The organism is Curtobacterium sp. Leaf154, from assembly GCF_001424595.1.
GTDB lineage: Bacteria > Actinomycetota > Actinomycetes > Actinomycetales > Microbacteriaceae > Curtobacterium > Curtobacterium poinsettiae.
Genome location: NZ_LMOS01000004.1, coordinates 738,786 through 786,823 on the forward strand (window position 1 = coordinate 738,786; position 48,038 = coordinate 786,823).

Below are 48,038 nucleotides of genomic sequence, written 5' to 3' on the forward strand. Positions count from 1 at the left end.
CCGCGTCCACCACGACGACGACGCGCCGGTCACGCTCCGGCCGCCACGTGCGGACGACGAGGTCCTGTCGCCGAGCGGTCGCCCGCCAGTCGATGGAGCGCACGTCGTCACCGCGGACGTAGTCGCGCAGCGAGTCGAACTCGGTGCCGTGCCCGCGGAGCTGCAGGGTGGTCTCGCCGTCGAGCTCGCGGAGCCGTGCCAGGCGTGACGGCAGGTGCCGCCGCGACCGGAAGGGCGGCGTGACGACGAGTTCGCCCGGTGCTGCCACGACCCGCTGGCGCGCCGCGAGGCCCAGGGGGCCGAAGGACCGCACGGCGACCCCGGTGGTGCGACGTCGGCCGCGGCGGAACGGTGTGAAGCGCATCCGCGCCGTCCGTCGCTCCCCGCCGGGCACCGTCATCCGGATCCGCCGGGGGCGGTGGCCGGCCGACGGCTCCCACATGTCGCGGACCACGCCACGGACCGTCCGGGTCCCGTCGTTCGCGAGCACGAGCGTGCCGTCGGCGGTGCTGTCACGTCGGGCGAGCCGCGGCATCCGGCGTTCCACCCGGACCCGGCGCAGGTCGGCGGCGAGCAGGACGTCGAGCACGGCGGCGAGCAGCACCACCCCGACCCACGCCAGACCGGCCCACCCGCTGCCGAGCAGCACGGTGGGGACGAGGGCGACGGCGAGGAGCGCGACGAACCGACCGGAGACTGCCACTAGATCGGCACCCGCACCTGTTCGAGCACCTGCTGGAGCACGCCGTCGGCGCCGACGCCCTCGAGCTCGGCGTCCGCGGCGACCCGCAGGCGGTGCCGCCAGACCGGCAGGGCCATCGCCTGCACGTGGTCCGGGGTGATCGCGTCGTAGCCGGTGAGCCACGCCCAGGCCTTCGCGGCCGCGAGCAGGGCCGTCGCGCCACGGGGACTGACGCCGACCCGGACCGAGGGCGCCTGACGCGTGGCCCGGGCCAGGTCGACGATGTAGGCGAGCACGTCGTCGCGGGCACCGACGCCGCGGACTGCGCGCTGCGCCCGCACGACCTCGTCGACGCCGACCACCGGGGTGATGCCGGCCGACCGCACGTCGCGCGGGACGAACCCGTCGGCGTGGCGTCGGAGCACCTGCCACTCGACGTCACGCGGGGGGATGTCGAGGGTCAGCTTCATCAGGAACCGGTCGAGCTGCGCCTCGGGGAGCGTGTACGTACCCTCGAACTCGATCGGGTTCATCGTCGCGGCGACGAAGAACGGGTCGGGCAGCGCACGGGCGTCGCCGTCGACGCTGACCTGGCGTTCCTCCATCGCCTCGAGCAGGGCCGACTGGGTCTTCGGGGGCGTCCGGTTGACCTCGTCGGCGAGCAGGACGTTGGTGAACACGGGGCCCTCGCGGAACGGGAACGTGCCGGTCGACGCGTCGTAGACGAGCGATCCGGTGACGTCGCCGGGCATCAGGTCGGGCGTGAACTGGATGCGCTTCGTGTCGAGCGTCATCGCGGCGGCGAGGCTGCGCACGAGCAGGGTCTTGGCGACACCCGGGACGCCCTCGAGCAGCACGTGCCCCTGGGCGAGGAGGCCCACGATCATGCCGGAGACCGCGCCCTCCTGGCCGACGACGGCCTTGGCGACCTCGGTGCGGACCCGGCCGAACGCGTCGCGCAGGTCGGTGCCGGCGGCGCTCGATTGGTCGGGCTCCGCCGCGGCGTGCTCGGTGGTGGCAGGGGGCAGGTCGGTCACGGTCGTGCTCCTGGTCGGTCGGGGTCAGAGGTCGGGTGGTCGCCGGAGGTCACCCGGCGGACGGCGCGTTCGAGGTCGTCGAGCGCCGCGGTGCCGTCGACGAGCGCGCGGTCGTCGTCGGTGGTCCCGCCGACGAGCACGGCGCCGACACGGGTGTGCGGCATGCCGGTCGCCTGCGCAGCGGCGCGGACGACCTCGTCGACGTGGGCGGAGCGGGGGAGCCCGAGCAGCCGGGCGATCCGTCGGACGGCGGCGACGCGCAGGGTGTCCAGCGCGTGGGTGCGGTCCCGCGTGCGGGCGTACATCCGGGCGCGTCCCTCGGTCGTCTCGGCGGCCCGGACGACGACGGGCAACCGCTCGACGACGAGCGGGCCGAGGCGCCGACCACGCCAGACGCCCGCAGCCACGGCGACGAGGGCGAGCAGGGCCAGGGCACTCGGCACCCACGGCGGGGCGAGCTCGCCGAGGGTCGGAGCGGCGTCGGGTGTCCCGACCGTCGGGGTGTACCAGACGAGCCGCTCGTCGCCGCCGAGCAGCCCGAGGGCCAGCGCGGCGTTCCCGGCGGTGGCGATGGTGTCGTTCCGGAACGCCGAGGTGGTGCCGACCAGCGTCACGTCACCGCCCGGCGTGGTGGTGCGGACGAGGCCCCAGACGCGGGAGTCGCCCGCACCGGTCGGCGCGCACCGCTCGGCGCTCTCGTCCTGCACGGTGTACCCGGAGCCTGCGGTCGTGACCCGCGCTGCCGAGGCCGCCGCGGGGATCCCGCACGAGGTCGTCGAGACGGTGGCGTCGCCGTCGATCTGGCCGGGCGGGTCGATCGGGAAGCCGAGCAGCGCGTCGAGGCCGGCGCCGCTCGTCCCCACGACCACGGTGTGCCGGGCGGTGCGCGCGATCCGTTCCGCGACGGCGGGGTCGAGCGCGCCGTCGGCGTCGTCGATGAACACCGTGCCGCCGTCGATCGCGCCGGTGCCGTCGAGGGTGTCGGTCACGGTGACCGCGGTGCCGCGCTGCTCGAGGACGCGCACCAGGGCGGCGGATCCGCTCGCCGTCGTCGAGGTCGGGTCGAGTGCGCGCGGTGCGCCCTTCTCGGTGCCCTGCACCACCGCCGTCAGGGCGGCGAGCAGGACCCCGACCAGGACGATCACGACCCAGAAACCGAAGCGGAACCGGCGTCCCTCGGCCGGACCGGAAGCCGGATCCGAGGCCGGATCCGAGGCCGGAGCCGAGGCCGGGGCGGCGCTCGTCCGGGTGGCGGTGTCGGCCGTCATGCCGGCACCACCGGTGCCTCGACCCGCGCCGGGCGGGCCTGTCGGACGGTCTGCTCGGTGTCGAGCACGCGGAGGGCGGTGTCCTGGTCGGCCTCGGCACCGAGGTACCGGACCGCGTCGAAGGACGTCGCCGCGGCGTCGAGCGCACCGGCTGACGCGGGGAACGGCACGGCGCCGCGTGCGGCGATCGTGCGGGCGGTCGCACCGGGCACGTCGGGCACCAGGTCGCGCTCACCGAGTCCGCGGGCGATCGCGCGGAAGCCGTCCAGCACCGCTGCCGACCAGTCGGCGCGGCGCACTGCGGCCTGGGCCGCCTCGAGGAGTTCGCGGGCGGAGCGCAGGTCGTCGGCGTCGAAGACCCCGCCGGTGTCGCCGTCGCCGGCCCGGGCGCGCCGTCGGGGGAGCCCCCGCGCGACGACGACGAGCACGACGACCGCGACGAGCACCACGATCGCGATCACCAGCGCGGTGCGGGCCGCGGCGGGGGAGTCGAGACCGTCGGCGCGGAGCGAGCCGAGCCAGTCGAGGAAGGACCGCGAGGCCCGGTCCCACCACGTCGGCTGGGCACCGTCGTAGGCGGACCGGTCGAGTTCGCGTTCGAGCAGACGACGCGCCTCGTCCGGGTCGACCGCCGTCACGCGTTGCCGTTCGGCGGCGACTGGCCCGGACCCTGCTGCCAGGGCGGCTGCTGCGACTGGGACTGCGGCTGTTGCTGCCCCGGCTGCCACGGCTGCTGGGTGGGGTGCCACTGCGGTTGCTGCTGCTGTGCGGGCTGCCACTGCGGTTGCTGCTGCCCGGACCACTGCTGCTGCCCCGGCCACTGCTGCTGCTGCGCCTGCCACTGCTGCTGCTGCGCCTGCCACTGCTGCTGCTGCGCCTGCCACTGCTGGCCGCCCCACTGCTGCTGCGGGGGCCACGGCGGCCGCGCGACGGGCTGGGACGGCGCGAACGGGTCGGTCGGCTGCCCGGAGTCCAGGTGCGACGCGATCCGCTGGTCCAGGGCCTCGGTGCGGATCCGCCGGTCGATGGCCAGGAATGTGGTGACCGACGCGCTCAGGACGTCAGTGATGCACTGCACCGCCATCGCGAGCAGGCTGCCGATGACGATCGCGATGACCGCACCGGCGCCGGCGCCCGACGGACCGCCGGTCTGCCCGAGCGGGTCGAACGTGCCCCCGACGAGCACGGTGCCGACGGTGAGCGGGATCGACGCGATCGACGCCGCGAAGCCGAACATCAGCTGCACGAGCAGCAGGATGCCGAAGGTCCGCCAGAAGGCCCCGCGGGTCAGGCGCCACGACTGGGCGGCAGCGGCGAAGACCGGTCGGCCCTCGAGCGCGATCGTCGGGACGGTGAACACGAAGCGGATGCCGAGCCACACGACCACGACACCGAGCCCGAGCACGAAGAGCACGAGCGCCAGCACGAACCAGCCGGTCCCGGAGCCGGCGGCACCGATCGTCGCGAAGACCCCGAAGAAGACGAGCCCGGCGACGATCGCGATGACGACGCCCGCAGCGGTCTGCACGAGCATCCACGCGACGACCGGCCAGCGGCGTCCGGCCAGCAGCGCCCACAGCCCGCGGAACGTGGCGCGGCGGCCGAGCACCCGCTGCCCGGTGTCCGCGGCGACCGGCGCGACGAGGAACCCGCGACCGAGGTAGGCGAGGAAGGGCAGCCCGATCGACATGAGCGCCGTGAGCGTCAGCGTGCCCGCGGCCACCGAGCCGGCGCCGCTGCCGCCGTCGAGGGCGGAGAACATCCGCGACTGCAGTGCCTGCTGCCCGAACGTGCTGGCCAGCGTCGACAGCAGGCCGAGCACACCGCTCAGCAGCACGCTCCAGAGCAGCAGCACGCGGGCGTTCCGACGGAAGACCGTGAACGCGCCGGCCAGGACGTCGCCGAGACCGAGCGGGCGCAGCGGGATCACCGGACGCGAGCCGCCGGACGGACCGCCCGGTCGCCCCGGACCCGACCCCGGGGCGGGCTGCGGCGGCACCGAGAAGCGGGGCGGGCCTCCTGGCTGGGGTCCGGGTCCCTGTGTCGGTCCGGACGCCGGCGGTGTCGGCGCACCCTGCTGCCCACCGCCCGGTGTGTGCCAATCGGACATGACTCCAGCCCCCTCGTCGTGTCGGACCGTGCCAGCGATGCACGTCCCACCCCCATCCTGTCGGAAAACCCCGCGCGGCGGGGCCTCGGCTATCGTGTGGGGACACGTGCCGACCACGGCACTCCCGCACGCCACCCGGAGTCCAGATCACATGACACCGCGCATCCTCGTCGTCGACGACGACCAGGCCCTCTCCGAGATGATCGGCATCGTGCTCCGCTCCGAGGGGTACGAACCCGAGTTCAGCGCCGACGGCAACGACGCCGTCGACGCGTTCCACGCCACCAAGCCGGACCTCGTCCTGCTCGACGTCATGCTGCCCGGCATCGACGGCATCGAGGTGTGCAAGCGCATCCGTGCCGAGAGCGGCACACCGATCATCATGCTCACCGCGAAGAGCGACACCGCCGACGTCGTCCTCGGGCTCGAGAACGGTGCCGACGACTACGTCGTGAAGCCCTTCAACCCGAAGGAGCTCGTCGCGCGCATCCGCACCCGACTGCGGCCCAGCGCATCCGACGCCACCGTGCTGCACGTCGGCGACGTCACGGTCGACGTCGCCGGGCACGAGGTGCGCCGCGGCGACACCGTGATCGCGCTCACGCCGCTCGAGTTCGACCTGCTCCGGGCGCTCGCCGAGAAGCCCAACCAGGTCTTCACCCGCGAGATGCTGCTCGAACAGGTCTGGGGCTACCACTACAAGGCGGACACCCGGCTGGTGAACGTCCACGTGCAGCGGCTCCGCGCGAAGATCGAGCACGACCCGGACAACCCGAAGACCGTCACCACGGTGCGCGGCGTCGGGTACCGCGCCGGAGGAGCCTGAGCACCGTGTCGCCCTCGACGCGCCCGTCGGGCCCGGCCCGCGGTGTCAGCGGCGCCACGGTCTCGATCGGTGTCGTCGACCGTGGCCGTCGCCGGATGCGGCGCTGGCTCCGACGGGGCTGGCGCCCGATCGCGTACCTGTGGCGGCGCTCGCTCATGTTCCGCTCGGTCGCCATCACCGTGATGACGACGGGGCTCGCGGTGGGGATCATCGGCACCGCGGTCATGGTGAGCATCTCGACGAACGTCTACTCGCAGCGCCGTGACCAGATCGAGTCGGAGTCGGCCCGGGCCACCATCGTCGCCCAGGGGATCTTCGACGCGGCGACCGCGGCCGAGGACAACAACCAGTCCGAGCTCGAGACCCTGCAGAACGAGGCGCAGCAGGCGATCCTGTCGAACACGACGAGCCCCGGCGGGACGAGCATCGCGATCGAGCGGAGCCCGGGCCAGTCCACCCCGCAGACGCTGCAGACCATCGCCAGCCAGGACTTCCCGGACGCGGTGATCACCGACGACCTGCGGAAGGAAGTGGGGCAGAACACCGGTCGGCTCAGCCTGCAGCCCGTCCAGCTCGACGACGACGGGCGCCGCGTTCCGGGGCTCGCCGTCGGGTCAACCCTGCAGATCCCGAGCGCCGGGCAGTACGAGCTCTACCTGGTCTACGACCTCTCGGACGCGCAGCAGACCCTGGACTTCGTGTCCCAGACGCTGTCCATCGGCGGTGTGGCGCTCATGGTGCTCATCGCCCTGGTCACCTCGCTCGTCGTCCGGCTCGTCGTCGTGCCGATCCGCGGTGCCGCCGAGACGAGCCGGAAGATCGCCGCTGGTCGCCTCGACGAACGCATCCCGGTGCGCGGCCAGGACGACCTGGCGACCCTGGCGCGGAGCTTCAACGGCATGGCCGAGGCGGTCAGCCGCCAGATCACCCAGCTCGCCGAGCTCTCGCGCGTGCAGCAGCGGTTCGTCTCCGACGTCTCGCACGAGCTCCGCACCCCGCTCACCACGATCCGGCTCGCCGGCGACATGCTCTACGACTCCCGGCACGCGTTCGAACCGTCAGTCGGTCGGTCCGCCGAGCTCCTGCACGCCCAGGTGGAGCGCTTCGAACTGCTCCTCGCCGACCTGCTCGAGATCTCCCGCTACGACGCCCAGGCGGTCCAGCTCGACACCGCGCCCGTCGTGCCGGCGTCCATCGCCGCGGACATCGTCGACGAGTTCCGTCCGCTGGCCGAACGCGCCGGCATCGACCTGCAGCTCGCCACGCCCGGCGGCCACACGACCATGCGGCTCGACGCCAAGCGCGTCCGCCGGATCCTCCGCAACCTGGTCGGCAACGCGATCGAGCACGGCGACGCCAAGCCCGTGCAGGTCGTCGTCGACAGCGATGCGCGCACCGTCGCCATCGCCGTCCGTGACCAGGGGGTCGGCATGCCGCCGGAGGACGCCGGACGGGTGTTCGACCGTTTCTGGCGCGCCGACCCGAGCCGCAAGCGCACCATCGGCGGCACCGGGCTCGGTCTCGCGATCAGCCTCGGCGACGCCAAGCTCCACGGTGGCCGCATCGACGTGTGGTCCCGGCCGGGCGAAGGGTCGACGTTCGTGCTGACCCTGCCCCGCAACGAACAGGGGACGACCGCCACCTCGGCCATCCCGCTGCCCGAACTCGACGAGTCGTACGACGGCCCCCGCGCCGTGCGAGAGGAGTCCTGATGCGCCACCGGATCCGCCACGTCCTCGCCGTCGCGCTCGCCGCGGTCAGCCTGTTCGCGGTCACCGCCTGCGCAGCGATCCCCACCGACGGCGCCGTGCGCACCGGGCAGACCATCAAGGACGAGTCGCTCTCGGGCGTCGACTTCCGGCCGGACAAGCCGATCACCGGATCCGACCAGACGGCCATCCTCCGCGGGTTCATCGCCGCGGCCACCGGCGCCCAGGACAACTACGCGATCGCCCGGCAGTTCCTGGCGGACGACTTCGCCCAGCGGTGGAACCCGCGGCAGGGCGTCACGATCCGCGACGGCAGCGGCACCGTCGAGCGCGCCGACGACCGTGAGCTCACGTACACGATGACGGCCAGCGCCACCGTGGACGCCGAGGGGGAGTACACCCAGGCCGTCCGCCCCACCTCGTCGACGCTGACGTTCCAGTTCGTCCGCGAGGACGGCGAGTGGCGCATCGCCTACGCCCCGGACGGCATCATCCTGTCACCGGTCAGCTTCGAGTCGGTGTTCCAGCCGCACGCGCTGTACTTCTACGACCCCACCTACCGCTTCCTCGTGCCCGACCAGCGCTGGTTCCTCGCCCGGTCCTCCACCAGCACCCGCATCGCCAGCGCCCTGCTCGCCGGTCCCGCCGACTGGCTGAAGGGGGCCGTCGTCTCGTCGTTCCCGGAGGGCACCCAGCTGTCCCTGAACGCGGTGACGATCGACAGCGGCACGGCCCTCGTCGACCTGTCGAGGGACGCCCTGGGCGCGAGCACCATCGACAAGGTCCGGATGCGCGAACAGCTCAGCAAGTCCCTCGCCTCGGTCGCCACCATCTCGTCGGTGTCGATGACGATCGAGGGCGCGACGCTGTCGGTGCCGGACTCCGGGGGAGCGGACGCCCAGCAGAACCCCGACGTCGACCCCAGACCGCTGGTCGAACACGACGGCGTCGTCGGCTACGCAGCCTCGGGCACCGGCAAGGTCGCCGAACTCGGCAGCGGCGTCGGTGCGGCGATCGCCGGCCTCGACCCGACCTCGATCGCCCTGTCGGCATCCGGCACCACCGCGGCCGTCGGCAACCGGGACGGCGCCGTCGTCGTGCGCGGCAAGGACCGCCTGCGCGTCGACGCGCGCGAGGACCTCGTCGCCCCCGCCGTCGACGACCTCGGCTTCGTGTGGGTCGGAGAACAGTCTGACACCCGCCGCATCACCGCGTACGGCCTCGGCGGCGACCCGCACGAGGTCCGCACCACCCTGCCGCGCGGCGACCTCGTGTCGTTCCAGGTGTCCCGCGACTCCACCAGGGCGCTCGCGCTCATCGAGACCGCCGACGGACCCGGCCTGTACGTGATGGCGATCATCCGCGGGTCCGACCGGTCACCCAGCTCGTTCGGCGCTCCCGTCCGGGTGCAGGCCGCCAGCGGCACCGCCGTCGACGCCACGTGGGTGAACGACACCGACGTCGCCTCGGTCGGACAGACCACCAGCGGCCCGAACATCGTGCGCACGACCATCGGCGGCAAGTCGAGCACCCTGCCGAAGCCCGACGGCCGCGCGACCGCGATCAGCGGGGGCAGCGGCGGGGCGCTGCTGCTCCGGATGTCGAGCGGTGACGTCCTGCAGTCCACCGGTGGTGGCTGGGACACGACGGGCGTCACCGCCGACGTGCTCGGCGTCCAGCGCTGACGGCACCCTCCTCCACACCGCACCCGGCCTGGAGGCCCGTCCACAGCCCGGCCCACCGGCCCACCGCCGTCGTCCGGTCACCGCCACGATCGTGGTCGTGCCCCCTGACGACGCCCCCACCCCGTGGCGTGACGCCCTGCTCGCCGTGCTCGGACTGTTCCTCCCCGTCGCCTGCCTGGGCTGCGGCCGCCCGGACCGCGCACTCTGCCCGCCGTGCCGCGCGGCGCTCGACGCACGCCCCGGGCGCGTCCGGCTCGTCGCCGGCGTCCGGCTCGACGCCGCCTTCGAGTACGAGGGGCTGGTCCGCACCCTGGTCCTCGAGCTGAAGCTGCGCGGCCGGGTCGACGTCGCCCGTCCGCTCGGTGGCCGGTTCGGTGCACTCGTCCGGACGGCGCTCGCCGCGGCACCGGACGGCACCGTGGTGCTCCGCGTCCCGCCGTCCCGTGCGGGTGCCCGGCGCCGCGGGTTCGACCCGGTGGTGCTCCTGCTCGCCCGCGGCGGTGTCCGGCGGACGGGGCGGCTCGTCCGGACCCGGGCCGGACGCCGGGGTGCGGGGCCCGGGCAGAAGGAACGATCGGCGGTGGAGCGGGTCGCCGCCACCGTCGGCACCCTGCGCGCGGTCGGGGTCGCCGGCCGCCACGTGGTACTCGTCGACGACGTCGTCACGACCGGCGTGACGATGGCCGAGGGTGTCCGCGCCGTGCGGTCGGCGGGTGGTCGGGTGGTGCGCTGCGTCGCCCTGGCGAGCGTCGACGACTGACGGCTCCGTGAACACCCGGTGTCCACTGTGCGTCCGGTGAGTGTCCGACAGACTCGCCGACGCCCCGTGACGCCGAGGGTGCGCCGGGTCTAGCCTCGCGGCAAGGCGTTCGGGTCGCCGGACGGAGGCGACGCGCCGACACTGGATGGGAGCCGCCACATGGACGTGACGATCACGGGCCGGAACGTCGGGGTCACCGACCGTTTCCGCACCTACGTCGAGCAGAAGTCCGAGAAGATCGACGTGCTCGCCGACCGCGCCCTCGCCTTCGAGGTGCGCATCAGCCGCCACCACGAGAAGTCGAGCGGCAGCCAGGGCGAGGACCGCGTGGAGCTCACGCTGATCGGGCCGGGGCCGCTCGTGCGGGCCGAGTCCGCGGCGTCGGACAAGTACGCCGCCTTCGACCTCGCCTTCGCACGGATCATGGAGCGCCTCCGTCGGGCGCGTGACCGCCGCAAGGTGCACCACGGCCGCCACCGTCCCACCTCGGTCGCCGAGGCCGCCGGCAATGCGTTCGACGGCATGGGTGTCGTCCCCGCCGACGGCAAGCTCATCGAGGAGGTCGCGACCGGTGCCGTCCCGGTCGTCGACGACGAGACGAACGAGGACGAGAACGAGGTCTACAGCCCGGTCGTCATCCGGCACAAGGTGTTCGAGGCCGCCCCGATGACGGTCGACGACGCCCTGTACTACATGGAACTCGTCGGGCACGACTTCTACCTGTTCCTCGACGCGGAGACCCGTCGTCCGAGCGTCGTCTACCGACGCAAGGGCTGGGACTACGGCGTGATCGGGATCGACGAGGTGCCCGCCGGCCAGGCGCAGGCCTCGGCCACGGCGGACTCCGACGCGGAGCGCGCAGCGGCGATCGCCTGAGGTCCTCGCGGAGCCTCCGGTTCCGCTCCGTGTGCGCGGTCCGTTCGCGGGCCGCGCACACCCGTGTCCGCGACAGCCGCGGCGCTCACAGCGCCGAGCGTTCGCGGGTTGCTAGCATGACTGGTCGATCGGGCGTGCAGGTCGCGCGCGACGACCCCGTAAGGAGTTCACGTGGCAAACGTGCTGGAGAAGGTCCTCCGCATCGGCGAAGGACGAACCCTCCGTCGGCTGAAGGCGTACGCCTCGGCCATCAACGACCTCGAGGACGACTTCTCGAGCCTCACCGACGAGGAACTCCACGACGAGACCAAGGAGCTGCGCGAGCGGTACGCCAACGGCGAGACCCTCGACGACCTCCTGCCCGAGGCGTTCGCCGCCGTGCGTGAAGCCGCGAAGCGCACCCTGGGCATGCGGCACTTCGACGTGCAGCTCATGGGTGGCGCGGCCCTGCACCTCGGCAACATCGCCGAGATGAAGACCGGTGAGGGCAAGACCCTCGTCGCGACGACCGCCGCGTACCTCAACGCGATCCCGTCGCGCGGCGTGCACGTCATCACGGTCAACGACTACCTGGCCTCGTACCAGTCCGAGATCATGGGCCGCGTCTTCCGCGCGCTCGGCATGACCACCGGCTGCATCATCGCGAACCAGAGCCCGCCCGAGCGTCGCGAGCAGTACGCCGCCGACATCACCTACGGCACGAACAACGAGTTCGGCTTCGACTACCTGCGCGACAACATGGCGTGGCAGGCCTCCGACATGGTGCAGCGCGGCCACTTCTTCGCCGTCGTGGACGAGGTCGACTCGATCCTCATCGACGAGGCCCGGACGCCGCTCATCATCTCCGGTCCGTCGTCGGGCGAGGCCAACCGGTGGTTCACCGAGTTCGCCTCGATCGCCACGCGCCTGACCCCGGGCGAGGACTACGAGGTCGACGAGAAGAAGCGCACCGTCGGCGTCCTCGAGCCCGGCATCGAGAAGGTCGAGGACTACCTCGGCATCGACAACCTGTACGAGTCGGCGAACACCCCGCTCATCTCGTTCCTGAACAACTCCATCAAGGCCGTCGCCCTGTTCAAGAAGGACAAGGACTACGTCGTGATGAACGGCGAGGTGCTCATCGTCGACGAGCACACCGGCCGCATCCTGATGGGCCGCCGCTACAACGAGGGCATCCACCAGGCGATCGAGGCCAAGGAAGGCGTCGAGGTCAAGGCCGAGAACCAGACCCTCGCCACCGTCACGCTGCAGAACTACTTCCGCCTGTACCAGAAGCTCTCCGGCATGACCGGTACCGCCGAGACCGAGGCGGCCGAGTTCATGTCGACCTACAAGCTCGGCGTCGTCGCCATCCCGACGAACAAGCCGATGCAGCGCATCGACCAGACGGACCTCGTCTACAAGAACGAGAAGTCGAAGTTCGAGCAGGTCGCCGAGGACATCGCGGAGCGTCACGAGAAGGGCCAGCCCGTCCTCGTCGGTACCACGAGCGTCGAGAAGTCCGAGTACCTGTCGAAGCTCCTCGCCAAGCAGGGTGTGAAGCACGAGGTCCTCAACGCGAAGAACCACGCCCGTGAAGCCGCGATCGTCGCCCAGGCCGGTCGCTTCGGCGCTGTGACCGTCGCGACGAACATGGCCGGTCGTGGTACCGACATCATGCTCGGTGGCAACGCGGAGTTCCTCGCCGTGCAGGAGATGCACGCCAAGGGCCTGTCGCCGACCGAGACCCCCGACGAGTACGAAGCCGCGTGGGACGACGTGTTCGCCCGCGTCAAGGCCGAGGTCGAGGAAGAGGGCGACAAGGTCCGCGCAGTCGGCGGCCTGTACGTGCTCGGCACCGAGCGCCACGAGTCGCGACGCATCGACAACCAGCTGCGTGGTCGTTCCGGCCGCCAGGGTGACCCGGGCGAGAGCCGCTTCTACCTGTCGCTGACCGACGACCTGATGCGCCTGTTCAACTCCGGTGCCGCCGAGAGCCTGATGGGCCGCTCGAACGTCCCGGACGACCTGGCGATCGAGAACAAGCTCGTCGGCCGCGCGATCCGGTCCGCCCAGTCTCAGGTCGAGGGCCGCAACGCCGAGATCCGCAAGAACGTCCTGAAGTACGACGACGTCCTGAACCGTCAGCGTGAGGCGATCTACAGCGACCGCCGCCACATCCTCGAGGGCGACGACCTGCACGACCGCGCGCAGGCCTTCCTCAAGGCGGTCATCGACGACGTCATCGACACCCACACGGGCGAAGGCTCCCCGGACGACTGGGACCTCGACGCCATGTGGACCGAGCTCGGCACCCTCTACCCGATCTCGATCTCCATCGACGAGGTCATCACCGAGGCCGGCTCGAAGGGCAAGGCGTCGCGTGACTTCCTGGCCCGCGAGATCCTCTCCGACGCCAAGCTGGCCTACCAGCAGCGTGAAGAACTCCTCGGCGACGAGGCGATGCGCGAGCTCGAGCGTCGTGTGGTGCTCTCGGTGATCGACCGCCGCTGGCGCGACCACCTGTACGAGATGGACTACCTGAAGGACGGCATCGGCCTCCGCGCGATGGCGCAGCGTGACCCGCTGGTCGAGTACCAGCGCGAGGGCTACGCACTGTTCCAGACGATGATGGGGCAGATCCGCGAAGAGTCCGTCGGCTACCTGTTCAACCTCGAGGTCCAGGTGCAGTCCGACGGCGAGAACGCGGTCATCGAGGCCAAGGGGCTCGGCGAGGACGAGGTCTCCGGCCTCGAGTACTCGGCACCGTCCATCGACGGCGAGGTCGAGGTCCGCGACGAGAAGGGGCGCCTCGAGCAGGCCGCCACCGCTCGTGCGCAGCGCGCCCAGGCCGAGGCCGAAGCGGCTGCCGAGCCGGAGCAGGGCTCCGCGTTCGGCAACGCGGCCACGGCCTCCGGTCAGGCTGCGGCGAGCAACCGCGCCGAGCGTCGACAGGCCACCAAGAAGAACTAGCGTCCCGCGCGCGAGCGCATGCGTGCCGCCTGCCGGATCGGAGGCCCGTGGCGGCGCCGCCACGGGCCTCCAGGTCGGCAGCGGGCGCGCCTAAAGGACGCCGATGGCGGTCGCCTGCCACCGACCGTGCCGCGTCTCGAGGCGCATCGCGACCGCTCGCGCGTGGCTGCGCGTGTGCACGATGACCGTTGCCTCTGCGACGCCGTCCGCGGGGCGGCAGACCCGGACGCTGCCGACCCGGAGCACCGGGCGCCCTCGGGCCCGCTGGCCGGATCCCCGGGCGTGCGCCGCCACCGCGGCCCGCTGCTGCAGGTGGCGCTGCACGTCGTCGCTGATCCACCGGGCGATGCTGTCGACCTCGCGTGCCCCGGTGAGCACCTCGGCGACGCAGAGCCCGAGCGCCCGAGCGGTCGACTCGGGCTCCGGGGGACCGGACGCCGCGGCTGGTTCCGGTGCCGGTTCCACGATCCGCAGGGGCGGTGGGTGCACCGCCGTCGTCTCGTGATCGATGCGGCGTGCCTGCTCTGCCACCCCTGCCCCTTCCGTCGTTGGAGCGAGCGTATGGGGCGTACGACATACGAAATACAACGCTGTCTCCCCTGTGGAGAGGGCGACGTTCTCCACAAGGCGGCGGACCTAGACTGGCTGGGTGTCGACCCTCAGTGACCTCGTCCTCGCGCAAGGCCGTTCCTCGGAAGCAGACGTGGAGTGGCTCCACCTGCTCGTGGGGGACTGGCAGCTCCTCGCCGACCTGTCCTTCGCCGACATGGTGCTCTGGGTCCCGACCGCCGAGGACGGCTCGTTCGTGGCCGTCGCGCACGCCCGCCCGAGCTCCGCGGCGACGCTGTTCTACCGGGACATCGTCGGGCAGGAGATCCGCGAGGAGTGGCGCGGCCAGGTGACCGAGAGCTTCGCTGGTTCCCGCGTCGTCGACTCCGCCGAGCCGGACTGGTACGAGGACACCCCGACCCGCGTCCGCGCGATCCCGGTGCTCCGCCGCCTGAGCCCGAAGAGCGCCGAGACCACCGAACGGCCGATCGCCGTCGTGACCCGGCACTCCAACCAGGACGAGATGCGGACCCCGAGCCGCCAGGAGCTCAACTTCACCGCGAGCGCGAACGACCTGTTCGGCATGATCGCGACCGGTGACTTCCCCGACCTCGGCGCACCGGCGGGCCCCCGCCGTGGGGCGCCCCGCGCCAGCGACGGCCTGCTGCGCCTGGACACCGCCGGCACCGTGACGTTCGCGAGCCCGAACGGCCTGAGCGCCTTCAACCGGATGGGCTTCGAGGGGGAACTCGAGCGGAAGTCCCTCGCCGAGGTCACCACCGAGCTCATCGGCGCCCAGCTCGACGTCGACGAGTCCCTGCCGCTCGTGGTCACCGGCCGGGCGCCGTGGCGGGCCGACATCGAGTCGAAGGGGGTCACAGTGTCGCTCCGCTCGATCCCGCTCCGCGACCACGGTGAGCGCATCGGTGCCATCGTGCTGTGCCGCGACGTGTCCGAGCTGCGGCACCAGGAGCGCGAGCTCATCACCAAGGACGCCACGATCCGCGAGATCCACCACCGCGTGAAGAACAACCTGCAGACCGTCGCCTCCCTGCTGCGGATCCAGGCACGACGCACACACTCGGACGAAGCGCGGACCTCGCTGCAGAACGCCATGCGCCGTGTCGCCGCCATCGCCGTCGTGCACGACACGCTGTCGAGCGGCCTCAGCCAGACGGTGGACTTCGACGAGGTGTTCGACTCGGTCCTCAAGCTGGTCACCGAGGTCGCCGCGTCGCACAACACGACCGTGCACCCGAAGAAGACCGGTGAGTTCGGGGTGCTGCCCTCCGAGGCCGCGACGCCGCTCGCCCTCGGCCTCACCGAACTCGTGACGAACGCCGTCGAGCACGGGCTGGACGGCCGCGACGGCGAGGTCGAGATCGTCGCCCGCCGTTTCGACGACCACCTGGAGATCGAGGTCCGCGACAACGGCGTCGGGCTCCCCGAGGGCAAGGTCGGGTCGGGCCTCGGGACGCAGATCGTCCGCACGCTCATCCAGGGTGAGCTCGGCGGCACCATCGACTGGCACACGCTGACGGGCAGCGGCACCGAGGTGACGATCAGCATCCCGTTCCGCTGGCTGACCGCCCCCGCGGCGTAGTCCGGGCGCCGCACAACACCGGTGTTCACCGGTCGAACACCCGTGTCCGGGTGTTCGATGCGTGAACACCGGTGTTTTGCATGACGACCCCCGCGCATGCCGATCCCCGCGCGCACGACGACGCCCGCCGTCCCCGAAGGGACGACGGGCGTCGTGGTGTCAGACGACCGGGGTCAGGACGCGCGGCGGGCGCGAGCGGCGCGACGCTTCAGCGCACGACGCTCGTCCTCGCTGAGACCACCCCAGACACCCGAGTCCTGGTTGTTCTCGAGTGCGTACTGCAGGCACATCTCGGTGACCGTGCAACGCGCACAGACCGACTTGGCCTTCTCGATCTGGTCGACGGCGGGCCCGGTGTTCCCGACGGGGAAGAAGAGCTCGGGGTCTGCGGTGAGGCAGGCAGCCTTGTCACGCCAGTCCATGTGTGGTGCTCCTTGATGTCGATGCTCGAACGGCAGGCCGGGGCCGTGGTTCGGGGGATCGGAACGCTGACCATGCATGAGGCATGGAGGGGACAACTGTGGGGAGGAGTCCGCATGAAGCGAATCTGACGCCCGCGAGACGCTCGGGGGAGGAGCGATGAACCACGGGAGACGCACACCACATCGTGCCGTCCAAACGACCTCCAATATCGTTCCATACTGGTAGGGCCAAATCAAGGGTTCCGATGCTGGAGGATCACTGTGCACGACGACACCCCGAACGACACCGAACCCTCCGCCCCCGTCGCGCGTCGGTCGCCAGCGATGCTGGGGTTGCTCGTCGTGGTCGGCCTCGAGTTCCTCGCACTGGTGGTCGTGACCGTCGTGCTGATCGTCGAACTGCTCGTCGCGCCGGCCACGAGCATCGCGTCGGGCATCGCCCTCACCGTCCTCGTCGCCATCGCTGCGCTCTGGCTCGGTGCGCTGCTGAACGGCCTGTGGCACGGCCGGTCGTGGGTGCGCTCGGGCATCATCGTCTGGCAGGTCCTGCAGGGCGCCATCGCGATCGGGGCGTTCCAGGGCGTCTTCCGGGTCGCCGCGGTCGGCTGGGTGCTGCTCATCCCGGCCCTGCTCGGCATCACGCTGGTGCTGTCGCGGTCGGTGACGGCCGCGCTCGCGCGCCCGGTCGAGTAGACGGTCTGGTCCGCCACACACAGGAGGCCCGGTGCCGGTTCTCGGAACCGGCACCGGGCCTCCGGTGCGTGGCCGGCTCTCAGACCAGGCCGAGCTTCTTCCGCAGGCTCGCCACGTGCCCGGTGGCCTTGACGTTGTAGAGCGGCAGCTGCACGGCGCCGTCCTCGCCGACCACGATCGTGGAGCGGATCGTGCCGGTGACGATCTTGCCGTAGTTGTTCTTCTCGCCCCAGGCTGCGTACGCCTTGTGCACGGCGAGGTCGGGGTCGCTCAGCAGCGGGAAGGTCAGCGCCTGCTCGTGCTGGAACGTCTTGAGCTTCGCCTGGTCGTCCTTCGAGACGCCGAGCACCTCGTAGCCGGCGGCCTGCAGCGAGGACATGTTGTCGCGGAAGTCACAGGCCTCGGTGGTGCAGCCCGGGGTGGAGGCCGCCGGGTAGAAGTACACGATGACCTTCTTGCCGCGCAGGGCGGCCAGGGAGTGCTGGACGCCGTCCTGGTCGGGCAGCGTGAAGTCGGGGGCGGTGTCGCCTGGGACGAGACGGTCGGTCATGGTGCTCCTGTTCGCGTCGTGCGCCCGCGAGTGGTCGTGGGCGCGCGAAACCCATGCTATTGTTGATTCCCGTTGCGGCACGGAAGCCGGAACATGCACCTCTAGCTCAATTGGCAGAGCAACTGACTCTTAATCAGTGGGTTCTCGGTTCAAGTCCGAGGGGGTGCACCGCAGGACGAACGCCCCGGCTCATCGAGTCGGGGCGTTCGTGCGTTCCAGGGGTCCTCGCGCTCCGGCACCTGGACACGCCCGAGGTGCGTCGGAGTGCAGAAGTCAGTCCGGACCGGACATCGGTCTGACCGGACGTCAGCCGGTGGGGACGTTAACGATCCGTTCCTCGCCGACGACGGGTTCGAGCGCGCCGGCCGACGCCGCGGCGAGGTCGGCGGTCAGCGCCCCGAGCGCGTCGTGGGGGACCCACACCTCGAAGGTCGCCGCCTGCCCGTACTCGGTCGGGCCGAGCGTCGCGTGGTGGTGCCGGACCCAGTCGCGCAGCACGTTGTCGAGCCGCCCGGCATCGGCGTGGTCGACGTCGAAGCGCACCTGCGTCAGGGCCTCGCGACGAACGGGCACGGCGGTGTCGAGCGCTTCGGAGACCGAGGTCGAGTAGGCCCGGACGAGCCCGCCCGCGCCGAGCTTCACCCCGCCGAAGTAGCGCGTGACGACCACGACCACGTCGGTCAGGTCGCGACGGCGCAGGACCTCGAGCATCGGGACGCCGGCCGTGCCCGAGGGTTCCCCGTCGTCCGAGGAGCGGGCCTGGTCGCCGAGCACGCCCGTGACCATCGCCGTGCAGTTGTGCCGGGCGTCCCAGTACCGTCGGCGGACCTCGGCGATCACGCGGTCGGCGTCCTCGACGCCGGACACGGGCGCCACGGTGGTGATGAAGCGCGACTTCGTGATGACGATCTCGTGCTCGACGCGTGCCGCGACGGTGGCGGGGAAGCGGCGGGGCATGCCCACGAGGGTAACGGCGCGGTGTCGGGTGTCCGCGCTAGCATGGCGTCCACGCGCCGGACCGACACCCCGCGCGGACACGGCTGGGGAGGAGTCCGAGATGGACACGGGTGATCTGAAGGGCGGGGCGCTCGACGCCGCCGAGCTCGCGCGCCGCCTCAACCTGCTCCTCGACTTCGAGGAGTCCCAGCGCGGTGCCCCGGTGCCGTTCGCCTCGATCGAAGAATACGTCGCGGCCCACGGCGGCTCCCTGTCCCGGGCCAAGTGGACCTACATGCTCTCCGGCGACGGCCGCCGCAACCGCGACACCGAGCTCCTGCGCCTGCTGGCCGGGTTCTTCGAGGTCGACGAACGCTTCCTGCTCGAGGACAGCGAGGTACCGGAACGCATCGGCGCCCAGCTCGCCCTCGTCCGGTCCCTGCGGTCCGCCCGCGTGAGCGGCTTCGCGGCGCGGACCTTCCCCGGCGAACTGTCGCCCGACGCGCTCCGACGCATCGCCGAGGTGCTCGAGGAGGAATCGCAGCGGGGGAGCGTCGCATGACCGACGCGCTCGTCGACGCGTTCTGGGCTCGTGGTGCGGCAGAGGGCTGGTCGGACGTCGACCAGGCCGTCGCCGCCGCGGCTGACGTCGTCGGCAAGTCGATCGTGGTGCGCGAGGAGTCGTTCCTAGCTGCCGAGCCCGTCTGCGGCTTCGTGGCCACGCTCGAGCACGCGCACCTCGTGATGATCTCGCCGACCGCGTCGCCGACCTTCCGGTCGTTCGTCATCGGCCACGAGCTCGGCCACGTCCTGCACCGGCACCAGGAACACGCCCCGCAGAGCGCGTACATCCGCGACGTCATCCCCGACCTGCCCGAGTACAAGGTCGAACGGGCGCTGGCCCGTGGGCTGTTCTCGAACACGTACGAGCACGAGGCCGAGGTCTTCGCCGACCGCCTGGCCACCGTGATCCGCCAGCACCGCGGCCGCCCGAGTGCCTTCCGCGGGGTCTTCGGGTGATCATCGCCGTCGTCCAGGCGGTGCTGCTCCTCGTCGGGACGATCGTGCTGCTGGTCCTGCAGCGCGGGCAGGACCGCACCCTCGCGTTCACGTTCCTGCTCTTCGCCGCCACCATCGTCACGAACGTCGACCCGCTGTACCGCTGGCTCGATCCGCGGCTCGGTGGGTTCAACGTCGTGACCGTGATCAGCGACTGCCTCATGGTGGCCGGCACGAGCACGCTGCTGTGGGGCGTGGCGAAGGCGGTCGGGGCGGCACGACCCTGGCTCCGGAACGCGGTCCTGGTGTCCTTCGTGGTGGTGGTCGTGGTGGTCCTCGTCGCGTTCACCGTGCTCGACAAGCCCGCGACCACGACGACCTTCATGCTCGACGCCGGTTCGCACCCGGCGGCCACGGTCTACTCGATCGCGCAGACCGTCTACCTCGGTGTGGCACTCGGCGCGACGGGGTTCATCTGCGTGCTGCGCCTGCGCGAGGCCCGGACGACCACGGACCTGGTGGGGTTGTGGGTCCTGATCCTCGGCGGAGTGCTCGGGGTCGTCCGCATGGTCGTGGTCGTCGTGATGGACGTCGCCCACGTCGCCGGCGACCTGCAGGTCACGCACGCGCTCTCGCTGCCCTACGACGTCACCACGCCGGGAGCGGTGCTGTGCGTGGCGTCCGGGATGCTCCTGCTCGTGTTCGGGCACCGGATCTCGCGCCGACGCCGTGCCCGCAGGGTGGACGCAGCGCTGCAGCGTCTGGCGCCCCTGCACGAGCGGCTCGGGGTGGACAACGCCTACCCGCCGACCGACGACCCCGCGACGCTCCTCAGCCGCCGCATCGTCGAGATCAACGACGGGGTCCGCGGTGCAGGGGCGTCCCTGACCGAGTCGGAGCGTGCCGTCCTCGCCGATGCCGAGGCCGCCCTCGAGACGGCGTAGCCGTTCGGTGCTCGACGCTGTGGGGCATGCCGTGTACAGTCTGTAGCAAGTGCTACAGATCCTGTGGCCTCGCCGGGTCGGGACTCGGCCGCGTTGGGGGCGGCCGAGCACCACCTGCCCGGTCTCGTCCCGGTCGTGGGTTGTCTAGGATCGGACCGTGCTCGTCTTCGCCGCAGTCGTCCTGTTCCTCGGTGCCGTGTTCAACGTCATCACCTGGCCGCGCTTCTTCCAGCGGGTCGCGACGGACACGCGTGCCCGTGACGCCGCCGGCAAGCCGACGACGTTCTACACGGTGCACCTCGTGCTCCTGCTCGTCGCGCTCGCCATCGCCGTCGCCTCCGTCATCGCGGGGATCCTGCTGCTGGTCTGAGCCCGCGCAGGCGGGCCGCGCGGCCCTGGTCCGGACCACCGCCGGACAGGAGGCGCGTGGCGGTGCCGCCACGGGCCTCCCGTCCGCCCCTGGCCACCATCGCGGCCCGCTTCAGCCCTGCTTCAGCGGGACACGGCAGGATCGGTGCCATGCGTGTGCTGGTGGTCGACGACGAGGTCCGGCTCGCCGACGGGGTGCGCCGCGGGCTCGAGGCCGAGGGGTGGGCGGTCGACGTCGCGAACGACGGCGTGGACGGCCTGTGGCACGCGCGGGAGTTCCGCTACGACGCGATCGTGCTCGACCTGATGATGCCCGGCCTGAGCGGCTGGGCCGTGTGCGTCCAGCTCCGTGCCGACGGTGACTGGACCCCCGTGCTGATGCTGACCGCGAAGGACGGCGAGTGGGACCAGGTCGAGGCACTCGACGCGGGGGCCGACGACTACGTCACGAAGCCGTTCTCGCACCCGGTGCTCGTCGCCCGGCTCCGGGCGCTCGTCCGCCGCGGCGCCCGGGAGCGCCCCACGGTGCTGACGCTCGGCGACCTGGTGGTCGACCCCGCGGCGCGCACCGTGGCCCGGGGCGGGAACCCGGTCGAGCTGACCAGCCGCGAGTTCGCCGTGCTCGAGTACCTCGCACGGCACCCGGGGCAGGTGCGGTCGAAGCGGGACGTCATCGAGAACGTCTGGGACGTCGACTTCGAGGGGGACCCGAACATCGTCGAGGTGTACGTCGGGCACCTCCGTCGAAAGCTCGACCGGCCCTTCGGGCGTGCCGCGATCGAGACGGTCCGCGGCGCCGGGTACCGGTTGGCGGCCGACGGTGGCTGACGGGTCGAGCCCGGGCACGCGTCCCGGCGCGCCGACCCGACCGCGGCGCTTCCGGTCGGTCCGCGCCCGGACCACCCTCGGCGCGGGGCTCGTCGTGCTCGCGGCCCTGGTCATCGGCGCGGTGGCGTTCGTCGTCGTGCTGCGGCTCGTGCTGCTCGACGGCGTGCGCACCTCGGCCGAGGCCGGGCTCGAGCAGGTGTCCTCCCGGGTCGAGGCGGACGGCGCGTCCGCGGTCACCGACTACGAGGACGTCCTGGTGCAGGTGATCGGCGACGGCGGAGCGGTCCTGGCGCACGGCGAGGACGCCGACGGCGACGCCCTGCCCACCGCCGACGAGTCCCGGTGGTCCCACGACGGTGAACGGTGGCTGCTCGTCGCGGACGACGTGGACCTGCCGGGCGGCGGCGAGGCGACGCTCGTCTACGGCGCCTCGCTCGACCAGGCCGACACCGCGGTCCGCACTGCCGTCGCGCTCCTCGCCGTCGGGGTGCCCGTGCTCGTGCTGCTGCTGGTGGCGGTCACCTGGGCCGTCACCGGGCGGTCGCTGCGGCCCGTGGAGCGGATGCGCACCGAGGTCGAGACGATCCGTGCCGCCCACCCGGACGCCCGGGTCGAGGTGCCGGACACCGGTGACGAGGTCGCGCGGCTCGCGACGACGATGAACGCGATGCTCGACCGCCTCGATCGGTCCGCGGAGAGCCAGCGGCGGTTCGTCTCCGACGCCTCCCACGAGCTCCGGTCACCGATCGCGTCGATCCGGCAGCACGCCGAGGTCGCCGTCGCCCACCCGGAACGCTCCGACGTGGCCGACCTCGCCGACGTCGTCAGGTCCGAGGCGGTGCGCCTGCAGGACCTCGTCGCCGGGCTCCTCGAGCTCTCCCGCCTCGACGAGGGCGGGATCCGGGCACGGCGCCCCGTCGACCTCGACGACCTCGCCCTCGACGCCGTGGCCCGCGCACGAGCACGGGCCACGACCGGGGCAGAGGCCGAGTCCGAGTCCGAGTCCGAGTCTGGGACGGACGGCGCCGTGCGCGCGGTCCGGGTGGACGGTTCGGCGATCTCGGCGGCGCGGGTCCTCGGCGACGAGCGCGTGCTGGCCGGAGTGGTCCGGAACCTCGTCGACAACGCCGTCCGGCACGCGAGCACCCGCGTCGCAGTCTCGCTCACCGAGCACGACGGGTCGGCGGTGCTCACGGTGGACGACGACGGCGCCGGCGTGCCCGAGGGCGAGCGGGAACGCGTCTTCGAGCGGTTCGTCCGTCTCGACGAGGCCCGCAGCCGCGATGCCGGCGGCGCGGGCCTCGGGCTCGCCATCGTGCGGGACGCCGTGCGTGCGCACGGTGGTGACGCGACCGTCGTCGCGTCGCCGCTCGGCGGCGCCCGGTTCGTCGTCCGCATCGCACTCGGCGGCTGAACAGGTCGCTTCAGGCCTGCTTCAGCACCCCGACGAGATGCTCGTCACATGAACTTCCGCACCCAGCACCAGAAGCCCGCCGCCCGCCGCGTCGCCGCGTTCGCCGCCCTGCCGATCGTGGCGGCTCTCGCCCTCACCGGTTGCGCCAGCGACGACTCCGACGACGACACGGGCTCGGCCGGCTCCGGCTCGGTCGGCTCGTCGGCCACGGACTCCGCCGGCAGCGGCAGCGGCAGCGGCGACGGCTCGTCCTCGCCCGGCGCGGCGGCGGTCGGCTCGAACAAGGCCCTGCTCGCAGCGGTCGCCACCGCACGCGGCGAGGTCGGCTCGGGCACCGTCATCTCGGTCGAGCAGGAGCAGGGCGCCTCCGCCTACGAGGTCCTCGTCGTGACGAAGGACGGCACCGAGCACGAGGTGCACACGAACGCCGACGGCACCTCGGTCGCGGGCACCCCACAGACCGAAGCCGGCGACGCGGACGACACGGCCGAGCACGAGCGCTTCGTCGCAGCCGCCGACCTGAGCGTCAAGCAGGCCGTCGACGCCTTCCAGGACCTGCACGCCGGGACCGTCACCGAGCTCGGGCTCGACGACCACGTCGGCACGGTGGTCTGGGAGGGCGACGTGCTCGACTCGTCCGGCACGAAGCACAGCGTGCGCATCGACGCCGGCTCCGGTGACGTCGTCACCGACCGCGTCGACACCGACGACTGACCCTGCGTCCTCAGGACTCCAGCGGGGGCCCGAGCACCTTCCGGATCGCCAGCGCAGCGAGCTGCTCGTCCGGGGTGTCGAGCAGCACCCGGTAGGTCTCCTGCTCCGCGACGAACTCGACGCAGACCGCGTCCTCGTCGCACGGCCCGAGGCGCCACCCCTGCACGGCGTCCATCGGCACCACCGTGCGTGCCTCGCGCTGGTAGTCGGTCTCGGCCTCGAGCCGGTCCGCGAACACCCGGAGGCGTCCGAACGCACCCCGCCAGCTGAGCTGCAGGTCGAGGGTGGGGGAAACAGAACGGTCCGGCACCCGCTGATGGTAGCGACGGGTGCCGGACCGTTCGTGATCGCGCGGTGCGGCCTTGCGTTCCGGGGACAACCGGGGCGTGCTAGACCCCGTCTCCGTTCCGGTCGTCGTCACGGCGGACCTGGGCAGCCGGGTTGCGGACGCCGATCGGGTACGGACCCGTGACGCCCTCGCGCAGGGCGGCGATGCGCAGGATGCGGTCGCGCTGCAGGAACCAGCCGACGATGAGCAGCGGGATGATGACCACGAGGGACGCGATCGTGTACGTGCCGACCGGGTAGTCGATCGCCATCAGGACGATGACCGAGGCGAGGAACGCCAGGGTCAGCCAGGCGGTGACCGGAGCGCCGGGCAGCTTGAACGAGGGTTCCTTCGCCAGACCCTGCTTGGCCCACTGGCGCAGCCGCATCTGGCACAGGATGATCGTGCCCCACGCGGTGATGATGCCGAGACTGGCGATGTTCAGCGCGATCTCGAACGCCTGCTTCGGGACGAAGTAGTTGAGCACGACACCCGCGACGGTGAAGGCCGCCGTGAGCAGGATGCCGGCGTACGGCACACCGCCCTTCGACATCTTCGTGGTCCACTTCGGCGCGGACCCGTTCATGCCCATCGAGTGCAGCGCCCGGCCGGTCGAGTACAGGCCCGCGTTCAGCGACGACAACGCGGCGGTGAGCACGACGAAGTTCATGATGCCGCCGACGATCGCGCCGACGTGCGGGTTGCCGAGCGACGAGAAGAACGTCACGAACGGGCTCTCGCCGTCCTTGTACGAGGTGTACGGCAGCAGCAGGGAGAGCAGGACGATCGACCCGACGTAGAACACCGCGATGCGGAAGACGACGGAGTTGATCGCACGCGGGATGACCTTCTCGGCGTTCTGCGTCTCACCCGATGCCGTGCCGACGAGTTCGATCGCGGCGTAGGCGAAGACGACGCCCTGGATCACGATCACCGCGGGGAGCAGCCCCTTCGGGAACAGCCCGCCGTTGTCACCCCAGATCGTGAACCCGGTCCGGACGGCCTCGCCACCGGCCTCGACGGGGAACGCGAAGACGAGCCAGACGATCGCGACGACCAGGAACGCCACCAGCGCGGCCACCTTGATCAGGGCGAACCAGAACTCGAGCTCGCCGAACACCTTCACGGCGACCATGTTCGCCGCGAGGACGACGATCAGGGCGATCAGTGCGAGCAGCCACTGCGGCGCCGCGGTGAAGGCGGACCAGTACTGCAGGTAGATCGCGACGGCGGTGGTGTCGACGATGGAGGTCATCGCCCAGTTCAGGAAGTACATCCAGCCGGCCGCGTACGCGAACTTCTCGCCGTAGAACTCTCGGGCGTACGAGATGAAGGACCCCGAGGACGGCCGGTGCAGCACGAGCTCGCCGAGTGCACGCAGGATGAAGAAGGCGAAGACGCCGGCGACCAGGTACGTCAGCGCGAGCGCGGGGCCCGCGGTGTGCAGTCGTGCGCCGGCACCCAGGAAGAGCCCGGTTCCGATCGCGCCGCCGATCGCGATCATCTGCAGTTGCCGGGGCTTCAGACCGTGCTGGTAGCCCTCCTGCTCGTGCGAGAAGTCGTTCGCCGGCGCTCGGTTCACACCCGTGTCGTTCTGCGCTGTCATGCGCGACAACCTACATGCGCTCCGGACCGGGCCGTCACGCAAACCCCCGTTCCGACGAACGGAAGCTGCTGAACGTCCGCACAGCCGACGGCGGCCCGATCCTGAACGACGGCCGTCGTCCATTGCTTGCATGGAGGGATGGACATCCTCCTCCGACTGCTCGTCGCGACCGGGTTCGCCCTGCTCGTCACCGCCGTCGTCGCCCTCGTCCTGCACCTGGTCCTGCGGGCGGTCGCGCGCCGGGAACGCTGGGCCGGCGTGCTCTCTCGCCGGACGAAGCACCCGTTCCGGACCGTGCTGCTGGTGGTGCTGCTCTGGATCGCGTTCACCTCGAGCATCCCGCGGGACCCCGACGCCTACCCGTGGCGGGACGAGGTCGTGCACGGCTTCCTCATCGTCACGATCGCGGTCGGCTGCTGGCTCGCGTGCCACGTCGCGATCTTCCTCGAGGACCTCGGGCTGCACCGCTTCCGCATCGACGTGCCCGACAACCGGCAGGCGCGCCGCATCCGCACCCAGGTGCTCATCATCCGTCGGCTCACGGTCGCCCTGCTCGTCATCATCGCCGTCGGAGCGATCCTGCTGACCTTCGACGGGGTCGAGGCGGCGGGCGCGAGCGTGCTCGCCAGCGCCGGCCTCATCTCCGTCGTCGCGGGCCTCGCCGCGCAGTCCACACTCGGCAACGTGTTCGCCGGCATGCAGCTCGCCTTCTCCGGGTCGATCCGGGTGGACGACGTCGTCGTGGTCGAGCAGCAGTGGGGGCGGATCGAGGAGATCACGCTGACCTACGTCGTCGTGCACCTGTGGGACGACCGGCGGTTCGTGCTGCCGTCGACGTACTTCACGAGCACCCCGTTCGAGAACTGGACGCGGACCGGCAGCGAGCTCCTCGGCGCCGTCGAGTTCGACCTCGACTGGCGGGTGAGCCCGGCCGACATGCGCGCCGAGCTCGACCGGATCCTCGAGACGTCGACGATCTGGGACCGCCGGGTCAAGGTGCTCCAGGTCACCGACGCCGTCGGGGGACTGGTCCGCGTCCGCATCCTCGTGACGGCGCCGGACGCCGGCGGCCTGTTCGACCTGCGCTGCTACGTCCGCGAGGAGATGGTCGAGTGGATCCAGCGCACCCACCCGGATGCCCTGCCGGTCCAGCGGGTGCAGCTCACCGAGCCGACCGCACCGGCCCTGCGCCGACGCGGACGCGGTCGCGCGACCGAGGGCGACTCGCAGCTGTTCGGCGACGACGAGCGCGGAGCGCTCTTCACCGGACCGATCCAGACCTCCGGCATCCCGGATTCCGAGCGCTGACCCGGTTGCGGCACCGGTTGCCGTGGACGGCACGGAAGACGGACGGGAGGCCCGGTGCCAGCTGGCACGCCTCCCTCGCAGGCTCGGTCGGCGCGCCCCGCGCAACGCTTCGCGTCGCCGCTGAGCGGGGCGCGCCCGTCCGTCCGTCAGCGGGTCGCGACCGCGGCCCCTTCGGCCTTCCGACCTACTGGCGCGCCTTGACGGCGCGGTCGTCCTCGACGACCGTGCCGATGGCCACGATGGTGGTGGCGATCCACGCGACCCAGGTCAGCGCGAGCCGCCAGTCACGCGGTCCTTGTCGGGTGGTCTGCAGCACGCTGTAGCCGCTGATGAGCGAACTCCACACCGCACCGTTGAACATGAACTTGCGCACAGAGGCCTCCTGTCGTCGTGCTGACAACGCTACCGGCCCGTACATTGGAGCGCCGCCGGTCACCCGGCCGCGGCACCGGGTGAAGGAGCGTTCGTGCGTCAAGCGGTCATCGGAGCGGCCCTGCTCGTGGTCGGCGCGGTCTGCGTCGTGTTCGGGTTGCTGCCCCTCGACGACCTCGCCGTGCTCGCCGACCGGGTCCTGCCGGTCCTCGGGTTCGTGCTCGGGCTGACGATCGTCGCCGAGCTCGCTGCGGACGCCGGGGTCTTCGACCGCCTCGCCGACGTCGCCGCCCGGGTCGGTGGCGGGCGCACCATCGGCCTCTGGGGCGCGGTCGTCGTGCTCGCCGTCCTCTGCACCGTCTTCCTGTCGATCGACACCACCGCGGTGCTCCTCACCCCCATCGTGATCTCGCTCGCACGGCGCGTGGGTCTGCCCCCGATGCCGTTCGCGCTGACCACCGTCTGGCTCGCGAACACCGCGTCGCTGCTGCTGCCGGTGTCCAACCTGACCAACCTGCTCGCCGTCGACCGGATGGGGCTCGACGGCCCGCTGGCGTTCGCCGGGCTGATGGCCTGGCCCGCGGTCGCCGGTGTGGTCGTGCCGTGCGTCGTCCTGCTGGTGGTGTTCCGGGGCAAGCTCTTCGGCCGCTACACACCGGTGTCCGTCCGCAAGCCGAGCGACCCGGTGTCCTTCTGGGCTGCCTCCGCCGTGCTCGTCGCGCTCGTCGTCGCCCTGACCGCCGGGGTGACCGTGTGGATCGCCGCGGTCCTGGCCGCCGTGGTGCTCGTCGTGGTCGCGGCGTTCCGGTCGCCGTCCGAGCTCCGGGTGTCCCGCGTGCCGTGGTCCACCCTGGTGTTCGCCGCCGGGCTCTTCGTGGTGGTCGAGGCGCTGCACACGACCGGCATCACCGACCCGATCGTGCACGCGCTGCAGGGTGGAACCGGAACGGGGCCGCTGCTGCTGCTCGGTGGTGCCGGCGCGGTGGCGGCCAACGGCATCGACAACCTGCCGGCGTACCTGGTGCTCGAACCAGCTGCCGGGCACGAGGCCCTGCGGTACGCGGCACTGCTGATCGGTGTGAACGCCGGTTGCCTCATCACGCCGTGGGCCTCGCTCGCGACGCTGCTGTGGCACGCACGGCTGTCGGCCGAGGGTGTGCACCTGTCGTGGGGCCGGTACATGGCGCTCGGGTGCATCGTGGCGCCGCTCACCGTCGTCGCCGGGGTCCTGGCGCTCGCCCTCTGACGCGGGCGGGGCCGTCGCTCAGAGCCAGTCGCGGGTCTTGAAGACGCGGTAGAGCACGAGCGACGACGCGGTGATGATCGCGAGCGACGCCCAGAGTCCGCTCCAGGCGCCCTCGCCCGGGAACGCGACGTTCTGCCCGAAGAAGCTCGTCACCCCGGTCGGGATCGCGATGATCGCCGCCCAGCTCGTGACCTTCTTCATCACGGTGTTCTGCCGGTTCGATGCCAGGTTCAGGGTCGTCTCCAGCACGCTCGACACGGCGTCGCGGAGCTGTTCGACCGAGTCGGCGATCGAGACGAGGTGGTCCTCGACGTCGCGGAAGTAGGGCCGGATGCCGTTCGAGATCGTCTCCGCGTCGCCGTGCAGCAACGACGCGACGCTGTCCCGCGTCGGCACGACCAGCCGCCGGAGCACCCCGAGGGTCTTGCGGAGCCGGAACGACCGTCGCTGGACCTGCTGCTCACGGGGATCGCCCGGCTCGAACAGGTCGTCCTCGAGCGCGTCGATCTGCCGCTCCAGGTCCTCGACGGTGTCGGTGGCCCGGTCGACGACGGCGTCCAGCAGCGCCCACACCAGCCACGGCACCCCGTGTCCGGCCATGTCGGCGTTCGCGCTCAGACGGTGTTCCATCCGGGCGGTGTCGACGTCGGACCCGTGGATCGTGACGAGGGCGCGTTCCGTCACGAACGCCTTGACCTCGTGCGTGATCAGGTCACCGGCGTCGTCCGTGCCGCCCACGTCGTAGACGACCAGGAACAGGCTGTCCCGGTACCGGTCGAGTTTCGGGCGTTGGCCGTGCTCGACGGCGTCCTCGACGGCGAGGGCGTGGATCCCGAGTTCTTCCTCGATCTGCTCGAGGTCGGCCGACGTCGGGTCGGTGTGGTCGATCCACACGAAGGTGTCCGGGTCGGCGACGAGGTCGGAGATCCGGTCGACGGGGAAGTCCCGCTCGACCGTGTCGCCCTTGCACCACGCCCGTGTCCTGACCATGTCCGTCAGCCTACTGAGACGGCCGACCCGCGAGGATCGCGGGTCGGCCGTCGTGGTGCCGGGGAGTCGGTGCAGCGACTCCCGTTCAGCCTGCGCCGATCAGTCGGCTCCTGCTCAGTACGCGGAGACGAGCTTGCCGTCCTCGACCTTCAGGTACTCGCTCACGCTGAACGAGTCCTCGCCGCGCTTCTTGTCACCGAGGTAGGACTTGTAGTCGTACGAGACGCTCCCGTCCTTCGTGCTCGTCACCATCACGGTGCCGGAGCGTGATGCCTCGACCTCCAGCTCGGGCATCGACGTGACGTCGTACCGCACGCCGCCGTCGGCGTCGTACGGTCCGTACCAGGGGCAGCCGCTCAGGGCGCGGAGCTCGGTCTTCTCGGCGCAGTCGTCGATCAGGTCGGACACGTACTGCTCGGCGTCCTGCTCGAGGGCCTTGGTGGCCTTCGGCGCGAAGTCGACGTAGCCGGACGAGACCGCCCCGACGCTCACCTTCTCGGTGCCGCCGGTGAAGTACTTCGACCCGCCGACCGAGACCTCGTAGCTGCCGGGGTAGGCGAGGGACGTGAACTTGCCGTCGCTGATCTTCCCGATCTCCTTGCCGCCGACGGTCACCGGTGCACCCTCGAGCACTTCGGACGCCGTCAGGGTCACCTGCTGGGCGAGCGGCTGCGTGACACGCCACTCGTCCTTCACCAGGAACGAGGTGCCGGTCCGGCGCAACGTCACCTGACCGGAGCGGTTCTTGCCGTCCTGCGTGTAGCTCAGGGTGGCGATCGCCGAGTCCCCGGTCTGGGCGACCCGCCCGACGTGGATGTCGGACGGACGGTCCTTCGCGCTCCGCAGCACCTTCGTGTCGAGCATCGCGGCGTCGTCCGGCACGTCGCTCAGGTCGGCGGCGGTGTCGGCGTCACCGCTGGCGATGGCCTGCACGTACGACTTCACCGTCGGGGCCGGGCCCCACACGTTGGCGCGGAGGACGCTCGTCGTGACCGCACCCGCGACGACGACCACGATCACGGCACCGCCGGCGATGAGCGAACGGACCAGGATCTTCTTGGCCCGCGGGGACATCGGGGCGGGGGCCGGGGCGCCGCCGCCGATGAACGGCTGCGACCCGTACGCCGGCTGACCACCGGACGCCGGCTGCGCCCCGTAGGGCGGCAGGTTGCCCGCGCCGTAGGGCGGCTGCGACCCGTACGCGGACTGCGGGGCGGACCCGGACGGCGGGTACGGCGCCTGCTGGTCGGCGGCCGGGGGAGTGGTCCACGCGGCGGCAGCCGGATCGCCGGCAGCCGCCGGAGCACCCGATGCACCGGGAGCATCCGGCACACCGGGCGCGGCAGGCGCACCGGGAACGGTCTGGTCGGCGGGAGCCGCCGGGGCAGCGGGCATGCCCGTGTCGGCGGGGGCTGCGGCCGGGAACGCCTGCGGCACCACGGGGCGGGGGTCCGCCCCGACCACACGCGACGTGCGGAGCACCACGGCACCGCCGAGACGGGGCAGGAGCACCGGAGCCAGGTACCGGGCGACGACCTCGATCGCGCCACCCCACATGGCGAAGACGATCGGCGTCCAGGGCGCGATGCCGATCGACCCGGACCCGTCCACCGAACTCGTGCTGCTCACCTGGTACGAGACGACCCCGGTGCCGAGGACGAAGAACAGCAGGCCGAGTGCGAACCACACGAGCGGCGTGACGACCCAGTCCAGTGTCGAGCGCATCCGGTCGTTGCGGCGGACGGCGAGTGCGAGCCCGGCCATGATCGAGGTGACGACGACGAACAGCACGACGAGCCAGGTCCAGCCACCCGCTCCGCCGAACACCGAGGCGCTGTCGCTGGCGGACCCGAAGCCGGACGTGCCCACACCACCGAAGAACCCGAGCGCCGTGAGCCCGATCGCGACGTTGCCGAGCAACAGCGGCAGCGCGGAGCCGTAGGAGGGCTGGGCGATGAGCGCGACGACGATGACGACGACGGCGACCAGCACGACGAGGACCGTCAGCTGCGACGCGGCGACGCGGAGCGTGCCGAGCAGACGGACGGCGAAGACGCTGCGACCGGCGAGCACGGAGGGCCGAGCGAGGAGCGCCGCCAGGGCACCGATGACGAACGCCCCGAGGATGCTGCCGACACCGACGGCGTGCACCGGCTCGATGACCGCACCGGACACCGACGGGAACCGGATCGCGAACAGTGCGGCCGCGACGTTCGTGAGCACCGTGGTCACCAGACCGGAGACCACCGCGGTGACGAGCACCTGGGAGCGACCGAGTGCACGGCTGCGGATCCGCCGGGTGAGCACGACGGCCAGCACGACCTGCGCGGCGAGCACCAGCGCCGGCACCACGGCGAGCGAGCCCGATCCGGAACCGAGGAACCCGATCGACCCGGACAGGTGCAGCCGGCCGAGGTCGGCGAGGGCGACGAGCTGCGCCGGCGCACCGAGCAGGACGCTCACGCCGGAGAGCAGGGACTCCACGTCGGGGGCCTGACCCGCGCCGAGGTCGGTGCCGGACCCGGTGGACGGAGCGGCCGAACCGCTGCCGCCGGACGCGAGCAGCCCGACGGTGATGAGCAGGGAGAGCCCCGCGACGACGTAGGCTGCGACCCAGCCGCCGACGGCGGCGAGGACGGCCGCCAGCCAGTCGCGACCGGACACGGACCGCAGGAAGCGACCGAACGCATCGGACGGCTGCGCGGCGGGGGCGGGCTGACCCGGCCACTGCTGCGGGCCTCCAGGCTGCTGTTGCTGCTGCCAGGCGGGCTGGCCGTTCCAAGCTGGCTGGCCGGGGCCGGGCTGGCCATTCCAAGCCGGCTGGCCGGGGCCGGGCTGGCCGCCGGGCTGCGACGGCGGGACGGGCTGGTTGGGCGGGTTCTCGCTCACGGCTGGGGGTCCTCTCCGACCGGGAGGCCGGCGCCGCACTCCAGCACCCGTGTCCCCCCGACACGTGCCTGCAGCGTAGCGGAACCGCCGATCGCCCGTGAATGTGCTGTCCCCACGCTGGTAACTTCGGCAGCGCACCCGGCGCAGCACGCCGGACCCGGCACACCACGCCGGCCGACGCACCGACGCACCCGACGCACCCGGCTCCGGCCGGGCGGAACGGAGATCACACCACCCCATGCCTGCAGACCGCACCGAACAGACCCGCTACTCGTTCGTCGTCGCCTCCAACCGTCTCCCGGTGGACCGCGTCGTCGACCAGGACGGCAACGAGGGCTGGCGGCACTCGCCCGGTGGCCTCGTCACCGCCCTCGAACCCGTCATGCGCGCGAACGACGGAGCCTGGGTCGGCTGGGTGGGGCAGGCCGAGGTCGAGGTGGCACCGTTCGACAACGAGGGCATCCACATCGTGCCCGTGCCGCTCTCCGACGATGACGTCGAGGAGTACTACGAGGGCTTCAGCAACGACACGCTCTGGCCGCTGTACCACGACGTCATCGAGCACCCGAGCTACCACCGCGACTGGTGGAACGCGTACAAGCGGGTCAACGAGCGCTTCGCCGAGCAGATCGCCGAGATCGTCGAGCAGGACGGCATCGTCTGGGTGCAGGACTACCAGCTGCAGCTCGTGCCGGCCCTGCTCCGGGCGAAGCGTCCCGACCTGACGATCGGCTTCTTCAACCACATCCCGTTCCCGCCGGTCGGCATCTACGCACAGCTGCCGTGGCGTGCGCAGATCCTCGACGGGCTGCTCGGCGCCGACGTCATCGGCTTCCAGCGTCACGACGACGCCAGCGACTTCCTGCGCGCGGTGCGGCACATCAAGGGCTACACGACCAAGGGCACCACGATCGACGTCCCCGTCGACGACCCGGCCGCCCCGCGCAGCCGCAAGGGCATCACGGTCCGTCACGTCGAGGCACGGCACTTCCCGATCTCGATCGACGCCGAGAGCTTCGAGGCGATCGCCCGCAAGCCCGAGGTGCAGGAGCGTGCGCGGGAGATCCGCGCGAGCCTCGGCAACCCCAAGACGGTGCTGCTCGGCGTCGACCGGCTCGACTACACCAAGGGCATCCGGCACCGCATCAAGGCCTTCGGTGAGCTGGTGGAGGACGGCCGCATCGCGGTCGAGGACGCCACCCTCATCCAGGTCGCGAGCCCGAGCCGCGAGCGTGTCGACTCGTACGCGGCGCTCCGCGACGAGATCGAGCTGAGCGTCGGCCGCATCAACGGCGACCTCGGTGTCATCGGCCACCAGCCGATCTCGTACCTGCACCACGGCTACCCGCGCGAGGAGATGGTGGCGCTGTACCTGGCCGCCGACATCATGCTCGTCACGGCCCTGCGGGACGGCATGAACCTCGTCGCGAAGGAGTACGTCGCCGCCCGGTTCGACAACGACGGCGTGCTGATCCTGTCCGAGTTCGCCGGGGCAGCCGACGAACTCAAGCAGGCCGTGATCGTCAACCCGCACGACATCGGTGCGCTCAAGGACTCGATCGAACGTGCGATCCAGATGCCGCGTCGCGAGCGGTCGACGCGCATGCGTGCGCTCCGCAAGCGGGTCCGCGACAACGACGTTGCGCGCTGGTCGCGCTCGTTCCTCGAGGCGCTCGACCGCCACGCGCCGCGGAACGCCCAGATCGACCCGTCCGCCGCCGACCCGCGCGAGCAGCACCGTGAGGCGCAGACCGACAACATGTCGATCTTCGACCAGGACGCCCAGTCCGCCAGGGCTGCCGAGGACACCCGGGAGGCACGTGATGACTGAGACCACCACCGACCAGTCCGCCATCGACGCGGCCCTCGAGACGCTCGCGGCTGCGCCGCGACTCATCGTCGCCCTCGACTTCGACGGCACACTGGCCCCCTTCGCCGACGACCCGTCGCAGGTCGGGGCGCTGCCCGGCTCGTGGGCGGCGGTGCTGACCCTGCACCGCGCGAAGGACACCGAGGTGGTGCTCGTGTCCGGGCGTCCCCTCGGCAGCCTCGCCGAGGTGACCCACGCGCCCGAGGACATGGCGCTCGTCGGCTCGCACGGTGTCGAGTGGCGCGTGGACGGCCACGACGAGGCCGCGCTGACGGACGACGAGGTCGATCGTGTCGCACGGATCGGTGCGGCGCTCGACGAGGTCGGGGCACGGTTCCCGGGCGTCGTCATCGAGCACAAGCCCGCCGGGCACGGGGTGCACACCCGACGTGTCTCCGCCGAGGTCGCGGCCGAGGCAGACGCGGCGGSGAGCCGTGCTGCGCACGAGGCCGACCCCGAGGTGCTCGAGCGCGGTGGCAAGGACATCGTCGAGTTCGCGGTGCGGCACGTCACGAAGGGTGACGCCATCGCCCGGCTCCGCGACCTGCACGGCGCCGACGCGGTGTTCTTCGCCGGCGACGACGTCACCGACGAGGACGCCTTCCGCGTGCTCGGCGACGGCGACGTCGGGGTGAAGGTCGGACCGGGCGAGACCCGGGCCGGGTACCGCATCGCCGACCCGGCGGCACTGACCGGGGTCCTGAAGCAGCTGGCGAGGCTGCGCGCCACCCGCTGATAACGGCCCCCGAGCATGAGAAAGCACGGGGGTGGACGGCTGGTATCCCAAACCGTCCTAGACTCATCCCATGCCTGATATCGACGTCAAGCCGCGCAGCCGGGTCGTCACCGACGGGATCGAAGCAACCACCTCGCGTGGCATGCTGCGGGCCGTCGGTATGGGAGACGAGGACTGGAGCAAGCCGCAGATCGGCATCGCGTCCTCGTGGAACGAGATCACGCCCTGCAACCTGTCGCTCGACCGTCTCGCACAGGGTGCGAAGGAGGGCGTGCACTCCGGTGGCGGATACCCGCTGCAGTTCGGCACCATCTCCGTCTCCGACGGCATCTCGATGGGCCACGAGGGCATGCACTTCTCCCTCGTCTCGCGTGAGGTCATCGCGGACAGTGTCGAGACCGTCGTCAACGCCGAGCGCCTCGACGGCACGGTCCTGCTCGCGGGCTGCGACAAGTCGCTGCCCGGCATGCTGATGGCCGCCGCACGCCTCGACCTGGCGAGCGTCTTCCTGTACGCGGGTTCGGTCATGCCGGGCTACGTGAAGCAGGCCGACGGCACGATGAAGGAAGTCACGATCATCGACTCCTTCGAGGGCGTCGGCGCGTGCAAGGCCGGCACCATGAGCGAGGAAGAGCTCAAGAAGATCGAGTGCGCCATCGTCCCCGGCGAGGGCGCCTGCGGTGGCATGTACACCGCGAACACGATGGCCTCGGTCGCCGAGGCCCTCGGCATGTCGCTGCCGGGTTCGGCTGCTCCGCCGAGCGCGGACCGTCGCCGTGACTACTACGCGCACCGCTCCGGCGAGGCCGTGGTGAACATGCTCGAGCACGGCATCACCGCACGCCAGATCCTCACGAAGGAAGCCTTCGAGAACGCGATCGCCGTCGCGATGGCCCTCGGCGGTTCCACCAACGTCATCCTGCACCTGCTCGCGATCGCCTACGAGGCCGAGGTCGAGCTGTCGCTGGACGACTTCAACCGCATCGGCTCGAAGGTCCCGCACCTGGCCGACATGAAGCCCTTCGGCAAGTACGTCATGGTCGACGTCGACCGCAACGGCGGCATCCCCGTGATCATGAAGGCGCTGCTCGACGCGGGCCTGCTGCACGGCGACTGCATGACCGTGACGGGCAAGACCGTCGCCGAGAACCTCGCCGAGATCGACCCGCCGGCACTCGACGGCGAGGTCTTCCGCACCCTCGACAACCCGATCCACGAAACCGGTGGCCTGACCGTCCTGCAGGGTTCGTTCGCACCCGAGGGCGCCGTGGTGAAGACCGCGGGCTTCGACGCCTCGGTCTTCGAGGGCCCGGCTCGTGTGTTCGACCGTGAGCGCGCGGCGATGGACGCCCTGACCGAGGGAGGCATCCAGAAGGGCGACGTCGTCGTCATCCGCTACGAGGGCCCCAAGGGCGGCCCAGGCATGCGCGAGATGCTCGCCATCACGGCGGCCATCAAGGGCGCCGGCCTCGGCAAGGATGTACTACTCTTGACCGACGGTCGATTCTCAGGCGGCACAACCGGCCTCTGCATCGGCCACATCGCACCGGAAGCAGTGGACGCAGGTCCAGTCGCTTTCGTTCGTGATGGCGACCGCATCCGTGTCGACATCGCGGCTCGTTCGCTCGACCTACTGGTCGACCCGGCCGAGCTGGAGGCCCGCCGTGACGGCTGGGCCCCGCTGCCCCCGCGCTACACCCGCGGAGTCCTCGCGAAGTACGCCAAGCTCGTCAAGTCCGCTGCCCAGGGCGCGGTCACGGGCTAGCGTCCGACACCCGCACCACCGCCACCACTCAGGCAAGGACCACTCATGCCCACGGAAGCAACTCCGTTGTCCGCGGCCGCCGGTGCACGCCGGTCGCCGGAGATCCTGACCGGCTCGGGAGCCGTCCTCCGGACGCTCGAGCACCTCGGGATCACCGACGTCTTCGGCCTGCCCGGCGGAGCCATCATCCCGTTCTACGACGAGCTGATGGCGTCCACCACGATCCGGCACATCCTCGTCCGTCACGAGCAGGGCGCCGGCCACGCCGCCGAGGGCTACGCCTCGTCGTCCGGCAAGGTCGGCGTCGCCATCGCCACGTCGGGTCCCGGCGCGACGAACCTCGTCACCGCCATCGCCGACGCCTACATGGACTCGGTGCCGTTCATCGCGATCACCGGCCAGGTGTTCTCGACGCTGATGGGCACCGACGCCTTCCAGGAAGCGGACATCGTCGGCATCACGATGCCGATCACGAAGCACTCGTTCCTGGTGACCGACCCGGCCGACGTGCCGGCGACCCTCGCCGCGGCGCACCTCATCGCGACGACCGGTCGCCCCGGCCCGGTGCTGGTGGACATCACCAAGGACGCGCAGCAGAAGTCCGCGCCCTACGTGTGGCCGCCCAAGCTCGACCTGCCCGGCTACCGCCCGGTCACCAAGGCGCACGGCAAGCAGATCACCGCGGCCGCCCAGCTGCTGTCCGAGGCGCAGCGTCCGGTGCTCTACGTCGGCGGCGGCGTCATCCGCTCCGGTGCGACCGCCGAACTCCTCCGCTTCGCCGAGGCGACCGGTGCGCCGGTCGTCACGACGCTGATGGCGCGCGGCGCGTTCCCGGACTCGCACCCGCAGCACCTCGGCATGCCCGGCATGCACGGCACGGTGCCGGCGGTGCTCGGCCTGCAGGACAGCGACCTGATCGTCGCCCTCGGTGCCCGCTTCGACGACCGTGTCACCGGCAAGGCCGACGAGTTCGCGCCGGACGCCAAGGTCGTGCACGTCGACATCGACCCCGCCGAGATCTCGAAGATCCGCTTCGCCGACGTCCCGATCGTCGGCGATGCCCGCGAGGTCCTGGTCGACCTGCTCGACGCCTGGGGTGGCATCGCGGTCGAGGACCGCGCCTCGACGGAGGAGTGGTGGGCGAAGCTCCACCAGCTCAAGACCGACTTCCCGCTCGGGTACGCCGAGCCGACCGACGGGCTGCTCGCCCCGCAGGGCATCATCAAGCGCATCGGGGAGCTCTCCGGCCCCGAGGCCGTGTACGCCTCCGGTGTCGGGCAGCACCAGATGTGGTCCGCGCAGTTCATCAAGTACGAGCGGCCCAACGCCTGGCTCAACTCCGGCGGTGCCGGCACCATGGGCTACTCGGTCCCCGCGGCGATGGGGGCGAAGGTCGCCCAGCCCGACCGCGTGGTCTGGGCGATCGACGGCGACGGCTGCTTCCAGATGACGAACCAGGAACTCGCGACCTGCGTCATCAACGACATCCCGATCAAGGTCGCGATCATCAACAACTCGTCGCTCGGCATGGTCCGGCAGTGGCAGACGCTGTTCTACGACGGCCGGCACTCGTTCACCGACCTCGAGACGGGGCACGCCTCGCGCCGTGTGCCGGACTTCGTGAAGCTGGCCGACGCGTACGGTGCCCTCGGCATCCGCGTCGAGAAGGCCGACGAGGTCGACGCCGCGATCGAGCTCGCCCTCGCCACCAACGACCGTCCGGTGGTCATCGACTTCGTCGTGAGCCGTGACTCCATGGTCTGGCCGATGGTCCCGCAGGGCGTCAGCAACTCGTCCATCGAGTACGCCCAGGCACTCGCGCCCACCTGGGACGACGAAGACGCCGACATGACGGGAGAAACCGCATGAGCCACGTCCTCTCCCTCCTCGTCGAGGACAAGCCCGGTCTGCTGACCCGTGTCGCGGGACTGTTCGCCCGACGCGGGTTCAACATCGAGTCGCTCGCCGTCGGCAACACCGAGGTGGACGGCCTCAGCCGGATCACGGTCGTCGTCGACGTCGAGGACCTGCCGCTGGAACAGGTGACGAAGCAGCTCAACAAGCTGGTGAACGTCATCAAGATCGTCGAACTGGACTTCTCGCAGTCGGTCCAGCGCGAGCACATGCTCGTGAAGGTGCGCGTCGACAACCAGACGCGTTCGGCGGTGCTCGAAGCAGTGAACCTGTTCCGTGCCCAGGTCGTCGACGTGGCGACCGACTCCCTGATCGTCGAGGTGACCGGCGACCCCGGCAAGATCCAGGCGATCCTCCGCGTGCTCGAGCCCTACGGCGTCAAGGAGCTCGCCCGTGCGGGTCTCCTCGGCATGGGCCGCGGACCGAAGAGCATCACCGATCGGGTGCGCTGAGCGCCCGTCACACCCTTCCCGGGCGCCGACGGTGCCCGGCACTCCCACAGAACCAAGGAGACACACCCTCGTGACTGACATCGTGTACGACGCTGACGCCGACCTGACGCTCATCCAGGGCAAGAAGGTCGCGGTCATCGGCTACGGCTCGCAGGGCCACGCCCACGCACTCAACCTCCGTGACTCGGGCGTCGAGGTGAAGATCGGCCTCAAGGAGGGCTCGAAGAGCCGGCAGAAGGCCGAAGAGGCGGGCTTCGAGGTCCACACGCCGGCCGACGCCACGGCCTGGGCCGACGTCGTCGTCATCCTCGCGCCGGACCAGGTCCAGCGCATCGTCTACGCCGAGGACATCCGCCCGAACCTCAAGCCGGGCGCGACGCTCGTCTTCGGCCACGGCTTCAACATCCGCTTCGGCTACATCGAGGCCCCCGAGGGCGTCGACGTGTCGCTCGTCGCGCCGAAGGGTCCCGGTCACACCGTCCGCCGCGAGTACGAGGCCGGCCGTGGCGTCCCCGTCATCGTCGCCGTCGAGGTCGACGCGTCCGGTTCCGCCTGGGACCTCGCGTGGTCGTACTCCAAGGCCATCGGCGGGCTCCGCTCCGGCGGCATCAAGACGACCTTCACCGAGGAGACCGAGACCGACCTGTTCGGTGAGCAGGCCGTCCTCTGCGGTGGTACCTCGCAGCTCATCCAGTACGGCTTCGAGACCCTGGTCGAGGCGGGCTACCAGCCGCAGATCGCCTACTTCGAGGTCCTGCACGAGCTCAAGCTCATCGTCGACCTCATCTGGGAGGGCGGCCTCACCAAGCAGCGCTGGTCGATCTCCGACACCGCCGAGTTCGGTGACTACGTCTCCGGCCCCCGCGTGATCTCGCCGGACGTCAAGGAGAACATGAAGGCGGTGCTCGCGGACATCCAGAACGGGGCCTTCGCGAAGCGCTTCATCGACGATCAGGACGCCGGCGCCCCCGAGTTCAAGGCACTCCGCGCCAAGGGCGAGGGGCACCCCATCGAGGCCACCGGCCGTGAGCTCCGCGCGCTCTTCGCGTGGAAGCAGAACGACGGTGACTACGTCGACGGCTCGGCCGCGCGGTAGTCTTCCGAGAACACTCGACGACGAGGCGGCGGTGCACCCTGCACCGCCGCCTCGCGATGTGACCCGAACGTTATGCATCAGCTCTTCTCCAGCCCCCACGCCGCGGACCGGCATGCCTCCGCGCTCCCCGCGGCCGATTCCCGACACTCGTCGGCCGTGCTGCGCTCCGGCGGTCAGGACCGCCCCGACCAGCATGGGATGATCGTCGGATGGCGGTGACGAAGCGAGCGGTCCACATCGGCGCCGGCAAGATCGGGCGCGGGTTCGTGGGCCAGTTCCTCGTGGCGAGCGGCTACGAGCTCACCTTCGTCGACGTCGACGAACGCGTGGTCTCGGCCCTCAACGAAGCCGGACGCTTCGTGGTGCACGAGGTCGGCGAGATGCCGGTCGAGCACCTCGTCTACGGGTTCCGTGCCCTGAACAGCAAGACCGACCGCGAGCGCGTGGTCCGGGCCATCGCCGAGGCCGACGTCGTGACCACCGCCGTGGGGGCCCGCACGCTCCCGCTCGTCGCGCCGCTCATCGCCGAAGGGCTCGCGGCACGACCGCTCGAGCACGGCGACGTCACGATCGTCGCGTGCGAGAACGCGTTCAACGCGACCGACTCCCTGCACGCCAGCATCCGCCGCGCTCCGATCCTCGAAGACCGCGACATCGCCGCCGTCTTCGCGAACTGCGCCATCGACCGCATCGTGCCCGACCAGTCCGGCGTCCTCGGCCAGTCGGGTGGCCTCGACGTCGTGCTCGAACCGTTCTACGAGTGGGTCATCGAGCGCACCCCGTTCCTGGGTTCCGACGCCGAACCGCCGACGATCGAGGGCGTCACCTGGGTCGACGACCTGCAGCCGTTCGTCGAGCGCAAGCTCTACACGGTGAACACCGCCCACGCCACGGCCGCCTACCACGGGTACGTGCGGGGCATCCGGCTCATCCGTGAAGCCCTGGAGGACGACGCCGTCCGCGCCGAGGTCGACGGCGTGCTCGCCGAGACCACCGCGCTGCTCATCGCGAAGCACGGCTTCGACCCCGAGGACCACGCGCGCTACGTCGCCGCGAACCTGTCCCGCATCGCGAACCCGCACCTGCCGGACTCCACGGCGCGAGTCGGACGCAATCCGCTCCGCAAGCTCGGCCGTCGTGAACGCTTCGTCGGCCCGGCATCGCAGCTCGCCGAGCGCGGCCTGCCCGTCGAGCACCTGCTCGGGGCCGTCCGTGCGGCACTCGCCTTCGACGACGAGAACGACCCGGAGTCGATCGAGCTGCACGCGCTCCTGCGTTCCGGGGCGACCGCGCACGCGCTGACCGAGATCCTCACGGGCCTGATGGAGAGCCACCCGCTCTTCCCGGCAGTCCGTGACGTGGTCGCCGAGGTGCTCGCGACGCAGCCTGCCGACGTCTGACCGACGCCGCCGCCGCGCCACTCGCCGACACCCGCTGGTCCGCCCGACGTCGCGTCCCTCGTAGAATCGGGGCATGACCACGGCAGCATCCCCACCAGACGGGTCGATCGACCCGGACGTGCCGAACGCCGTCGACACCGACGACGCCGCCCTCAGCTGGGGTGACGCCGACGACGCCACGCACGTCGACGCGGCGCACAACCCGGTGGCGGTCCGCGACCGCGGAGCGCGCGACCCCGAGGCCCCCGAGACCTCCGGTGCACTCGTCGGGTTCGGCATCTTCGGTGGCCTCTACCTGCTCTACACGGTGGCCTGGCTCCTCACCGCGTCGACCGCGTACGTCTCCGGCGTCGACACGGTCCTGACGCTCTTCGTCGAGGTGCTCCGCTTCCTCGCGATCCTCGCGCCGGCACTCTGGTTCACGGTGGTGCTCTGGGCGGCGCGCAGCAGCCGCACGCGGACCCGCCTGCTCTGGATGCTCCTCGGTGCCGTCGTGCTCTTCCCCTGGCCGTTCCTCCTGACGCGGAGCTTCGGGTGACCGGGGCAGTGCCGGCGACGACCCGCCGGAGCAGCGCCCCCGTGGTCGCGAAGCTCGTGGTCTGGGTCGTGTTCGCGGCGCTGTTCGCGTACATGACGGTGCAGGCCGTCGGCAACCTCACGCAGATCAACCAGCGGGTGGACGCCTTCAACGCGTTCCTCCAGACGACCTCGGGCGGCGACTCGCTGCAGACCAGCACCCCGTGGCTGTGGCTCGTGCTCGACATCCTCATCGCGCCGGTCGCCTTCGTCGCGGCGATCCTCATCACCCGGCGCGCCAGCCTGCCCGTCACGATCGCGGTGTTCGTGGTCGCCTTCGCGGGCGCCGGCGCCCTCTGGCTCGACCTCCAGCTGTTCGTCCCGACGCTGCTGGACTTCTGACGCGACCCGCCGACGGCCAGGAGGCGCGGTGCGGCACCGCCCCGCGCCTCTCCCCACCGGCACGGCCGGACCGCCGCTGGCGCGGCGCTCCGGAACCGGCGGCGTGGGCCCTGGCCGTCGTGTGGTTCTCCACAGGACCGCTCCCGCGGTCGTCACCACCGGCCCGCGTCGATAGCATGGTGGGATACCAACCGTCTCGAGTGAGGAAACAGCTGCTGTGTCGAAGCCGGTCGTCCTGATCGCCGAAGAACTCTCGCCCGCAACGGTCGACGCCCTCGGGCCCGACTTCGAGATCCGGAACGTGGACGGCACCGACCGTCCGGCGCTCCTGGCGGCGCTGTCCGACGCGCACGCCGTCCTCGTGCGGTCCGCCACCAAGATCGACGCCGAGGCGATCGCCGCGGCACCGGTCCTCAAGGTCGTCGCCCGTGCCGGCGTCGGCCTCGACAACGTCGACATCAAGGCGGCGACGACCGCCGGCGTGATGGTCGTGAACGCACCGACCTCGAACATCATCTCGGCGGCGGAGCTCACGGTCGGACACATCCTGTCGCTCGCGCGGCACATCCCGGCCGCTCACGCCTCGCTGGCCGCCGGTGCGTGGAAGCGCTCGTCGTACACCGGTGTCGAGCTCTACGAGAAGACCGTCGGCATCATCGGCCTCGGCCGCATCGGCGCGCTCATCACCCAGCGGCTGCAGGCCTTCGGCGTGACGGTCATCGCGTACGACCCCTACGTCACCACGGCACGTGCGCAGCAGCTCGGGGTCGAGCTTGTCTCCCTCGACGACCTGCTGCGTCGGGCGGACTTCACCACGATCCACATGCCGCGGACGCCGGAGACGCTGGGCATGATCTCGGACGCCCAGTTCGCGCTCATGAAGCCGACCGCGTTCGTCGTGAACGTTGCCCGCGGCGGCCTGATCGACGAGGACGCCCTGCACCGGGCCCTCACGTCGAACACCATCGCCGGTGCCGGTCTCGACGTCTTCGTCGCTGAGCCCCCGAAGGACTCGCCGCTCCTGGCGCTGCCGAACGTCGTCGTGACGCCGCACCTCGGCGCCTCCACCGACGAAGCGCAGGAGAAGGCGGGCGTCTCGGTCGCCAAGTCGGTCCGTCTCGCCCTCGGCGGCGAGCTCGTCCCCGACGCCGTGAACGTCGCCGGCGGGGTCATCGACCCGTACGTGCGCCCCGGCATCCCGCTCGTCGAGAAGCTCGGCCAGGTCTTCACCGCGCTCGCGACCTCGCCGGTCACCAGCATCGACGTCGAGGTGCACGGCGAGCTGGCCGAGTACGACGTCAGCGTGCTGAAGCTCGCGGCACTCAAGGGTGTCTTCACCGACGTCGTGAGCGACCAGGTCTCCTACGTCAACGCCCCGCTCATCGCGGAGCAGCGCGGGGTCACCGTCCGCCTGATCACCGAGACCGACAGCCCCGAGTACCGCAACGTGCTAACCATCCGCGGCGCGCAGTCGGACGGCCCGGCGATCAGCGTGTCCGGCACGCTCACCGGCCCGAAGCAGGTCGAGAAGCTCGTCGAGATCAACGGGCACGACGTCGAGGTGCCGCTCGACCGGCACCACGTCGTGATGGAGTACACCGACCGACCGGGCATCGTCGCGGTCTACGGCAAGGAGTTCGGCCAGGCCGGCATCAACATCGCCGCGATGCAGATCTCGCGCGAAGCCGCGGGCGGCCAGGCGCTGAGCGTGCTGACGGTCGACTCACCCGTCCCTGCCGAGATCCTCGAGCACGTCCGCTCGGCGATCGACGCCTCCTCGCTCCGCGAGATCGACATCACGCTCTAGGGGAGTGGCGGACATGAGCACTGCGCAGACGATCCGACTCGCGGTCATCCGTGGCGACGGCATCGGCCCCGAGGTCGTCGCCGAGGCGCTGAAGGTCCTGCACGCGGTCCTGCCGGACGACCTCGTGGTGCAGGAGACCCCGTTCTCCCTCGGTGCCGCACGGTACCTGGAGACCGGGGACATCCTGACCGACGACGACATGGCGGCCATCGCGCAGCACGACGCGATCCTGCTCGGTGCGGTCGGCGGCGACCCGCGTGACCCGCGGCTCGCCGGCGGCATCATCGAGCGGGGGCTCCTCCTCAAGCTCCGCTTCGCGTTCGACCACTACGTGAACCTGCGCCCGACGACGGTGCACCCGGCCGTCCCGACGCCGCTCGCCGACCCCGGCGAGGTCGACTTCGTGGTCGTGCGCGAAGGCACCGAAGGGCCGTACGTCGGCAACGGCGGTGCGATCCGGACCGGTACCCCGCACGAGATCGCGACCGAGGTCTCGTTGAACACCGCCTTCGGTGTCGAGCGGGTCGTGCGGTACGCCTTCGCGTTGGCGGACCGACGCCCGCGTCGGCACCTGACCCTCGTGCACAAGAGCAACGTCCTGGTGCACGCCGGAGCCCTCTGGCAGCGCACCGTCGCGGCTGTCGGCGCCGAGTACCCGGACGTCACCGTCGACTACCAGCACGTGGACGCGGTCACCATCCACATGGTCCGTGACCCCGCACGGTTCGACGTCATCGTCACCGACAACCTGTTCGGCGACATCATCACCGACCTGGCCGGCGCGATCAGCGGCGGCATCGGTCTGGCGGCCTCGGGCAACATCAACCCGGACGGCACCTTCCCCAGCATGTTCGAGCCGGTCCACGGTTCCGCACCGGACATCGCAGGCCAGCAGCAGGCCGACCCCACTGCCGCGATCCGCTCCGTCGCCCTGTTGCTCGACCACCTCGGTCGCGGTGACCTGGCGGCGGCGGTGACGGCTGCGGTGGAGTCCGACCTCGCAGACCGGGGCACCACGCCGCGTCGCACGGCCGAGATCGGCGACGCGATCGCCGCCGCGGTCACGGCACGCACCACCACCGCCTGAGAAGGAGTCCTCCCCATGAGCACCGACACCGCCTTCGGACTCGAGTTCGCCAGCACCCCGTCCGCCGTCCGCCGCGCAGCCGCGGAGCGGGAGCAGATCCTCGCCGACCCGGGCTTCGGCAAGCACTTCACCGACCACATGGCCACGGTCGAGTGGACGCTGGACGACGGCTGGCACAGCGCGTCGATCCACCCGTACGGCCCGCTGTCCCTCGACCCGAGCGCGAGTGTCCTGCACTACGCCCAGGAGATCTTCGAGGGGCTCAAGGCCTACCGGCACGCAGACGGCTCGGTCTGGTCGTTCCGGCCGGACGCCAACGCGAAGCGCTTCCAGCGGTCCGCCCGACGCCTGGCGCTCCCGGAGCTCCCGGTCGAGGCGTTCGTCGAGTCGATCCGGCAGCTCGTGCAGACCGACGTCGACTGGGTACCCTCGGCGCCTGAGACGAGCCTGTACCTGCGGCCGTTCATGATCGCGACGGAGTCGTTCCTCGGGGTCCGCGCCGCCCAGGCCGTGGCGTACCACTGCATCGCGAGCCCGGCCGGGGCGTACTTCACCTCGGGCCCGAAGCCGGTGTCGATCTGGCTGTCGACGCAGTACGCCCGAGCCGGCAAGGGCGGGACCGGCGCCGCGAAGACCGGCGGCAACTACGCTTCGTCGCTGCTGCCCCAGCAAGAGGCCTACGAGCACGGCTGCCAGCAGGTCATGTTCCTCGACTCGGTGGAGGGCAAGTACCTCGAAGAACTCGGCGGCATGAACGTCGTCCTGGTCAATTCCGACGGCACCCTCGTGACGCCCGACTCCGAGTCCATCCTCGAGGGGATCACGCGTGACTCGATCCTGCAGCTGGCCGAGGACCGCGGCCTGACGGTCGAGAAGCGCCGGGTGACGCTCGACGAGTGGCGTGACGGCGTCGCCGACGGCTCCATCACCGAGGCCTTCGCGTGCGGTACCGCCGCCGTGGTGACCCCGATCGCCGAACTTCGGGGCGAGGGCTTGGCGATCGGTTCGCCGACCGTGGGGGCCGGGGAACTCACGATGTCGCTGCGCGACGAGCTCACCGACATCCAGTACGGCCGTCGTCCCGACCCGCACGGGTGGATGACCAAGCTGACCGACGCGTCCTGATCGACCGGCAGGCGTGGGTAGGGTCGAACGGTGAAGATCGCACGGTTCAGCAGCAAGGGTGAAGACCCCCGGTACGGAATCCTCGACGAGCGGCACCTGGTGGTGCTCGCCGGGGACCCGATGTACCAGGGGTTCGAGACCACGGGGGAGCGCGTCGCACTCGCCGACGCCAAGCTCCTCGCCCCCGTCATCCCGCGGTCGAAGGTGATCGGCGTCGGGCTCAACTACTCGGAGCACGCCTCCGAGATGGACGAACGAGCCGGTGACGACCCGGTGGTGTTCCTCAAGCCGAACACCTCGGTGATCGGTCCGGACGAACCCATCCGACTGCCGGCGGACATCGGCCGCGTCGACCACGAGGGCGAGCTCGCGATCGTGATCGGGTCGCTCGCCAAGAACGTCCGGCGCGAGGACTTCGCGAGCGTCATCCTCGGCTACACGATCGCCAACGACGTGACGGCCCGTGACCTGCAGGCGCGGGACGGGCAGTGGACCCGATCGAAGGGCTTCGACACGTTCTGCCCGCTCGGCCCGGTGATCGAGACCGAGATCGACCCGTCGGACATCCGCCTCGAGACCCGCGTCGACGGTGACCTGCGACAGGCGGCGTCGACGAACGAGATGGTGCACGACATCCCCTCGCTCGTCGAGTTCGTGTCCTCGATCTGGACCCTCCTGCCCGGCGACGTGATCCTGACCGGCACCCCGGCCGGCGTCGGCCAGATCCGCGACGGTGAGATCGTCGAGGTCACCATCTCCGGCATCGGCACGCTCAAGAACCCGGTCATCGCTCGGCACTGACAACGCTCTCGGACGGCCCGTTCCCCAGGTGGGGAGCGGGCCGTCCGTCGTTGTCGGGGGAGCCGTCGTCCCGGGCGGGATGACCGACACGCCCGGGATGTGGCCCGGCTTGGCGCTGCCGTTCACCTCTGCGTAAAGTAATCACTCGTTGCCGCTGAGGCGGAGAACGGAACGGCCGAGACGATCACCGGGTTGAACACCTGGAGATGCAGTCCGGACGGGGTCCCGCTCAGGCAACCAGCCCTCGGATCCATGACCTTCTGGTCGTGAGCCCGGGTGTTGTACAAGACGAATGCCTCTCTGGCGGAATCCTTTTGTGGGTCGAGCGGGGAGTGCGTCTGGTCCTTGAGAACTCAACAGCGTGCACATTGTCAATGCCAATTTATTGATTGACCTCGTGCC

At 71.1% G+C, this 48,038-nt stretch carries 44 protein-coding genes and 1 tRNA gene (1 of these 45 only partly in view); 31 read left to right on the plus strand and 14 right to left on the minus strand.

Annotated elements, in window-relative coordinates; all coding sequences use genetic code 11:
• The 5 genes in view from ASF75_RS09955 to ASF75_RS09975 are tightly spaced (at most 5 nt apart) and all read right to left on the minus strand, a layout consistent with a single transcriptional unit that may run on beyond the window.
• On the minus strand, positions 1-703 hold the 5' portion of the coding sequence (locus ASF75_RS09955) for a DUF58 domain-containing protein (protein ID WP_017888808.1). The gene continues 650 nt to the left of window position 1, outside the view; the window shows 703 of its 1,353 coding nt (coding positions 1-703); its start codon is at positions 701-703; its stop codon lies off the left edge, out of view.
• Entirely contained in the window at positions 703-1,710 is a 1,008-nt protein-coding gene (locus ASF75_RS09960; protein WP_396121636.1) for an AAA family ATPase, read from the minus strand. Before ASF75_RS09960 ends, ASF75_RS09955 begins: the two co-directional genes overlap by 1 nt.
• Positions 1,711-1,715: 5 nt before the next feature.
• Entirely contained in the window at positions 1,716-2,987 is a 1,272-nt protein-coding gene (locus ASF75_RS09965; RefSeq protein WP_056070919.1) for a DUF4350 domain-containing protein, read from the minus strand.
• Positions 2,984-3,625 carry a DUF4129 domain-containing protein gene (locus ASF75_RS09970; protein ID WP_056070922.1) on the minus strand — a complete coding sequence of 214 codons (642 nt, stop codon included), beginning with the start codon at positions 3,623-3,625 and terminating at the stop codon, positions 2,984-2,986. Before ASF75_RS09970 ends, ASF75_RS09965 begins: the two co-directional genes overlap by 4 nt.
• Complete coding sequence (locus ASF75_RS09975; RefSeq protein WP_056070926.1) at positions 3,622-4,917, minus strand: glycerophosphoryl diester phosphodiesterase membrane domain-containing protein; 1,296 nt, start codon at positions 4,915-4,917, stop codon at positions 3,622-3,624. Before ASF75_RS09975 ends, ASF75_RS09970 begins: the two co-directional genes overlap by 4 nt.
• 331 nt (positions 4,918-5,248) lie before the next feature.
• On the opposite strand from ASF75_RS09975, the gene mtrA reads away from it, so the two are divergent.
• The 6 genes from mtrA (at position 5,249) to secA (ending at position 13,905) form a co-directional block, all read left to right on the plus strand.
• Positions 5,249-5,923: an MtrAB system response regulator MtrA gene (gene mtrA, locus ASF75_RS09980; protein WP_017888813.1), complete on the plus strand. Its 675-nt coding sequence runs from the start codon at positions 5,249-5,251 to the stop codon at positions 5,921-5,923.
• A gap of 5 nt (positions 5,924-5,928) precedes the next feature.
• Entirely contained in the window at positions 5,929-7,635 is a 1,707-nt protein-coding gene (gene mtrB / locus ASF75_RS09985) for an MtrAB system histidine kinase MtrB (RefSeq protein WP_082509602.1), read from the plus strand.
• Positions 7,635-9,317: a GerMN domain-containing protein gene (locus ASF75_RS09990; protein ID WP_052481756.1), complete on the plus strand. Its 1,683-nt coding sequence runs from the start codon at positions 7,635-7,637 to the stop codon at positions 9,315-9,317. Before mtrB ends, ASF75_RS09990 begins: the two co-directional genes overlap by 1 nt.
• Before the next feature lie 97 nt (positions 9,318-9,414).
• On the plus strand, positions 9,415-10,077 hold the full coding sequence (locus tag ASF75_RS09995) for a ComF family protein (RefSeq protein ID WP_156463840.1): 663 nt from the start codon (positions 9,415-9,417) through the stop codon (positions 10,075-10,077).
• A gap of 159 nt (positions 10,078-10,236) precedes the next feature.
• Positions 10,237-10,953, plus strand: a complete 717-nt coding sequence (gene hpf, locus ASF75_RS10000) for a ribosome hibernation-promoting factor, HPF/YfiA family (protein WP_056070930.1) — start codon at positions 10,237-10,239, stop codon at positions 10,951-10,953.
• A 171-nt stretch (positions 10,954-11,124) separates the two neighbouring features.
• Complete coding sequence (secA, locus tag ASF75_RS10005; protein ID WP_056070934.1) at positions 11,125-13,905, plus strand: preprotein translocase subunit SecA; 2,781 nt, start codon at positions 11,125-11,127, stop codon at positions 13,903-13,905.
• Positions 13,906-13,995: 90 nt separating this feature from the next.
• Here secA and ASF75_RS10010 read toward each other — a convergent pair whose 3' ends face one another.
• On the minus strand, positions 13,996-14,436 hold the full coding sequence (locus ASF75_RS10010) for an Rv3235 family protein (RefSeq protein ID WP_052481754.1): 441 nt from the start codon (positions 14,434-14,436) through the stop codon (positions 13,996-13,998).
• 118 nt (positions 14,437-14,554) lie between these two features.
• Between ASF75_RS10010 and ASF75_RS10015 the strand changes: the two genes are divergently transcribed.
• Entirely contained in the window at positions 14,555-16,057 is a 1,503-nt protein-coding gene (locus tag ASF75_RS10015; RefSeq protein WP_042538784.1) for a sensor histidine kinase, read from the plus strand.
• 173 nt (positions 16,058-16,230) lie between these two features.
• On the opposite strand, the gene ASF75_RS10020 is transcribed toward ASF75_RS10015, so the two are convergent.
• A complete protein-coding gene (locus tag ASF75_RS10020; protein WP_017888820.1) occupies positions 16,231-16,479 on the minus strand; it encodes a WhiB family transcriptional regulator in 249 nt (82 codons plus the stop codon).
• 261 nt (positions 16,480-16,740) lie between these two features.
• On the opposite strand from ASF75_RS10020, the gene ASF75_RS10025 reads away from it, so the two are divergent.
• Entirely contained in the window at positions 16,741-17,172 is a 432-nt protein-coding gene (locus ASF75_RS10025) for a hypothetical protein (RefSeq protein WP_056070938.1), read from the plus strand.
• Between the two features lie 79 nt (positions 17,173-17,251).
• On the opposite strand, the gene bcp is transcribed toward ASF75_RS10025, so the two are convergent.
• A complete protein-coding gene (gene bcp / locus ASF75_RS10030) occupies positions 17,252-17,722 on the minus strand; it encodes a thioredoxin-dependent thiol peroxidase (protein ID WP_017888822.1) in 471 nt (156 codons plus the stop codon).
• A gap of 95 nt (positions 17,723-17,817) precedes the next feature.
• Here bcp and ASF75_RS10035 point away from each other — a divergent pair.
• Positions 17,818-17,890 (plus strand) — tRNA-Lys (locus ASF75_RS10035).
• A 138-nt stretch (positions 17,891-18,028) separates the two neighbouring features.
• On the opposite strand, the gene ASF75_RS10040 is transcribed toward ASF75_RS10035, so the two are convergent.
• On the minus strand, positions 18,029-18,679 hold the full coding sequence (locus ASF75_RS10040; protein ID WP_056071084.1) for a YigZ family protein: 651 nt from the start codon (positions 18,677-18,679) through the stop codon (positions 18,029-18,031).
• Positions 18,680-18,779: 100 nt separating this feature from the next.
• On the opposite strand from ASF75_RS10040, the gene ASF75_RS10045 reads away from it, so the two are divergent.
• The 7 genes from ASF75_RS10045 to ASF75_RS10075 all read left to right on the plus strand — a co-directional run bounded on the left by ASF75_RS10045 (position 18,780) and on the right by ASF75_RS10075 (position 23,926).
• The gene (locus ASF75_RS10045) at positions 18,780-19,220 is read left to right on the plus strand and encodes a hypothetical protein (protein WP_017888824.1); all 441 of its coding nucleotides are present in this window, start codon (positions 18,780-18,782) and stop codon (positions 19,218-19,220) included.
• A complete protein-coding gene (locus tag ASF75_RS10050) occupies positions 19,217-19,678 on the plus strand; it encodes an ImmA/IrrE family metallo-endopeptidase (protein ID WP_042538780.1) in 462 nt (153 codons plus the stop codon). The genes ASF75_RS10045 and ASF75_RS10050 overlap by 4 nt, the downstream gene beginning before the upstream one ends.
• Positions 19,675-20,601 (plus strand): hypothetical protein, encoded by a 927-nt coding sequence (locus ASF75_RS10055; protein WP_056070941.1) that lies wholly within the window; start codon positions 19,675-19,677, stop codon positions 20,599-20,601. The genes ASF75_RS10050 and ASF75_RS10055 overlap by 4 nt, the downstream gene beginning before the upstream one ends.
• Before the next feature lie 157 nt (positions 20,602-20,758).
• On the plus strand, positions 20,759-20,971 hold the full coding sequence (locus tag ASF75_RS10060; protein WP_056070944.1) for an SCO4848 family membrane protein: 213 nt from the start codon (positions 20,759-20,761) through the stop codon (positions 20,969-20,971).
• Between the two features lie 149 nt (positions 20,972-21,120).
• The gene (locus tag ASF75_RS10065; RefSeq protein WP_056070948.1) at positions 21,121-21,798 is read left to right on the plus strand and encodes a response regulator transcription factor; all 678 of its coding nucleotides are present in this window, start codon (positions 21,121-21,123) and stop codon (positions 21,796-21,798) included.
• On the plus strand, positions 21,791-23,212 hold the full coding sequence (locus ASF75_RS10070) for a sensor histidine kinase (protein ID WP_056070951.1): 1,422 nt from the start codon (positions 21,791-21,793) through the stop codon (positions 23,210-23,212). The genes ASF75_RS10065 and ASF75_RS10070 overlap by 8 nt, the downstream gene beginning before the upstream one ends.
• Before the next feature lie 48 nt (positions 23,213-23,260).
• Entirely contained in the window at positions 23,261-23,926 is a 666-nt protein-coding gene (locus ASF75_RS10075; RefSeq protein WP_056070952.1) for a PepSY domain-containing protein, read from the plus strand.
• Between the two features lie 10 nt (positions 23,927-23,936).
• Here the strand turns inward: ASF75_RS10075 and ASF75_RS10080 are convergent, their stop codons facing one another.
• Together ASF75_RS10080 and ASF75_RS10085 are read right to left on the minus strand one after the other, a co-directional pair.
• On the minus strand, positions 23,937-24,236 hold the full coding sequence (locus ASF75_RS10080; RefSeq protein WP_042538775.1) for a hypothetical protein: 300 nt from the start codon (positions 24,234-24,236) through the stop codon (positions 23,937-23,939).
• 79 nt (positions 24,237-24,315) lie between these two features.
• Positions 24,316-25,860: an amino acid permease gene (locus ASF75_RS10085; protein WP_017888832.1), complete on the minus strand. Its 1,545-nt coding sequence runs from the start codon at positions 25,858-25,860 to the stop codon at positions 24,316-24,318.
• Between the two features lie 138 nt (positions 25,861-25,998).
• Between ASF75_RS10085 and ASF75_RS10090 the strand changes: the two genes are divergently transcribed.
• On the plus strand, positions 25,999-27,168 hold the full coding sequence (locus ASF75_RS10090; protein ID WP_056070955.1) for a mechanosensitive ion channel family protein: 1,170 nt from the start codon (positions 25,999-26,001) through the stop codon (positions 27,166-27,168).
• Between the two features lie 184 nt (positions 27,169-27,352).
• Here the strand turns inward: ASF75_RS10090 and ASF75_RS10095 are convergent, their stop codons facing one another.
• Entirely contained in the window at positions 27,353-27,541 is a 189-nt protein-coding gene (locus tag ASF75_RS10095) for a hypothetical protein (RefSeq protein WP_042538771.1), read from the minus strand.
• A 93-nt stretch (positions 27,542-27,634) separates the two neighbouring features.
• On the opposite strand from ASF75_RS10095, the gene ASF75_RS10100 reads away from it, so the two are divergent.
• The gene (locus tag ASF75_RS10100; protein WP_056070958.1) at positions 27,635-28,786 is read left to right on the plus strand and encodes an SLC13 family permease; all 1,152 of its coding nucleotides are present in this window, start codon (positions 27,635-27,637) and stop codon (positions 28,784-28,786) included.
• Between the two features lie 18 nt (positions 28,787-28,804).
• Here the strand turns inward: ASF75_RS10100 and ASF75_RS10105 are convergent, their stop codons facing one another.
• Together ASF75_RS10105 and ASF75_RS10110 are read right to left on the minus strand one after the other, a co-directional pair.
• Complete coding sequence (locus ASF75_RS10105; protein ID WP_017888836.1) at positions 28,805-29,776, minus strand: magnesium transporter CorA family protein; 972 nt, start codon at positions 29,774-29,776, stop codon at positions 28,805-28,807.
• Positions 29,777-29,890: 114 nt separating this feature from the next.
• A complete protein-coding gene (locus tag ASF75_RS10110; RefSeq protein WP_156463841.1) occupies positions 29,891-32,665 on the minus strand; it encodes a hypothetical protein in 2,775 nt (924 codons plus the stop codon).
• Positions 32,666-32,903: 238 nt separating this feature from the next.
• Here ASF75_RS10110 and otsA point away from each other — a divergent pair, with 238 nt between their 5' ends.
• From otsA to ASF75_RS10175, 13 genes are all read left to right on the plus strand, one after another.
• Positions 32,904-34,496 (plus strand): alpha,alpha-trehalose-phosphate synthase (UDP-forming), encoded by a 1,593-nt coding sequence (gene otsA / locus ASF75_RS10115; RefSeq protein WP_017888838.1) that lies wholly within the window; start codon positions 32,904-32,906, stop codon positions 34,494-34,496.
• The gene (gene otsB, locus ASF75_RS10120) at positions 34,489-35,271 is read left to right on the plus strand and encodes a trehalose-phosphatase (RefSeq protein WP_056070964.1); all 783 of its coding nucleotides are present in this window, start codon (positions 34,489-34,491) and stop codon (positions 35,269-35,271) included. The genes otsA and otsB overlap by 8 nt, the downstream gene beginning before the upstream one ends.
• Positions 35,272-35,341: 70 nt before the next feature.
• Positions 35,342-37,036 (plus strand): dihydroxy-acid dehydratase, encoded by a 1,695-nt coding sequence (ilvD, locus tag ASF75_RS10125; RefSeq protein WP_017888840.1) that lies wholly within the window; start codon positions 35,342-35,344, stop codon positions 37,034-37,036.
• Between the two features lie 45 nt (positions 37,037-37,081).
• On the plus strand, positions 37,082-38,905 hold the full coding sequence (locus ASF75_RS10130; protein ID WP_031260624.1) for an acetolactate synthase large subunit: 1,824 nt from the start codon (positions 37,082-37,084) through the stop codon (positions 38,903-38,905).
• Positions 38,902-39,402, plus strand: coding sequence for an acetolactate synthase small subunit (gene ilvN, locus ASF75_RS10135; RefSeq protein WP_017888842.1), 501 nt, complete (start codon positions 38,902-38,904; stop codon positions 39,400-39,402). Before ASF75_RS10130 ends, ilvN begins: the two co-directional genes overlap by 4 nt.
• Positions 39,403-39,472: 70 nt before the next feature.
• Positions 39,473-40,498 carry a ketol-acid reductoisomerase gene (gene ilvC, locus ASF75_RS10140; RefSeq protein ID WP_017888843.1) on the plus strand — a complete coding sequence of 342 codons (1,026 nt, stop codon included), beginning with the start codon at positions 39,473-39,475 and terminating at the stop codon, positions 40,496-40,498.
• Between the two features lie 209 nt (positions 40,499-40,707).
• Positions 40,708-41,898: a mannitol-1-phosphate 5-dehydrogenase gene (locus tag ASF75_RS10145; protein ID WP_056070967.1), complete on the plus strand. Its 1,191-nt coding sequence runs from the start codon at positions 40,708-40,710 to the stop codon at positions 41,896-41,898.
• A 73-nt stretch (positions 41,899-41,971) separates the two neighbouring features.
• Positions 41,972-42,436, plus strand: a complete 465-nt coding sequence (locus ASF75_RS10150; RefSeq protein WP_042538764.1) for a hypothetical protein — start codon at positions 41,972-41,974, stop codon at positions 42,434-42,436.
• Entirely contained in the window at positions 42,433-42,816 is a 384-nt protein-coding gene (locus ASF75_RS10155) for a hypothetical protein (protein ID WP_156463842.1), read from the plus strand. Before ASF75_RS10150 ends, ASF75_RS10155 begins: the two co-directional genes overlap by 4 nt.
• 217 nt (positions 42,817-43,033) lie before the next feature.
• Positions 43,034-44,623, plus strand: coding sequence for a phosphoglycerate dehydrogenase (gene serA / locus ASF75_RS10160; RefSeq protein ID WP_056070972.1), 1,590 nt, complete (start codon positions 43,034-43,036; stop codon positions 44,621-44,623).
• A 13-nt stretch (positions 44,624-44,636) separates the two neighbouring features.
• A complete protein-coding gene (locus tag ASF75_RS10165; protein WP_031260625.1) occupies positions 44,637-45,710 on the plus strand; it encodes a 3-isopropylmalate dehydrogenase in 1,074 nt (357 codons plus the stop codon).
• A gap of 15 nt (positions 45,711-45,725) precedes the next feature.
• Positions 45,726-46,835 (plus strand): branched-chain amino acid aminotransferase, encoded by a 1,110-nt coding sequence (locus ASF75_RS10170; protein WP_056070976.1) that lies wholly within the window; start codon positions 45,726-45,728, stop codon positions 46,833-46,835.
• Positions 46,836-46,865: 30 nt separating this feature from the next.
• Complete coding sequence (locus ASF75_RS10175; protein ID WP_017888851.1) at positions 46,866-47,636, plus strand: fumarylacetoacetate hydrolase family protein; 771 nt, start codon at positions 46,866-46,868, stop codon at positions 47,634-47,636.
• Positions 47,637-48,038 lie beyond the last annotated feature (402 nt).

What these genes read in the sequence shown, in the direction of transcription:
- ASF75_RS10085 (WP_017888832.1), bottom strand. Translation starts at nt 25,860, where the DNA reads ATGACAGCGCAGAACGACACGGGTGTGAACCGAGCGCCGGCGAACGAC.
- ASF75_RS10020 (WP_017888820.1), bottom strand. Translation starts at nt 16,479, where the DNA reads ATGGACTGGCGTGACAAGGCTGCCTGCCTCACCGCAGACCCCGAGCTC.
- ASF75_RS10150 (WP_042538764.1), top strand. Translation starts at nt 41,972, where the DNA reads ATGACCACGGCAGCATCCCCACCAGACGGGTCGATCGACCCGGACGTG.
- ASF75_RS10130 (WP_031260624.1), top strand. Translation starts at nt 37,082, where the DNA reads ATGCCCACGGAAGCAACTCCGTTGTCCGCGGCCGCCGGTGCACGCCGG.
- ASF75_RS10090 (WP_056070955.1), top strand. Translation starts at nt 25,999, where the DNA reads ATGGACATCCTCCTCCGACTGCTCGTCGCGACCGGGTTCGCCCTGCTC.
- ASF75_RS10170 (WP_056070976.1), top strand. Translation starts at nt 45,726, where the DNA reads ATGAGCACCGACACCGCCTTCGGACTCGAGTTCGCCAGCACCCCGTCC.
- mtrA (WP_017888813.1), top strand. Translation starts at nt 5,249, where the DNA reads ATGACACCGCGCATCCTCGTCGTCGACGACGACCAGGCCCTCTCCGAG.
- ASF75_RS10050 (WP_042538780.1), top strand. Translation starts at nt 19,217, where the DNA reads ATGACCGACGCGCTCGTCGACGCGTTCTGGGCTCGTGGTGCGGCAGAG.
- hpf (WP_056070930.1), top strand. Translation starts at nt 10,237, where the DNA reads ATGGACGTGACGATCACGGGCCGGAACGTCGGGGTCACCGACCGTTTC.
- ilvD (WP_017888840.1), top strand. Translation starts at nt 35,342, where the DNA reads ATGCCTGATATCGACGTCAAGCCGCGCAGCCGGGTCGTCACCGACGGG.
- ASF75_RS10065 (WP_056070948.1), top strand. Translation starts at nt 21,121, where the DNA reads ATGCGTGTGCTGGTGGTCGACGACGAGGTCCGGCTCGCCGACGGGGTG.
- otsA (WP_017888838.1), top strand. Translation starts at nt 32,904, where the DNA reads ATGCCTGCAGACCGCACCGAACAGACCCGCTACTCGTTCGTCGTCGCC.
- ASF75_RS10165 (WP_031260625.1), top strand. Translation starts at nt 44,637, where the DNA reads ATGAGCACTGCGCAGACGATCCGACTCGCGGTCATCCGTGGCGACGGC.
- ASF75_RS10045 (WP_017888824.1), top strand. Translation starts at nt 18,780, where the DNA reads ATGGACACGGGTGATCTGAAGGGCGGGGCGCTCGACGCCGCCGAGCTC.
- ASF75_RS09965 (WP_056070919.1), bottom strand. Translation starts at nt 2,987, where the DNA reads ATGACGGCCGACACCGCCACCCGGACGAGCGCCGCCCCGGCCTCGGCT.
- ASF75_RS09990 (WP_052481756.1), top strand. Translation starts at nt 7,635, where the DNA reads ATGCGCCACCGGATCCGCCACGTCCTCGCCGTCGCGCTCGCCGCGGTC.
- ilvN (WP_017888842.1), top strand. Translation starts at nt 38,902, where the DNA reads ATGAGCCACGTCCTCTCCCTCCTCGTCGAGGACAAGCCCGGTCTGCTG.
- ASF75_RS10105 (WP_017888836.1), bottom strand. Translation starts at nt 29,776, where the DNA reads ATGGTCAGGACACGGGCGTGGTGCAAGGGCGACACGGTCGAGCGGGAC.
- ASF75_RS10040 (WP_056071084.1), bottom strand. Translation starts at nt 18,679, where the DNA reads ATGCCCCGCCGCTTCCCCGCCACCGTCGCGGCACGCGTCGAGCACGAG.
- bcp (WP_017888822.1), bottom strand. Translation starts at nt 17,722, where the DNA reads ATGACCGACCGTCTCGTCCCAGGCGACACCGCCCCCGACTTCACGCTG.
- ASF75_RS10075 (WP_056070952.1), top strand. Translation starts at nt 23,261, where the DNA reads ATGAACTTCCGCACCCAGCACCAGAAGCCCGCCGCCCGCCGCGTCGCC.
- ASF75_RS10145 (WP_056070967.1), top strand. Translation starts at nt 40,708, where the DNA reads ATGGCGGTGACGAAGCGAGCGGTCCACATCGGCGCCGGCAAGATCGGG.